This is a genomic window from Bradyrhizobium sp. UFLA03-84 (assembly GCF_002289535.1).
GTDB classification, from domain to species: Bacteria; Pseudomonadota; Alphaproteobacteria; order Rhizobiales; family Xanthobacteraceae; genus Bradyrhizobium; species Bradyrhizobium viridifuturi.
The window spans coordinates 56896-113071 of the sequence record NZ_NSJY01000008.1 but is presented as its reverse complement, the minus strand read 5'-3'; the positions used below and the strand labels follow the sequence as shown (position 1 = coordinate 113071).

The 56176-nt window shown below is 65.3% G+C and carries 52 protein-coding genes, 1 tRNA gene and 1 pseudogene (1 of these 54 cut by a window edge); 28 read left to right on the top strand and 26 right to left on the bottom strand.

Annotation, left to right across the window (positions count from 1 at the left end; genetic code table 11):
- On the top strand, positions 1-1296 hold the 3' portion of the coding sequence (locus tag CK489_RS10125) for a S9 family peptidase (protein WP_095732202.1). Its footprint begins 813 nt before the window's first position; the window shows 1296 of its 2109 coding nt (coding positions 814-2109); the start codon falls outside the window, past its left edge; its stop codon occupies positions 1294-1296.
- A 225-nt stretch (positions 1297-1521) separates the two neighbouring features.
- Here the strand turns inward: CK489_RS10125 and CK489_RS10120 are convergent, their stop codons facing one another.
- From CK489_RS10120 to CK489_RS10110, 3 genes are all read right to left on the bottom strand, one after another.
- A complete protein-coding gene (locus CK489_RS10120; protein WP_095732201.1) occupies positions 1522-2241 on the bottom strand; it encodes a ribonuclease activity regulator RraA in 720 nt (239 codons plus the stop codon).
- Positions 2242-2368: 127 nt separating this feature from the next.
- Positions 2369-4108 (bottom strand): L-arabinonate dehydratase, encoded by a 1740-nt coding sequence (gene araD / locus CK489_RS10115; protein ID WP_095732200.1) that lies wholly within the window; start codon positions 4106-4108, stop codon positions 2369-2371.
- A gap of 243 nt (positions 4109-4351) precedes the next feature.
- Positions 4352-4984, bottom strand: a complete 633-nt coding sequence (locus tag CK489_RS10110) for a response regulator transcription factor (RefSeq protein ID WP_050632109.1) — start codon at positions 4982-4984, stop codon at positions 4352-4354.
- A gap of 153 nt (positions 4985-5137) precedes the next feature.
- Here CK489_RS10110 and CK489_RS10105 point away from each other — a divergent pair, with 153 nt between their 5' ends.
- Positions 5138-5446 (top strand): hypothetical protein, encoded by a 309-nt coding sequence (locus tag CK489_RS10105; protein WP_095732199.1) that lies wholly within the window; start codon positions 5138-5140, stop codon positions 5444-5446.
- Between the two features lie 164 nt (positions 5447-5610).
- On the opposite strand, the gene CK489_RS10100 is transcribed toward CK489_RS10105, so the two are convergent.
- The 6 genes from CK489_RS10100 to CK489_RS10075 all read right to left on the bottom strand — a co-directional run bounded on the left by CK489_RS10100 (position 5611) and on the right by CK489_RS10075 (position 12452).
- A complete protein-coding gene (locus CK489_RS10100; RefSeq protein WP_050404430.1) occupies positions 5611-5928 on the bottom strand; it encodes a hypothetical protein in 318 nt (105 codons plus the stop codon).
- Between the two features lie 3 nt (positions 5929-5931).
- Positions 5932-6789, bottom strand: coding sequence for a CheR family methyltransferase (locus tag CK489_RS10095; protein ID WP_050632111.1), 858 nt, complete (start codon positions 6787-6789; stop codon positions 5932-5934).
- Between the two features lie 35 nt (positions 6790-6824).
- Positions 6825-7214, bottom strand: a complete 390-nt coding sequence (locus CK489_RS10090) for a response regulator (RefSeq protein WP_050632112.1) — start codon at positions 7212-7214, stop codon at positions 6825-6827.
- A gap of 43 nt (positions 7215-7257) precedes the next feature.
- Positions 7258-7728, bottom strand: coding sequence for a chemotaxis protein CheW (locus tag CK489_RS10085; RefSeq protein WP_095732198.1), 471 nt, complete (start codon positions 7726-7728; stop codon positions 7258-7260).
- 14 nt (positions 7729-7742) lie between these two features.
- Positions 7743-10475: a hybrid sensor histidine kinase/response regulator gene (locus CK489_RS10080; RefSeq protein ID WP_095732197.1), complete on the bottom strand. Its 2733-nt coding sequence runs from the start codon at positions 10473-10475 to the stop codon at positions 7743-7745.
- A 378-nt stretch (positions 10476-10853) separates the two neighbouring features.
- Positions 10854-12452, bottom strand: a complete 1599-nt coding sequence (locus CK489_RS10075; RefSeq protein ID WP_050630495.1) for a flagellin N-terminal helical domain-containing protein — start codon at positions 12450-12452, stop codon at positions 10854-10856.
- A gap of 555 nt (positions 12453-13007) precedes the next feature.
- On the opposite strand from CK489_RS10075, the gene CK489_RS10070 reads away from it, so the two are divergent.
- The 3 genes from CK489_RS10070 (at position 13008) to CK489_RS10060 (ending at position 15003) form a co-directional block, all read left to right on the top strand.
- Positions 13008-13718 carry a Crp/Fnr family transcriptional regulator gene (locus CK489_RS10070; RefSeq protein ID WP_063781895.1) on the top strand — a complete coding sequence of 237 codons (711 nt, stop codon included), beginning with the start codon at positions 13008-13010 and terminating at the stop codon, positions 13716-13718.
- A 182-nt stretch (positions 13719-13900) separates the two neighbouring features.
- On the top strand, positions 13901-14620 hold the full coding sequence (locus tag CK489_RS10065) for a Crp/Fnr family transcriptional regulator (RefSeq protein ID WP_050630493.1): 720 nt from the start codon (positions 13901-13903) through the stop codon (positions 14618-14620).
- A gap of 134 nt (positions 14621-14754) precedes the next feature.
- The gene (locus tag CK489_RS10060; RefSeq protein ID WP_050630492.1) at positions 14755-15003 is read left to right on the top strand and encodes a hypothetical protein; all 249 of its coding nucleotides are present in this window, start codon (positions 14755-14757) and stop codon (positions 15001-15003) included.
- Between the two features lie 14 nt (positions 15004-15017).
- Here CK489_RS10060 and CK489_RS10055 read toward each other — a convergent pair whose 3' ends face one another.
- Complete coding sequence (locus CK489_RS10055) at positions 15018-15626, bottom strand: helix-turn-helix domain-containing protein (RefSeq protein WP_095732196.1); 609 nt, start codon at positions 15624-15626, stop codon at positions 15018-15020.
- Between the two features lie 544 nt (positions 15627-16170).
- Between CK489_RS10055 and CK489_RS10050 the strand changes: the two genes are divergently transcribed.
- Positions 16171-16593, top strand: a complete 423-nt coding sequence (locus CK489_RS10050; RefSeq protein ID WP_050630490.1) for a hypothetical protein — start codon at positions 16171-16173, stop codon at positions 16591-16593.
- 99 nt (positions 16594-16692) lie between these two features.
- Positions 16693-17367, top strand: coding sequence for a hypothetical protein (locus tag CK489_RS10045; RefSeq protein WP_095732195.1), 675 nt, complete (start codon positions 16693-16695; stop codon positions 17365-17367).
- Positions 17368-17441: 74 nt separating this feature from the next.
- Here CK489_RS10045 and CK489_RS10040 read toward each other — a convergent pair whose 3' ends face one another.
- Together CK489_RS10040 and CK489_RS10035 are read right to left on the bottom strand one after the other, a co-directional pair.
- Entirely contained in the window at positions 17442-17624 is a 183-nt protein-coding gene (locus CK489_RS10040) for a hypothetical protein (protein ID WP_095732194.1), read from the bottom strand.
- A 96-nt stretch (positions 17625-17720) separates the two neighbouring features.
- Complete coding sequence (locus CK489_RS10035) at positions 17721-18722, bottom strand: glycoside hydrolase family 3 N-terminal domain-containing protein (protein WP_095732193.1); 1002 nt, start codon at positions 18720-18722, stop codon at positions 17721-17723.
- Between the two features lie 186 nt (positions 18723-18908).
- On the opposite strand from CK489_RS10035, the pseudogene CK489_RS10030 reads away from it, so the two are divergent.
- Positions 18909-20957, top strand: a pseudogene (locus tag CK489_RS10030) (acetoacetate--CoA ligase); the annotation flags it as partial.
- A gap of 108 nt (positions 20958-21065) precedes the next feature.
- On the opposite strand, the gene CK489_RS10025 reads toward CK489_RS10030, so the two are convergent.
- Positions 21066-21989, bottom strand: a complete 924-nt coding sequence (locus tag CK489_RS10025) for a LysR substrate-binding domain-containing protein (protein ID WP_095732191.1) — start codon at positions 21987-21989, stop codon at positions 21066-21068.
- 71 nt (positions 21990-22060) lie between these two features.
- Here CK489_RS10025 and CK489_RS10020 point away from each other — a divergent pair, with 71 nt between their 5' ends.
- From CK489_RS10020 to CK489_RS10010, 3 genes are read left to right on the top strand one after another with little or no spacing between them, the layout of a single operon-like run.
- On the top strand, positions 22061-23221 hold the full coding sequence (locus CK489_RS10020) for a DSD1 family PLP-dependent enzyme (RefSeq protein ID WP_095732190.1): 1161 nt from the start codon (positions 22061-22063) through the stop codon (positions 23219-23221).
- A gap of 17 nt (positions 23222-23238) precedes the next feature.
- Positions 23239-23898, top strand: a complete 660-nt coding sequence (locus tag CK489_RS10015; protein ID WP_095732189.1) for an HAD-IA family hydrolase — start codon at positions 23239-23241, stop codon at positions 23896-23898.
- 6 nt (positions 23899-23904) lie between these two features.
- Positions 23905-25035 (top strand): threonine synthase, encoded by a 1131-nt coding sequence (locus CK489_RS10010; protein WP_095732188.1) that lies wholly within the window; start codon positions 23905-23907, stop codon positions 25033-25035.
- Here the strand turns inward: CK489_RS10010 and CK489_RS10005 are convergent, their stop codons facing one another.
- From CK489_RS10005 to CK489_RS09990, 4 genes are read right to left on the bottom strand one after another with little or no spacing between them, the layout of a single operon-like run.
- Positions 25036-26076, bottom strand: a complete 1041-nt coding sequence (locus tag CK489_RS10005; RefSeq protein ID WP_095732217.1) for a glycosyltransferase family 4 protein — start codon at positions 26074-26076, stop codon at positions 25036-25038.
- A complete protein-coding gene (locus CK489_RS10000; RefSeq protein WP_502694112.1) occupies positions 26076-27200 on the bottom strand; it encodes a UDP-2,3-diacylglucosamine diphosphatase in 1125 nt (374 codons plus the stop codon). The genes CK489_RS10005 and CK489_RS10000 overlap by 1 nt, the downstream gene beginning before the upstream one ends.
- Positions 27197-27856, bottom strand: a complete 660-nt coding sequence (locus CK489_RS09995) for a DedA family protein (protein WP_095732187.1) — start codon at positions 27854-27856, stop codon at positions 27197-27199. Before CK489_RS09995 ends, CK489_RS10000 begins: the two co-directional genes overlap by 4 nt.
- Positions 27857-27866: 10 nt before the next feature.
- Complete coding sequence (locus CK489_RS09990) at positions 27867-28445, bottom strand: class I SAM-dependent methyltransferase (protein WP_095732186.1); 579 nt, start codon at positions 28443-28445, stop codon at positions 27867-27869.
- Between the two features lie 335 nt (positions 28446-28780).
- On the opposite strand from CK489_RS09990, the gene CK489_RS09985 reads away from it, so the two are divergent.
- Together CK489_RS09985 and CK489_RS09980 are read left to right on the top strand one after the other, a co-directional pair.
- Positions 28781-29455: a response regulator transcription factor gene (locus tag CK489_RS09985; protein WP_050630482.1), complete on the top strand. Its 675-nt coding sequence runs from the start codon at positions 28781-28783 to the stop codon at positions 29453-29455.
- A gap of 5 nt (positions 29456-29460) precedes the next feature.
- Positions 29461-30825 carry a sensor histidine kinase gene (locus CK489_RS09980; RefSeq protein ID WP_095732215.1) on the top strand — a complete coding sequence of 455 codons (1365 nt, stop codon included), beginning with the start codon at positions 29461-29463 and terminating at the stop codon, positions 30823-30825.
- 80 nt (positions 30826-30905) lie between these two features.
- Here CK489_RS09980 and acmB read toward each other — a convergent pair whose 3' ends face one another.
- Together acmB and CK489_RS09970 are read right to left on the bottom strand one after the other, a co-directional pair.
- Positions 30906-32111 carry a methyl acetate hydrolase AcmB gene (gene acmB / locus CK489_RS09975; protein WP_095732185.1) on the bottom strand — a complete coding sequence of 402 codons (1206 nt, stop codon included), beginning with the start codon at positions 32109-32111 and terminating at the stop codon, positions 30906-30908.
- 38 nt (positions 32112-32149) lie between these two features.
- Positions 32150-33790: a flavin-containing monooxygenase gene (locus CK489_RS09970; RefSeq protein WP_095732184.1), complete on the bottom strand. Its 1641-nt coding sequence runs from the start codon at positions 33788-33790 to the stop codon at positions 32150-32152.
- 215 nt (positions 33791-34005) lie between these two features.
- Between CK489_RS09970 and CK489_RS09965 the strand changes: the two genes are divergently transcribed.
- Positions 34006-35004, top strand: coding sequence for an AraC family transcriptional regulator (locus tag CK489_RS09965; protein ID WP_245350305.1), 999 nt, complete (start codon positions 34006-34008; stop codon positions 35002-35004).
- 36 nt (positions 35005-35040) lie between these two features.
- Here the strand turns inward: CK489_RS09965 and CK489_RS09960 are convergent, their stop codons facing one another.
- Both CK489_RS09960 and CK489_RS09955 read right to left on the bottom strand, forming a co-directional pair.
- Entirely contained in the window at positions 35041-36075 is a 1035-nt protein-coding gene (locus CK489_RS09960) for an aldo/keto reductase (protein ID WP_095732213.1), read from the bottom strand.
- A 23-nt stretch (positions 36076-36098) separates the two neighbouring features.
- Positions 36099-37280 carry an MFS transporter gene (locus CK489_RS09955; RefSeq protein WP_095732183.1) on the bottom strand — a complete coding sequence of 394 codons (1182 nt, stop codon included), beginning with the start codon at positions 37278-37280 and terminating at the stop codon, positions 36099-36101.
- Between the two features lie 101 nt (positions 37281-37381).
- Between CK489_RS09955 and CK489_RS09950 the strand changes: the two genes are divergently transcribed.
- Genes CK489_RS09950 through CK489_RS42160 form a run of 3 tightly spaced genes read left to right on the top strand, consistent with a single transcriptional unit; the run spans position 37382 to position 38837 of the window.
- Positions 37382-38338 carry a LysR family transcriptional regulator gene (locus tag CK489_RS09950; RefSeq protein ID WP_095732182.1) on the top strand — a complete coding sequence of 319 codons (957 nt, stop codon included), beginning with the start codon at positions 37382-37384 and terminating at the stop codon, positions 38336-38338.
- A gap of 7 nt (positions 38339-38345) precedes the next feature.
- The gene (locus tag CK489_RS42165) at positions 38346-38486 is read left to right on the top strand and encodes an SRPBCC family protein (RefSeq protein WP_245350304.1); all 141 of its coding nucleotides are present in this window, start codon (positions 38346-38348) and stop codon (positions 38484-38486) included.
- Positions 38487-38837, top strand: a complete 351-nt coding sequence (locus tag CK489_RS42160; RefSeq protein ID WP_349626922.1) for an SRPBCC domain-containing protein — start codon at positions 38487-38489, stop codon at positions 38835-38837. It abuts the gene before it with no gap.
- On the opposite strand, the gene CK489_RS09940 is transcribed toward CK489_RS42160, so the two are convergent.
- Complete coding sequence (locus CK489_RS09940) at positions 38806-39555, bottom strand: class I SAM-dependent methyltransferase (RefSeq protein ID WP_050630477.1); 750 nt, start codon at positions 39553-39555, stop codon at positions 38806-38808. The two genes, CK489_RS42160 and CK489_RS09940, sit on opposite strands and share 32 nt — an antisense overlap.
- A gap of 338 nt (positions 39556-39893) precedes the next feature.
- On the opposite strand from CK489_RS09940, the gene CK489_RS09935 reads away from it, so the two are divergent.
- The 5 genes from CK489_RS09935 to CK489_RS09915 all read left to right on the top strand — a co-directional run bounded on the left by CK489_RS09935 (position 39894) and on the right by CK489_RS09915 (position 47171).
- A complete protein-coding gene (locus CK489_RS09935) occupies positions 39894-42269 on the top strand; it encodes a glucose/quinate/shikimate family membrane-bound PQQ-dependent dehydrogenase (protein ID WP_095732212.1) in 2376 nt (791 codons plus the stop codon).
- Positions 42270-42444: 175 nt separating this feature from the next.
- On the top strand, positions 42445-43764 hold the full coding sequence (locus CK489_RS09930; protein WP_095732181.1) for an Hsp70 family protein: 1320 nt from the start codon (positions 42445-42447) through the stop codon (positions 43762-43764).
- A gap of 138 nt (positions 43765-43902) precedes the next feature.
- Entirely contained in the window at positions 43903-45546 is a 1644-nt protein-coding gene (locus tag CK489_RS09925; protein ID WP_095732180.1) for an ABC-F family ATP-binding cassette domain-containing protein, read from the top strand.
- Positions 45547-45633: 87 nt separating this feature from the next.
- Complete coding sequence (locus tag CK489_RS09920; RefSeq protein ID WP_095732179.1) at positions 45634-46272, top strand: flavodoxin family protein; 639 nt, start codon at positions 45634-45636, stop codon at positions 46270-46272.
- Entirely contained in the window at positions 46269-47171 is a 903-nt protein-coding gene (locus CK489_RS09915; protein WP_095732178.1) for a sigma-70 family RNA polymerase sigma factor, read from the top strand. Before CK489_RS09920 ends, CK489_RS09915 begins: the two co-directional genes overlap by 4 nt.
- An 852-nt stretch (positions 47172-48023) precedes the next feature.
- Here the strand turns inward: CK489_RS09915 and CK489_RS09910 are convergent.
- Positions 48024-48113, bottom strand: a tRNA-Ser gene (locus CK489_RS09910).
- Positions 48114-48326: 213 nt separating this feature from the next.
- On the opposite strand from CK489_RS09910, the gene CK489_RS09905 reads away from it, so the two are divergent.
- A complete protein-coding gene (locus tag CK489_RS09905) occupies positions 48327-49190 on the top strand; it encodes an alpha/beta fold hydrolase (protein WP_095732177.1) in 864 nt (287 codons plus the stop codon).
- Positions 49191-49400: 210 nt separating this feature from the next.
- Here CK489_RS09905 and CK489_RS09900 read toward each other — a convergent pair whose 3' ends face one another.
- Both CK489_RS09900 and CK489_RS09895 read right to left on the bottom strand, forming a co-directional pair.
- Positions 49401-50555, bottom strand: coding sequence for an ROK family protein (locus CK489_RS09900; RefSeq protein ID WP_095732176.1), 1155 nt, complete (start codon positions 50553-50555; stop codon positions 49401-49403).
- 101 nt (positions 50556-50656) lie between these two features.
- A complete protein-coding gene (locus tag CK489_RS09895; protein WP_095732175.1) occupies positions 50657-51460 on the bottom strand; it encodes an SDR family NAD(P)-dependent oxidoreductase in 804 nt (267 codons plus the stop codon).
- 128 nt (positions 51461-51588) lie between these two features.
- Between CK489_RS09895 and CK489_RS09890 the strand changes: the two genes are divergently transcribed.
- From CK489_RS09890 to CK489_RS09875, 4 genes are all read left to right on the top strand, one after another.
- Positions 51589-52539 (top strand): GlxA family transcriptional regulator, encoded by a 951-nt coding sequence (locus CK489_RS09890; protein WP_095732174.1) that lies wholly within the window; start codon positions 51589-51591, stop codon positions 52537-52539.
- A gap of 256 nt (positions 52540-52795) precedes the next feature.
- Positions 52796-53272 (top strand): 50S ribosomal protein L21, encoded by a 477-nt coding sequence (gene rplU / locus CK489_RS09885; RefSeq protein ID WP_050630469.1) that lies wholly within the window; start codon positions 52796-52798, stop codon positions 53270-53272.
- A 92-nt stretch (positions 53273-53364) separates the two neighbouring features.
- Entirely contained in the window at positions 53365-53634 is a 270-nt protein-coding gene (gene rpmA, locus CK489_RS09880) for a 50S ribosomal protein L27 (protein ID WP_021080922.1), read from the top strand.
- Positions 53635-53803: 169 nt separating this feature from the next.
- On the top strand, positions 53804-54400 hold the full coding sequence (locus CK489_RS09875) for a GNAT family N-acetyltransferase (protein ID WP_095732173.1): 597 nt from the start codon (positions 53804-53806) through the stop codon (positions 54398-54400).
- Positions 54401-54554: 154 nt separating this feature from the next.
- Here the strand turns inward: CK489_RS09875 and CK489_RS09870 are convergent, their stop codons facing one another.
- A complete protein-coding gene (locus tag CK489_RS09870) occupies positions 54555-55469 on the bottom strand; it encodes a DMT family transporter (protein WP_095732172.1) in 915 nt (304 codons plus the stop codon).
- Between the two features lie 168 nt (positions 55470-55637).
- Here CK489_RS09870 and CK489_RS09865 point away from each other — a divergent pair, with 168 nt between their 5' ends.
- Positions 55638-56117 carry a MaoC family dehydratase gene (locus CK489_RS09865; protein WP_095732171.1) on the top strand — a complete coding sequence of 160 codons (480 nt, stop codon included), beginning with the start codon at positions 55638-55640 and terminating at the stop codon, positions 56115-56117.
- Positions 56118-56176: the final 59 nt, after the last annotated feature.

Sequence of the window (56176 nt, the reverse complement as noted above, 5' to 3'; positions counted from 1 at the left end):
GCGCCGACGCGCCTCGTCGCGGCGCGCGAGGAAGGCGTGCAATATTCAATCGCCGACCGCGGCGACGAGCTGTTCATTCTGACCAATGCCGACGACGCCATCGACTTCAAGGTCGTCACCGCGCCGCTCGCCGCGCCCGAGCGTGCCAACTGGCGCGACCTGATCCCGTATCGCGAAGGCGTCTATGTGCTCGACGTCGAGCTCTATGCCGGCCACATGGTGCGGCTGGAGCGCGCCAACGCGCTGCCGGCAATCATCATCCGCGACCTCAAGACGGGCGAGGAGCATGCGATCGCGTTCGACGAGGCAGCCTATTCGCTCGACACCATGGGCGGCTACGAGTTCGACACCACCAATCTGCGGTTTGCCTATTCGTCGATGACGACGCCGTCGGAGGTCTATGACTACGACATGGCGACGCGGACACGCGTGTTGCGCAAGCGCCAGGAGATTCCGTCCGGCCACAACCCGGCCGACTACGTCACCACGCGCATCATGGCGACATCGCATGACGGCGCGCAGGTGCCGGTCTCGATCCTGCATCGCAAGGATTTCGTTCGCGACGGCAAGGCGCCGCTGCTGCTGTACGGCTACGGCTCCTACGGCATGGCAATGCCGGCGTCGTTCGCGGCCAACCGGCTGTCGCTGGTCGACCGCGGCTTCGTCTACGCGATCGCGCATATTCGCGGCGGCGCCGACAAGGGCTGGGGCTGGTATCTCGACGGCAAGCGCGAGAGGAAGACCAACACGTTCGACGATTTCGCCGCCGCAGGCCGCGCACTGATCGAGGCGAAGTATACGGGTGAGAAGCGCATCGTCGGCCATGGCGGCTCGGCGGGCGGCATGCTGATGGGTGCGGTCGCCAACCGTGCCGGCGAGTTGTTCGCCGGCATCGTCGCCGAAGTTCCGTTCGTCGACGTGCTCAACACCATGCTCGACGACACGCTGCCGCTGACGCCGCCGGAATGGCCGGAATGGGGCAACCCGATCGAGAGCGAGAAGGATTTCCGCACCATCCTGTCCTATTCGCCCTACGACAACATCGCGGCCAAGGACTATCCGGCGATCCTCGCGATGGGCGGGCTCACCGATCCGCGCGTGACCTATTGGGAACCGGCGAAATGGATCGCACGGCTGCGCGCCACGATGCGCGGCGGCGGCCCGGTGCTGCTGCGCACCAACATGGGCGCCGGCCACGGCGGCGCCTCCGGCCGCTTCAACCGCCTCGACGAAGTCGCGATCGTCTACGCGTTTGCGCTGTGGGCGGTGGGGATGGCTGACAAGGCGGAGGCGTAGGGCAGTCTAGCCGAGTTAGCTGGCGCGATCCCTCCCCATCGTCGTCCTGGCGAAAGCCAGGACCCATACCGCGTGATCTATCGAGAGAGGAAGTTGCAGTACCGCGGCACGGCCAGCCTTCCAAACTCCGCCCTGTGGTTATGGGTCCCGGCTTTCGCCGGGACGACGGCGGAAAGCATGGCGATCGCTTGACAGGGACGACAGCGGAGGGTGTGGCGGCGACGCCTACCGCCCCTTCGCCTTCCGCCAGACCGCAAAATCCTTCAACGTCTGCTCATCCGTCGCCGGGTAAAGACCAAAGATGCCGCGGCCGTTCTGGACCTGCTCGGTGACGAAATCCTCGAACGCCGTCATCTCGAAGGTCTCGTTTGCGATCTCGTCGGCGAGATGCGCCGGGATCACGATGACGCCGTCGCTGTCGCCGAGGATCACGTCGCCGGGAAACACTGGCGCGTCGCCGCAGCCGATCGGCACGTTGATCTCGATCGCCTGATGCAGCGTCAGGTTAGTCGGCGCGCTCGGGCGATGGTGAAACGCCGGGAAGCCGAGCCGCGCGATCTCGGCGGAATCGCGGAAGCCGCCGTCGGTGACGACGCCGGCACAGCCGCGCTTCATCAGCCGCGTCACCAAGATCGCGCCGGCCGACGCCGCGCGCGCATCCTTGCGGCTGTCCATGACCAGCACCGCGCCCGGCGGGCAATCCTCGATGGCCCTGCGCTGCGGATGCGCGCGATCGCGGAACACCTCGATCGTATTGAGGTCCTCGCGCGCCGGCATGTAGCGCAGCGTGAACGCCTCGCCGACCATGGTCGGCTGATCCGGGCCGAGCGGATGCACATCCTGGATCATCTGGATGCGCAAGCCGCGCTTGAACAGCGCGGTGGCGACAGTGGCGGTGGAGACGGATTTCAGTTTGTTGCGGGTGGTGTCGCTGAGTTTGGACATGGTGCGTTGCTTTCTCCATTCGTCATTCCGGGATGCGCCGAAGGCGCAGGCCCGGAATCCATTCACCACAGCGCATGCGGCCCGATGGATTCCGGGTTCGCACTACGCGCGCCCCGGAATGACAGCGTCAGTAAATCGACGGCTCCCCGACCGGCTTGCCGAAACCGGTCTCGAGGAAATCGAAGTCGCAGCCTTCATTGGCCTGCTTGATGTGTTTCGAGAACATCCAGCCATAGCCACGCTCGAAGCGCTTTTCGGGTTGCTTCCATTCCGCGCGGCGTTTGGCGAGCTCGGCCTCGGGCACATCGAGATCGATGGTGCGGGCGGCGACGTCGAGCGTGATGCGGTCGCCGTTCCTGACCAGCGCCAGCGGGCCGCCGATAAAGGACTCCGGCGAGACGTGCAGGATGCAGGCGCCATAGCTGGTGCCGCTCATCCGCGCGTCCGACAGCCGCACCATGTCGCGCACGCCCTGCTTCACAAGCTTGGTCGGGATCGGCAGCATACCCCATTCCGGCATGCCCGGCCCGCCCTGCGGGCCGGCATTGCGCAGGATCAGCACATGATCTGCGGTGACATCGAGATCGGGGTCGTCGACCGCCTTCTTCATCGACGGATAGTCGTCGAACACCAGCGCCGGCCCCGTGTGCTTGAGGAAGCGCGGATCGCAGGCACTTGGCTTGATCACGCAGCCATCGGGCGCGAGGTTGCCCTTCAGCACCGCCAGCGCGCCCTCCTTGTAGATCGGGTTTTCCACGGTGCGGATGACGTCGTCGTTGTGGACTTCAGCACCCTCGATGTTCTCGCCGAGTGTCCTGCCAGTGACCGTCAAGCAGTCGAGATGCAGATGCTGCTTGATGCGGTTCATCAGGCCGGGCAGCCCGCCGGCGTAGAAGAAATCCTCCATCAGATAGAGGTCGCCGCTCGGTCGCACATTGGCGATGACCGGTACCTTGCGGCTCGCGATCTCGAAATCATCGAGCGAGATGTCCTGGCCGGCGCGGCGCGCCTGCGCGATCAGATGGATGATCGCGTTGGTCGAGCAGCCCATCGCCATCGCGACCGTGATGGCGTTCTCGAAGGCTTTGCGGCTCTGGATCTTCTGCGGGGTCAGATCCTCCCACACCATCTCGACGATGCGGCGGCCGGCCTCCGAGCTCATGCGGATATGGTTGGCATCGGCTGCGGGGATCGATGAGGCGCCGGGCAAGGTCATGCCGATCGCTTCCGCGATAGCTGTCATCGTCGACGCGGTCCCCATGGTCATGCAGGTGCCGTAGCTGCGGGCGATGCCGGCCTCCATGTCCACCCAGTCCTTGTCGGAGATTTTTCCGGCGCGGCGCTCGTCCCAGTATTTCCAGGCGTCCGAGCCGGAGCCCAGCGTCCTGCCCTTCCAATTGCCGCGCAGCATCGGCCCGGCCGGCAGATAGATCGCCGGCAGGTTCATGCTGGTGGCCCCGAGCAGCAGCCCGGGCGTCGTCTTGTCGCAACCGCCCATCAGCACCACGCCGTCGACCGGATGGCCGCGCAGCAGTTCCTCGGCATCCATCGCCAGCATGTTGCGGTAGAGCATCGTGGTCGGCTTCAGCAGCGATTCCGACAGCGACAGCGCCGGCAGCTCCAGCGGAAAGCCGCCGGCCATCAGCACGCCACGCTTGACGTCATCGATCCTGCTCTTGAAGTGCATGTGGCAGGGCTGCGCGTCGGACCAGGTGTTGACGATCGCGATCACCGGCCGGTCGCGCCACTCCTCCGGCGCGTAGCCCATCTGCATCGCGCGCGAGCGGTGGCCGAAGGCTCTGAGATCGTCGGGCGCGAACCAGCGCGCGCTGCGCAACTGATCCGGCGTCTTGTTCTTCTTGGTCATCTTGGATGCGCCATGTGTTTGGTCGTGCGTGTCAACATTGCTCGCGCGCCGTCGGCGCACATGCTCTGGGCCACGGATATACAGGATTTCCGGACGTGTCGTCCCGCGACTGGCGCAGACGTGTCGTTCGCCGCCCGCGCCTGCTTCACAACTTGGTGCAGATCCGCATCGCGGCCGAGCGTGCGGCGCACAAACTCCGCGATGTGGAAACCGGAGCGCAAGCCAGCCCTGACCGGCCTCGGCTTACTTCTGCTGCGCCGTCATCACGATGCGGACGAGATCGGCGGCATTGCGCGCACCGAGCTTCTTCATGATGTTGGCGCGGTGGTCCTCGATCGTCCGCGGGCTGATCCCGAGGTGACGCCCGGCCTCCTTGTTGGAGGCGCCGGCCGTGAATTGCTCGAGCACCTCGCGTTCGCGGCGGGTCAGCGGCTCACGCCCCGGGAAGTGCAGCGAAGCGATGCGCGACGCCGAGGTCTCGGCCTGGCGTCTCGTATAGGCGTCGATCGCCTCATTCAGGCGGCTGACGATCTCGTTGCCGCGGAACGGCTTCTCGATGAAGTCGAGCGCCCCGTTCTTGATGGCGCTGACCGCCATTTGAATGTCGCCCTGGCCGGAAATCATGAAGATCGGCGCCGGGTAGTCCTCGCCGTGCAGCTCCCGCAGGATATCGAGACCGGATTTGCCGGGAATGTGCACATCGAGCAAGATGCAGGCAGGCGTCCTGCTGCGCGCCACCGCGAGCAGCGCGGCACCGTCTGCAAAGCAGATCACCTTGTAACCGGCGGTCGACAGGACCACGGAAAGCGTCTCGCGAACGGCGGGGTCGTCGTCGACTACGAAGATTTCCCCGCGAGGAGCGCCATTCTCAACCATATGCATCGTCCATCAGTGGTGAAGCGTGCTGCCCAGATTGCACAAGAACCAGTTCGACCATCTCGATCAATGGACCCGTATTTGTACGGGACGTCCGCTTAACGCACAAGTAGCACCGCGCTCCCTAAAAGTAGGGGCAGTGGAGAAACATGCATGGAAAATGCAGCGGCGGACGGCGTTGCGGTGTGCTTGGACGAAGGTAGCGATCCCTACAGCCTGATCGTAGCGGACCTGGTCGCGCTGATCGGCCATGTCCGGGCGAGCCTGCGGCTGATCGAGGCGGCGATCGCGCGCGAGGCATTTCTGGCCGAGCAGGACGCTGCCGCCAACATCGTCGTGCTTGACGACGTCACCCCACGCTACGCCGTCGCCTCCACGACCCTGAGGGCTTGCGACACCGGCCTCGGCAGGGCGCTCGATCGGCTGCGCGATTCAGACGCACCGGCGCGCTTGCTGAACTGATCGGCAGGACCGGCCCCCGCCGGGTTCGACACGTCAGTGCGGTTCGTCCCGACGACGCCCCAACCCTCGAGGCGACGATCCGTTCCAATTTCTGATTTCCATCAGATGCGGCACGCCCAGCCCGGTCAGGCTTTGGCGTCAGGCCTCGTTGACAGCCTTTGGCGTCAGGCCCTGGCCCGCTCTTCGTCGGAGCCGGAGCGCCGCTTGCTCGGCTTGCCCTTCAGGAAGCTGATGTCCATTTCGGTGCCGTTGACGCGGACCAGTTCGCAGCGGCGATAGGCGAGCCCGGTCGACGACAGCAAAAGGAAGAACTCCTTCAGATTGAGCCCCTGAATGGAACCCTCGACGGTCAACGCCGCGTCATTGTCGGAGATGGCATTGAGCTGGCAGTCGCGCCGCCAGGTGCCGTCGATGGCCATGATGCAGACATCGACGCCCCGGCTGAACGTAACTCGCTCGATGGATTTGCCGTCCTCCGTCATCGCTCAGTATCCGACCGCCATGGCAGGCCGCGGCATCGCCAGCGCCGCACGCACGCCGCTCGGCCGGTACAGGCCACGCCGCTCGGGGAGAGGCTTGAACGTGTCGGTCAGGCCGACCACGGTCTCGGCGGCGCCGAGCACCAGGAAGCCGTCGGCCTCCATCAACCGGGCGAGACGGTTGAAGATGTTGATCTTGGTGTCCTGATCGAAATAGATCAGCACGTTACGGCAGAACACCACATCGAACGCGCCGAGCTGGGAGAAATCGTGCAGCAGGTTGAGCTGACGGTGCTGCACCATCGCGCGCAACTCGGGATTGATCTGCCAGAACTCGCCCGTCTGCTTGAAATACTTCACCAGCATCTGGATCGGCAGCCCGCGCTGCACTTCGAACTGGCTGTAGATGCCGGCCTTCGACTTCTCCAGCACCTCCTGCGACAGATCGGTCGCAACGATCTCGACCCGCCATCCCGCGAGCGCCGCGCCCATTTCCTTGAGGCACATCGCCAGCGAATAGGGCTCCTGGCCGGTGGAGCCGGCGGCGCACCAGATCCGGACGCTGCGGCGCGCGGCCCGCGCCTTCAGGACCTCGGGCATGATGGTGTCGCGGAAATGGTCGAACGGCACCTTGTCGCGGAAGAAGAAGGTTTCGTTGGTGGTCATGGCTTCGACCACCTGGACGGTGTGCGTCGACGAGCCGGCCTTGATCTTGGCGATCAGGTCGGGGATGCCGGACAGGCCGCATTTGCGCGCCAGCGGCAGCAAGCGGCTCTCGATCAGATATTGCTTGTCCGCGGACAGATCGAGACCGGAATGGTCCTTCAGGAGCTTACGCAGATACTCATAGTCGGGGGGCGTCACGGGAGCCTCGCAAAGGCAAAGGGTGAAACAGGGTGTCAGACTTCGGCCGGCGTATCGAGCGCCAGCAGGCCCACTTCCTGGAATTTCGCGATCACGATGTCCTTGTCGAACGGCTTCATGATGTATTCGTTGGCGCCGGCATGCAGCGCGCGCGAGATGTGGTCGATGCCGTTCTCGGTGGTGCAGAACACCACTTTCGGCACGTCACCGCCGGCCATGCGGCGAAGTTGCACGAGGAATTCGAAGCCGTCCATCACGGGCATGTTCCAGTCGAGCAGCACCGCGTCCGGCATCGCCTGTTTGCAGGCTTCGAGCGCGACCGCGCCGTCCTCGGCCTCGATGACGGTGAACTCCATTCCTTCGAGGATACGGCGCGCGATCTTTCGCACCACACCGGAATCGTCGACGACAAGACATGTCTTCATATGTTGGCCTCCTTGTAGAATCCGCCGTCTCCGCGGCGGAGCGTTACGCTGCAGCAGCTGTTCTGGGCACCAGTTCGAGCACGCGATCGATGTCGAGGACGACCATGAGCTGGCCGTCGAGGCGGTGGACGCCGCCGGCGAGCTTGGCCATGCGGGGATCGAGATTGACCGGGTTGTCCTCGCGGCTGTCGTCGGGCAGCCGCAGCACCTCGCCGATCTGGTCGATCAGCAGGCCGTAGGATTCGCCGCGCTGGTCGACCCCGACCGCCATCGGCAGCTTGCCGTCGTCGGCCTTCGGCAGCCCGAGCCGGGCGCGCATGTCGACCACGGTGACGATGCGGCCGCGCAAATTGAGCACGCCGGCGATCTCGCTGGAGGCCAGCGGCACCCGCGTCAGCCGCTCCGGCATGAACACGTCCTGCACCCGGGAGATCGGCAGCCCGAACAGCTGCCCGCCGATCACGGCGGTGACGTATTCGGCCATCGCGCCTTCACTGGTCTCGGTCTTGGTCATCGATGCTGTTTCCTTCAAGCGGCGCGCCGCAACTCGGCGGTCTGCTCTTTCAGCGCCGCGATCAGCCCGGGACGATCGAACTTGGCGACATAGTCATGGAAGCCGGCCTGCCGGCCGCGCTCGATCGCCGCCGGCGACACCATCGCCGACAGTGCGATGATCGGCAGCTGGTTGAAATTGTGATCGCTGCGGATGTTCTCGGCGAACTCGAACCCGTTCATCTCCGGCATCTCGATGTCGGTCAGCACGACGTCGAAGCTTTGCCCCGAGCGCAGCGCGGCGAGGCCTTCCTGGGCATTCGGCGCGGTCCGCACCTTGTAGCCGGCGGCCTTCAAGACCGGCGCCAGCATGTTGCGGAAGAACGCCGAGTCGTCGACGAGAAGGACGGACTGTGCCGAAGCCGACGGCCGCATCTCCTTGCGCGAGAACCAGTCGGCAAACGCCATCGGCAGGAAGTGGCCGACGTCGATCACCTCGGTGGCCTGGCCCTTGATCACGGCCGAGCCCAAAATACCGTCCTGGGAGCCCGCGACCTCGATGTTGAGCTTCTCCTCGACGATGTCGATGATCTCGTCGACCACGAGCCCCATCGAGCGGCCGTCGTCGGCAAACACCAGGATCGGCTGCGACCCTTGGCTCTGCACCTCGACGCCCGCCATCTGCACCAGCGGCATCAGCTGCTCGCGGTACTGCACCATGTAGCGGCCGTTCGAGAGCTCGATCTTGTCGGTTGCGATCTCCTCGAGCCGGGTGACGAGGCCGAGCGGCACCGCCTTGGGCTGGCTGGAGCCGGCGCGGAACACCAGGAGCGAGGTCAGCTGCTCGCCGCTCGCGGCATGGGCGTTGGCATTGTCGTCGGCCATGTCATGGGCCGAGGAGCCGGAGGCGCCCAAGGCTTTGGCAATGCCGTTGGGATCGATGATCATGATCACGGCGCCATCGCCCAAAATGGTGTTGCCGGAGAACATGTCGATGTGCCGCAGCTTGGTCGACATCGGCTTGACCACGATCTCCTCGGTGTGGAACACGCCGTCGACCACGATGCCGAAGGTCTGGCTGCCGACCTGCGTCACCACGATGAAGCCGTTCTCGGCGTCGGTCGGGGTCGCGCCGTCGTCGATCTTCAGCAGCTTCTTCAGATGGATCAGCGGCAAGAGCTTGTTGCGCAGCCGCAAGACTGCGGTGTCCTTGATCCGCTCGATGCGGTGCTCGGAGTTGGCGCGGGCCCGCACCAGCTCGACCACGGACAATTGGGGAATCGCAAAGCGGTCGCCGCCGGCTTCCACGATCAGCGCCGAGACGATCGCAAGGGTCAGCGGGATCTTGATGGTGACCGAAGCGCCTTCGCCGGCCACGCTCTTGATGTCGATGGTGCCGCCGATCTGGTCGATGTTGGTGCGCACCACGTCCATGCCGACGCCGCGGCCGGACACCGAGGTCACCTGGGCGGCGGTCGAGAAGCCCGGCGCGAAGATGAACTTGTGGATCTGGGCCTCGGTCATCTTCTCCAGCTCAGCCTCGGTGACGAGACCGTTCTGGAGCGCCTTGGCCTTGATCCGCTCGGTGTTGAGCCCGCGGCCATTGTCGGCGATGCAGATGATGATGTGGCCGCCTTCGTGATAGGCGGAGAGCCGAATGGTGCCCTGCTCGGGCTTGCCGGCCGCGACCCGCTCCGCGGTGGTCTCCAGCCCATGATCGGCGGAGTTGCGCACCATGTGCGTCAACGGATCCTTGATCAGGTCGAGCACCTGGCGGTCGAGCTCGGTGTCGGCGCCGTGCATCTCGAGCTCGATCTGCTTACCGAGTTCGCCGGAGAGGTCGCGGACGATGCGCGGCAGCTTCTGCCAGGCATTGCCGATCGGCTGCATCCGCGTCTTCATGACGCCTTCCTGCAGCTCGGCGGTGACGTTGGAGAGCCGCTGCAGCGGCACCTTGAACTCGGTGTCCTCGTTACGCCTTGAGATCTCCAAGAGCTGGTTGCGGGTCAAGACCAGCTCGGAGACCATGGTCATCAGGTGTTCGAGGGTATCGACATTGACCCGGATCGACTGGTTGGCGATCTTGTCGCCTTCCTGGACGTCTTCGGCGGCGGCCTTGCGGGCCGGCTTCCTGGCGGGTTCAGCGGCCTCGGCGGCAGGCGCTGCAGCGGCAACGACCTTCGCCGCAGGAGCCGGCGCGGGCGCGGCGACTTCCGTCTCGGTCTCGCGGAAGGCGCGCTCGAGCTCGTCGAGCGAGACCTCGCCCGGACGCAACGGACGCTCCAGCGTCTGCACCACCAGCGTGCCTTCGGTCATTGCTGCCTGCACGGACGGCGCTTCGACGACCGGCACGTCCTCTTCAGCGGCGGCATCAGCAGCAGCCATCGCCGCCATGCCGTGCTCGACCATCGCTTCGAGCTGATCGATCAGATCGCGGTCGTTGCCCTCGGGCTCCGCCTCGGTCGCCTCGAGCCCGCCAAGGATCTCCTTGATGCGGTCGATCGAGGACAGGATCAGCGTCACCGCTTCGGCCTTCACCGGCATGCCGTCGCGGAATTTGCCCATCAAGGTCTCGCCGGCATGCGCCAGCGCTTCCAGTCGCGGCAGCCCGAGGAAGCCGCAGGTCCCCTTGATCGTGTGCACAAGGCGGAAAATGTTGTCCAGGATCTTCGCGTTGTTCGGATCCTGTTCGAACTGCACCAGCTGGTTGTCGACCGTATCCAGGCTCTCGCTGCTCTCCGTCAGGAACTCGCGCAACAGATCGTCCATGGATAGGTCCCCTCAAGGTGCTACGGAACGCTCGCCTCGCATCGATAACTCCTCCGCCTTCACGGCGACGTTAATTTTGCCGTCCGTGCAAATACGGACGAGGAGTCACGCGATCAGACGATGCAGCACGACGTCGCGGCCAGTCTCAGGCGTCTACCACCCGGACGGGAAAGAGCCCGTTCCATCGGTCATCGCAATTTGAATCAAATGGAATCGCAGTGCCGTTAAGCCGAGCGAAACATTCGCGCCATGGCGCCGGGCTGTATCAAGCCCGGATCGCCCTTTGGTTGAAGCCGGCCGGAAGGTCGATCACGCATAAAACAAAGGCGGCGGGGTTTCCCCCGCCGCCTCGATAGTCGATGTCTGTTGCGGCTACGCTTAGCGGAGCAGCTGCAGAACGCTCTGCTGCGACTGGTTGGCCAGCGCCAGCGCGGACACCGCGATCGACTGGCGGGTCGACAGCGCCTGGCTGTTGGCCGCTTCCTCGTTGGTGTCGGCCAGCGTCAGGTTGGACGAGCCGGTCTGCAACACGTTGATCAGGTTCTTCGAGAAGTCCTGGCGGATCTGCACGATCGACAGGTTCGAACCGAGGGTCGAAGCCTGGGTGCGCAGCAGGCCGCTCGCGTTGTTGAGCGTCTTCAGCGTGGCGTTGGCCGAAGCGTTGTCGATGAAGTCGGTGCCGGCCACCAGCTTGGTGAGGTTGAGGCCGGAAGCATCGAAGGTGACGCCCTGGATCTTCAGCGTCGAGGAGCCCGTCTCGTTGAAGGTCAGCTTGAGCTGATCGCCATTGAGCAGGTTGATGCCGTTGTACGACGCGTCCTGGGCGGTCGTGGTGATCTGGTCCAGGATGTTGTTGTACTGGCTGACCAGGTTGGCGCGGTTGGCCAGCCCGTTCGGATCCTGCACCGGGGCGCTGCCCGCGAGGCCGTTGAACAGCTTGCCCGAAGCGGCTGCCGTGCCGCCGATCGTGCCGATGGTCGCGGACGCAGCATCGTTGGTGGTGCTGATGGTGAGCGCACCGCCCGCGCTGAGCGACGCCTGCAGGTTGTTGGCCGACAGTGCGGCGTTCAGGTCGTTGAGCGACTTCACCTTGCCCGTGCCGCTGCCGAACGTGATGTTGGTGGCGGTGCCGTTGCCGGTCGCGCCGATCGTCAGCGTCAGGCCATCGAGCGGCGACGGCGTCGCCACGGTGCGCGCCGTGGTTCCGGCCGTGAGACCGAAAGCGGCCAGCCCGGAGCCCGAGATGTTGAGGTCCTGGTTGATGCCGGTGCTGATCTGGAGCGCGCCGGCCGACACGGTGGAGGCGGTGGTCGCGCCGGTGATGCCGTCGATCGCGGTGAGCAGGTCGCCGACCGTCAGCGTGCTGCCCGCGCCGGTGCCGAGGGTGACGTTACCGGCCGAGTCGGTCGTCGACGTGGTCTGCGAGGTCGAGAACGAGATCGTCTTGCCGTTGACGTTGATCACACCGGTCGGGGTCGTCGCCAGGGTATCGGAGTTGGTCGCGCTGACGAGCTTGGTGGCGGCCGTGATCGCCGCGGGCACCGTGAGGTTGTTGTTGACGGCCGTGCCGGCGAGCGTGGCGTTGCTGTAGGTCGCGGTGCCGCGGATATCGTCGGTGGTGGCGCCGGTGATCACGGCGGTGGTCACCTGCGACTTCTGCGAATAGCCGACCGCAGCCTGCAGGGCCTGGTTGGCGACCGACTTGGCGCTGTCGACGAGCTTCTGCAGCGAGGTAATGCCGGTGTTGGCGGCCTGCAGCACCTGCACGCCGTTGCCGATGCCGTCCAGCAGGTTGTTGATGTCGCTGGCGCGGTTGTCGAGCGACTGCGCCGTGAAGAAGTTGGTCGGGTTGTCGAGAGCAGTGTTGACCTTCTTGCCGGTGGACAAGCGGTTCTGCGTGGTGGCGAGCAGGTCGGCCGTCGACTGCAGCGAAAGCAGATTTTGACGGACCGATGCCGAGAGGACGATGCCGGACATACTGATACCCTTCTGGATGAACACGATTGACGCGACGCCGTAAATTTCGCACGGCGACCGGTGCCACACTGGTCCGTCCGCGCTACCCGTTCGTTAAAGGGCTGCTCCGTACAAATACCCAGAACGGCTCTTGCCGGTAATTCTACGGCTGCCGCGCAGACGCGTGACCAAACCGACTTTGTCCGCCGCCGGATCGACGACGCGGCGGCGAATTTGTCCCCGCATTTGCGGGACTTGCCACATGCTCACGCTGCCGGCTGGCGGCTTCGAAACCCGGAACGGCAATCATCGACGACGCGCGCCTGGTCTGCATCAGAGTTAATGGAAATCAATAAATGCGAGACAATGTCGCAACCGTACCGGCCGGATTGCGTGTCGTACGAATCGCTTCGATCGTGGCACGGAGCGGGGCGATGCCGATCGTCTGCCCCCTAGAGGGTATAAGGTTCGCACTACAACCCTTGTGCTATTGGACAGGCAAGCTATGTTCGCAGTCCACACGCCAAGAGTAGGTGATGCGAGACTGTAGTGCTCCCGCCCTCGGCAGGAGCTCCAATGTCCGCGGTATCGCGTCCGCCCAATCGTCTGTTGCAAGCACTTCCCCCAGCGGAATACGCGCAACTTCATCCTCTTCTGGAAACCGTCGACCTGACCAAGGAAACGGCGCTGGCCGATGCCGGCGCACCGGTGCAGCGGGTTTATTTCCCGCACGCCGGCGTGGTCTCGATGATGGTCAATCTCTCCGACGGGCAATCCGTCGAGATTGCAACCATCGGTCGCGACGGTGCCGTCGGCGCGTCCGCCGCTCTGCATGAGCGGCCGCTGCTCGCCGACGCGATTGTCGTCGTGCCGGGCACGGCGTCGGTGGTGCGGGCGGAAGATTTCCGCGAGGCCGCCAATCGCAGCGCAGAATTCCGCACCCTGGTTGCGCTCTATGAGCAGGCGCTGATGGCGCAGACGCAGCAATCCGTCGCCTGCAACGTCTCGCATCCCGTGGAGGCGCGGCTGTCGCGCTGGCTGCTGCGCGCACGCGACCTGTGCGGCAGCGAAGCGCTGCCGCTGACCCAGGAGATGCTGGCGCAGATGATCGGAGTCCGGCGCAACGCGGTTTCGATCGTCGCGCACGGGTTTCAGCAGGCCGGCATCCTGCGCTACAGCCGCGGCCAGATCGAAATCACCGATATCGACGGCCTGCGGAAGGCGGCGTGTGAATGTTATGCGACCGTCAAGGCACACGCCGAACAATTGATCGGACCGGACGATTGATCGCTGCAACCCCACTCAGCCGCAGATAATGTGAGGCTGCGGCGATCAGCATATTCCTAATGGAACCGGGATGTGTTTCCATTGGAACCCAGACGTGCCAGAATAAGTTGCAGGGACGTCTAGCTGCACGCGTTAGCCCTGGTGACCAGAGACAAGCTTTGCCGGGAAGGCAGGAGGTTGCTTTGGATACGGTTCCGCGATCACCCAACGGGTTTTTGTCGTCGCTCTCTGCGAGCGATTTCGAGCTGATCCGACCGCATTTGCGGACGGTCGACCTCGCCGCCGATTCGGTCCTGATCGAGACCGACGAGATGCTCAAGCGGACATACATGCCGCACAAGGGCGTGATCTCGCTGGTGGTCAAGCTGGCGAGGGGCGAGCGCGTCCAGGTCGCAATGGTCGGCCGCGACAGCATTTTCGGCGCATTCGCTCCGCTGGTCGAGGGGCGGGTCCTGAACAACGCCACGGTGCTGGTGCCCGGCATTGCCTCGACGGTGGAGCTCGAGCCGTTGCGCGTGGCTGCCGGCCAGAGCCCGACGCTTCGCACCATGCTGATCCGGCACGGGCTCGCCGTCTATGCCCAGATCCAGCAGACCGCGGGCTGCAACGCCGTCCATACCGTGGAGTCGCGGCTGGCGCGATGCCTGCTGCATACGCGCGATCTCTCCGGCAGCAACAAGATCGTCCTGACGCAGGAGGCGATGGCACAGATGATCGGCGCGCGCCGCAACAGCGTGTCGCTGGTCGCGCATACCTTGCAGCAGGCCAACTTCATTCACTACAGCCGCGGCCACATCGAGATCACCAATGCGGACGGACTGATCAGGACCGCCTGCGAATGCTACGCCGCCGTCAAGGCGCAATATGCGAGACTGCTGAGTTGCGAGGAAACCAGCGGCTAGGATTTCGATTCAAGCGATTCCCGCTCCGCGCAACAGCGCACCGGCCGTCGCGCAAGCCGTACTTCTACGGCGTGGGATTTTCACCGTCGGATAACGCTGCTTCCGCAAAGTTGCCTGGACGCACGGGGGAGCCGATGTTCACGTACGAGACGACCGATCGGAAGGAAGCCCGGCGCTTCCGCATGGCCCAGTTCAACGGTCGGCCAGCCACGGTCAGGTCCGCCGGCGCGACGGTCACCGGACGGGTGCGCGCGATCGTCGAGAGCAAGTCCGGCGCGACGGCGGCGTGGGTGGTCACGATCGTTCCGGAGCAACCCAAGACGGCCGCTCCCGCCGCGCGGCTCGCGCCGCGGCTGTGCTTCACCGCGGAAGACGATTTCTGACAACCAGTCTCCGCTCAGGCGGAATGCAGCAAGGCCTTGCGGACCAGATCCGCGGTGTTGCGCGCGCCGAGCTTGCGCATGGCCTCGGCACGATGGCTCTCGAATGTGCGCGGGCTGATGTTCATCCGCAGCGCGCCCTGCTTGTTGGAATAGCCGTCGCTGATCAGGCTGAGCACCTCACGCTCGCGCTTGGTCAACGGCTTGCGGCCGGCCTCCGGCGCGAACATGACATCGGGTGACCGGGCGCCTGCCGGTTTGTCGTCACCCTGCGGCCTGAGGTCGGTTGCCGGAACGGCATTCGGATAGAGATCCGAAATCTGCTTCAGCATCGCAGACACCCGCTCGGTCTGTTCGAGCGCGTTCTCGATTACCTGGCGCAGATAGACGCCATTGCCGGGTGCGTGCGCGAACTGCTGACTGTGCTGTTTGAGCTCGTTCATATAGAGCAGCAGCGCGGTCACCGGCCCATTGAACTGCCGGACGATGGCCGCGCCGGCGTCCGAGGTCCCCTGCGGTCGCGGCGAAGTAGCCCCATGATCCTCAGGCGTCGGCCCCTCGAGCGCCGCGGTTCCGCCCATCCATGCCGGAAGGCGCGCCTCGGCTCGATTGTCATGTTGCGTCATAAGTATGGTTTACCGAAGGTGAACTTGTGGCCGCGTTAACACGGGACTCCGTAAAACTACGGGTGACGCAACTGTGACCTCGGGCCCCGACCTGCCAAGCAGGCGCAGATTACCGCTGATTTGGCAATGAATCTCGCATATTTGAGTCGAATTACAGTATTCTTACGGGACGGCGGGACTCTTGCATCCCCGATGATCCCGAGGGCGAGGCATTACCTTGGCAGGCGCATCCGACCCGCCCCAAAGGGCTCGGGTTGAAATGGCCGGGACGCACGCTGCCCCTCAGAGGCGCCGGAGCCGCAGGAATTTCTGCAGGAACCGTCCCGAAAGAACGAACCTGAACCACCAGTACGCCATTCGCCGGGTCGACATCGATCATCCCTCAGAGCATCGGGATCGCATCGGCTTACCGCACGTTGGGCAATATTCGTGTGAGACGGTTCACATCGGGCGGCGGACGCTGGGGTCAGGCGAATGTCGGTTTACAGCCCCCGGCACGCGCCGCGATGATCGCCGCCTCTCGGCCAACAAAATGGGTGCGACAATGAAGCGAGGGCGGAATGGATCCTGGTTCTCGATCGCGGCGCTCGCCGCAGCGCTGCTGGCCAGTGCCGGTGCGCAGGCCCAGACCCCGCCGACCAGCGATGCAGCGCCGGTACAAGACAACACGATCATGATCACGATCTTCTTCAAGCATGATCAATCGCGCCCACTCGGCGAACTCAATGCGCAGCTCGAGCGACAGGGCTTCTACAAGGCGTTTCCGCCCGAAGGTGTCGAGGTGGTGAGCTGGTATGTGATGATGGGCGCCGGCCAGGTGGTGACCCTGCGGCTGCCGGCGTCGCGACTGCGCGAGGTCAACCGCGTCATCGAGAACAGCGCCTGGGGCGCCTATCGCACCGAGTTCTATCCGACCTACGACTACAAGGCGGTCGGGATCGGCAAGCACGAAAAGGCGAAGCAGTAACCAAATCGGACCAGGTGCACTTGCCCGGTCTTTCCCGCCTCGGTAGAGCTCACCGCCGAGGTGATGGACGTCCATCACCGAGGTGACGGAAGTCCAGCCATGACCGGAAACGAACACAGCTTGAGCGCGCCCGCGACCTGCCGGCTGCGCCGCCGACTGGTCTTCGCGCTGGCTTTGCTGGTGTCGAGCGCCGGCCATCCGGGCAAGCTACCCGCCGCTGCGGATGAGGTGGCGCCGTCCGCTGCCTGGGCCGTGCTGTTCGAGGAGGATCCTGCCGATCCGGTTGGCCGGAAGCTTCTCGGCTCGGTCGTCTGGCACGCCGACACGATCAAGACGGCGGAAGCGTCCGATGAGACGATCGTGCTCGCCGACATCGACATCCCGAAACGGTTCAAGTTGGCGCTGACGCTCAAGCGCAACGTCGACAAGGCTCTTCCGGCCAGCCATGTGATCGAGCTGACCTTCGTGCCGGTCCCTGGATATATCGGGCAGCGCATCGCCACCGTGCCGGGCGTGTTGACGAAATCGACCGAGCAGGGCCACGGCACGCCGCTCGTCGGTGTCTCCGCCAGGGTCGCCGAGAACATGTTCATGATCGGCCTGTCGAACGGCCAGATGGACCGGCAACGCAACCTGCAGGCGCTCAAGGAACGGCCTTGGTTCGATATCGCGATCGTCGACGGCAATCAGCGTCGTGCGATCCTTGCCGTCGAAAAAGGATCGTCGGGAGATGCCGCCTTCGCCATGGCCCTGACTGCCTGGAGCCAGAACTAGCGCAGCGAAGCGCGCGCCGGACTTGCCGGTTCTGCTTCAGTCAGAACCAACCCGCACTCGCCCCGACGCACCGACTACGCGTGGGCGCGCGAGCGCTGGCTCAGCCGCTTTGCCAGTATCCGCAAATCCTCGCGGCGCCCGCTGCAAAGCAGGCGGCTGAATTCGTCGGGGTCGATGGAGGCAGGTGGAAAATCGGCTGAACTGCGTGCAACGCGGCGTAGCCAGGTCAATCGGAAGAGACGCTTGAGCATCTTCATGGTTGTTAGCCCCGATGAGCGTCGATGTTAAATCGCGGTAATGAAATTTGGTTCCGTTCCCTGTGGTCGCCCGGCACAAATTTTGGTTCAACGCGATCAGGCGAGCAGCGCCTTGCGCTCTTGCACGCGCGCTATCGATTGCCGCACCGCGGTCTGGTCCAGCGATCCGTCCTGCACTGCACCCGCGACCGCCGCGGCGACGCTGAGCATCTCCTGCTCCTGGTCGAACAAATTGTTGCCGATGCAGATCATGTCCATGCCGGCGGCGATCGCCCGCAGGCTGGCGGCGCTGGTGCCGAGTGCCTTCTGCAGGCCCTGCATCTGCATGTCGTCGGTGATCAGGAGCGTCTCGGGCAGGCGGCGGCGCAGCCGGCCGATCCCGGCCGGTGACAATGTCATCGGATGCTGCGGGTCCCATTGGCGGACAATGGCGTGGCTGACCAACACCGCGTCACCGTAGGTATCCGGGGCCAACGCGTAGAACAGCTCTTCCTGCTCCGGCCGCAGCGCGTCGGAAATGTCCATGAATTCCAGATGCGAATCGACGTGCGCGCCGCCGATCCCCGGATAATGCTTCAGGCAGAGACCTACCCGAGCCTGCCGCGCCGCGGCGTCGACCAGGCGGGCATTGGCCGCGACCTCGCCGAGATCTGAGGAATAAGAGCGCTTGATCCTGCCGATATTGGGATTGTCGGAATTGTAGTCGACGTCGATGACCGGCGCGAAATTGTAGCGGATGCCGAGCCGGCGCAGCTCGCCATAGCTTGCGCCAAGGATCGCCTGCTTATCCGCCGGTGCGAGCAGATTGAAATCCCTCGCGCTCGGCAGCGGCTGGAAGCCCAGGCCATCCTTGAGCCGGCGCACCAGGCCGCCCTCCTGGTCGATGAAGACCAGCGGCTGCGACGGCAGCGCGGCGATCGCGGCGCAGAGCGACTGCACCTGCTCGGGCGAAGCGATGTTGTTGTCGTATTGGCGGGTTTGGCACGAGTAATCGAACAGGATCACTCCGCCGAGCCCGAACTGCGCGGCAAAGTCCTTCAGCCAGGCCGGGATGACCTTGCCGTAGAAGCCGAGGATGAAAAGTTCGCCGATCGACATCGCCGCTCGCTCACCTGGATACGCATCGAATCAACCCGCGCGCTTGCGGAATAGCACGCTGCCGCGGCGGTATGAATATGACGCAAGCCGCTGCCCGACTGCGTTCCCCGCGCTCGCATCCCTATGTTAAGACACGCCGGCACGCCGCACACGCGTCCGCCACAACACAAGAAACGCCGGAAACCGCTCATGACAGCACCTTACGTCCCGCAAATGGCCCTTTACCGCGATTGGCTGAAGGAGACCCGCGGCCTCACGTTTGCGGATTTCGAAACGATGCGGCGCTGGTCGGTCACCGATATCGACGCATTCTGGCAGAGCGTCTGGGATTATTTCGACCTGCGCTCGCCGACGCCGCATTCGGCGGTGCTCGCTGACCGCAAGATGCCCGGCGCGGTGTGGTTTCCCGGCGCTTCGGTGAATTACGCCCGCCAGGTGTTCCGCCACGTCGCGCCGGCGCATGCCGCCGGCCTGCCCGCCCTGATTGCGAGCGGCGAGGACGGCAAGTTGTCGGAGACGAGCTGGCCCGAACTGCAACGCAAATCGGCGGCGCTGGCGCTGCATCTGAAGGCCAATGGCGTCCGTGCCGGCGATCGCGTCGCCGCCTACCTGCCGAACATCCCCGAGACCATCATCGCGTTTCTCGCCACCGCCAGTCTCGGCGCGATCTGGAGCGTCTGCGCCCCCGACATGGCGGCGCCCGCGGTGATCGATCGCTTCAAGCAGATCGAGCCGAAAGTGCTGATCGCCTGCGATGCCGTGACCTATGCCGGCCGCCGCCACGACCGGCAAGGCGTGATCGAGGAGTTGCGGCGCGCGCTGCCGACGGTCGAGCATGTCATCCTGCACAGCGACGCGGCACCGTCCGAGACGCGGCTGTCATCCATCCTCGCGGACCAAAGCGCGGAGATCGACGCCTTCGAGCCGGAATGGCTGCCGTTCGATCATCCACTCTGGATCGTCTATTCCTCCGGCACCACGGGATTGCCGAAGCCGATCCTGCACAGCCACGGCGGCATCATCGTGGTGGCGCTGCCGCTGTCGACGCTGCACAACGACATCGGCTGCAGCTACCAGCCGAACTCGTTTGGCGAACGCTTCCACTGGTACTCCTCGACCGGCTGGATCATGTGGAACTGCCAGGCCAACGGCCTGCTCAACGGCACCACCTGCTGCATCTTCGACGGCAGCCCCGGCGGCACCAAGGACAAGCCGGACTGGACCACGCTGTGGCGCTTCGTCGCCGACGCCAAGGCGACCTTCTTCGGCGCGGGTGCAGCGTTCTTCGCCAATTGCACCAAGGCGGAGATCGATCTCGCCGGTGTCGGCGACCTCTCGGGCCTACGCACGCTCGGCTCGACCGGCTCGCCGCTGTCAGCCGACACGCAAGCCTGGTTCAACGAACGCTTCGCCGCGCTGTCGAAGACGAACGGCAACACAGCGCAGGCCGACATGTGGTGGGCCAACATTTCCGGCGGCACCGATTTCGCCGGCGCCTTCATCGGCGGCAATCGCGAGCTGCCGCAGACGCCGGGCATCATGCAATGCCGCCTGCTCGGCTGCGCGGTGGAGGCGTTCGACGAGCAGGGCCGCGCCGTGCTCGACGAGGTCGGCGAGCTGGTCTGCACCGAGCCGCTGCCCTCGATGCCGCTGCGGTTCTGGAACGACCCCGGCAATGCGCGCTATCTGTCGAGCTACTTCGAGACCTATCCCGACAATTTCGACGGCACCGGCCGCGGCCCGGTGTGGCGGCATGGCGACTGGCTCAAGATCAATCCCGACGGCTCCTGCGTGATCTATGGCCGCAGCGACGCCACCATCAACCGCCACGGCCTGCGGATGGGCACCAGCGAACTCTATTCGGCGATCGAGGCGCTGCCGGAGGTGCTGGATTCGATGGTCGTCGACCTCGAATATCTCGGACGCGACAGCTACATGCCGCTGTTCGTGGTGCTGCGCGAGGGCGTTGCCTTCGATGCCGCGATGAAGGCCAGTATCAACAAGGCGATCGAAGCCGGATTGTCGCGCCGCTTCCTGCCCAACGATATCTTCGTGGTGGCGGAGATTCCGCGCACACTGTCCGGCAAGAAGCAGGAACTGCCGGTCAAGAAGCTGTTGCTCGGCCACCCCGTCGAGAAGGTCATCAACCGCGATGCGATGGCCAACCCTGGATGCCTCGACTGGTATCTCGATTTTGCCAGGACCTATCTGAGCAAGCAGGCCGGCGCGGCATGAGCGCCGGCTAAAGCGCGATGAGATTGGGTTGAATCGTCATCGCGCTTTAGTTCATTGTTTGAGCATGATCTTTTCGGAAAACCGCCACGCACTTTTCCGGATCATGCTTTAGCGCGGCCCGCTGCGCCATGGCGGCGGCGCAAGCGCAGCGCGCAGCTGCTCGACGAAAGCCTGGGTGCGTCGGGCGCGGCCGCCGCGTCCGGGATTGAGCAGTGCGACGATGTCGGCCGGCGGCAGGCGAAGGTTCGGCAGAACACGGACCAGCCGGCCGGCGGCGAGATCCTCGGCGACATCCCACTCCGACCTGACGATCAGGCCGTGATGCGCCAGCGCCCAGGTCTTCACGACCTCGCCGTCATTGCTCGACAGCATCGGCTCGATCCTGACGACATCAGGCTCCGAAGCGGCTCGCTTGCGGGAGAACCGCCACAGCGTCACGTCCTCTTCGTTCTCACGCAAGGCAATGCACTGATGCGAGCGCAGATCCTGCGGGCGCGCCGGCGTTCCCTGGCGTTTCAGATAGGCAGGCGAGGCACACAGGTAACGCTCGTTCGGCGCAAGGCGCAGCAAGCGCAGCGTGGAGTCCTTCAGCGCACCGATGTGGATCATCACGTCCCACGCACCCGCGGCGGCACGGCCCGGCCGATCGGACAGTTCGAGCTCGACCGACACCTCGGGATGACGTGACCGGAAGGCGGCAACGACCGGCGCGATATAGCGCCGCCCGAAGCCGAGCGGCGCAAGAACCTTCAGATGGCCGGCGATGGTGCCGCGACGCGCCTGCAGCGCGTCGGTCAGCTCCGTCGCCTCGTCAAGCAGCGTGCCGCCGCGCAGCACCAGCAGCTCGCCCTCGTCGGTCAACGTCAGCCGCCGGGCCGAACGGCTGACCAGTTGAACACCCAAACGCTGTTCGAGGCTTTGCAGCCGCTGTGAGACCGCCGACGGCGTCACGTCGAGCGCCCGCGCCGCGGCCGCGAGCGACCGGGCCGCGGCGATGGCCAGGAAGAAGCGGATGTCGTCGGTCGAGATCATTAAGCCTATACTTAATATAACAATGACACTCGGTAAATTGTACTTAGCATGGAAACGGCTAGTCTTGGCGCATGACATCAGCCCCTGTCCTGAATGCACCGCACCCGCTCGCCGGGATCGACACGCCCTGCCTGGTGCTCGACGAAGACCGCATGCTGCACAACATCGCCCGCCTGAAGACGCGGCTGGCGCGGCTCGGCGTGCCGCTGCGCCCGCATCTGAAGACCGCGAAATCAATTCCGGCGTCGCGCGCCGTGATGGACGGCCCGGGCGGTCCGGCCGCGGTCTCGACCTTGCAAGAGGCTGAGGCTTTTGCCGCGGCCGGCGTGAAAGACATCCTCTACGCCGTCGGCATCGCGCCGCAGAAGCTCGATCGCGTCGCCGCGCTGCGGCGGCAGGGCGTGGACCTGTCCGTGGTGCTCGACAGCCTCGAGCAGGCCGCCGCAGTCACCGCGATGGCGCGCATGACGGGCGACCGCATCCCCGTGCTGATCGAGATCGATTGCGACGGCCATCGCGCCGGTGTGAACGCGAACGACCCGCTGCTGGTCGAGATCGGCCGCGCGCTGCACCAAGGCGGCGCCGAACTGCGCGGCGTCATGGCGCATGCCGGCGAATCCTATTCCTGCCGTAGCGTTGAGGCACTCGAGCAGGCCGCCGAGCAGGAGCGCGTCGCCGCGGTTGCCTGCGCCGAGGCTTTGCGCGGGGCCGGACTGCCCTGCCCCGTGGTCAGCGTCGGCTCGACGCCGACAGCGCATTTCGCGCGCCGGCTCGACGGCGTCACCGAGGTACGCGCCGGCGTCTTCATGATGTTCGACCTGGTGATGGCCGGGATCGGGGTCTGCGCAGTCGAGGACATCGCGCTGTCGGTGCTCGCGACAGTGATCGGCCATCGCGCCGACCGTGGCTGGACCTTCATCGACGCAGGCTGGATGGCGCTGTCGCGCGATCGCGGCACCGCACGGCAACCGGTCGATCAGGGTTACGGCATCGTCTGCGATATCGATGGACGGCCCTATCCCGATCTGATCGTGACCGAGACCAATCAGGAGCACGGCATCATCGCGCTTCGCCCCGGCAGCACCGCGCCACAGGCGACGCTGCGGGTCGGCACGAAAGTGCGCGTCCTGCCGAACCATGCCTGCGCGACCGGAGCCCAGCACGACTGTTATCATGTCGTCGCTGCCGGCTCCGGCACCGTCAGACAATGGGAGCGGTTCCGCGGATGGTAGGAAATGGAGCGCGGCCCATGACGCGAGCCTATGACGCTGTGTTGTTCGACCTCTTGACCGCGCTGCTCGACAGCTGGACGCTTTGGAACAAGGTCGCCGGCTCCGATGAGGCCGGGCTGCGCTGGCGCGCCGAGTATCTCAGGAACACCTATGCAACCGGGCGCTATCGTCCCTATGAGGATCTGGTGGGCGAGGCGGCGCGCAATGTCGGGCTGCCGTTCGAACGGGCCGAAGAGCTTGGCGCACGCTATGCGGAGCTCGATCCCTGGCCCGAGATTCGCGATGTCCTGCAAACGCTGCAAGAGGCCGGCGTTGCGCTCGGCGTCGTGACCAACTGCTCGGAGCGGCTCGGCCGCATCGCCGCCGACCGCCTCGGCGTTCCTCTAACCGTTTTCGTGACGGCGGAGCGCGCCGGCTACTACAAGCCGCAGCCGCAACCCTACCAGCTCGCGCTTGACGAATTGCCGGTGCCCGCAAATCGATGCCTGTTCGTCGCGGGATCGGCCTATGATCTGTTCGGCACGGCACGTGTGCAGCTGCCGACTTGGTGGCATAATCGGGCTGCAATGAACCTGCCGGAAGGGGCGCCCGCCCCAATCGTGGTTCGCGAGAGCCTTGCGACCTTGCCGGCTTTCGTGCTTGGACGCGACTTGTCCGGCCCGCCCCTTGAGGACTGAATCGAGATGCCTTCACCCAGCTATGTCGACCCGCTGAACGGAAAGCTCTACCCGCTCGATGTGCCACGCTGGTGCTCCGACGAGGGCAAGCCGCTGCTCGTGACGCCGCTGCCCGGCATCTCCCGCGACGAGGTCGAGCGCGCGACGCGGTCGCTGTGGCGTTACCGCGCGGCGCTGCCGGTCGAGATCAGGCAACCGATCACGATGGGCGAGGGCTGCACGCCTGCGGTCGAGAAGGAATGGGGCGACCTTCGGCCGCATTTCAAGCTCGAATGGTTCAATCCGACCGCAAGCTTCAAGGATCGTGGCACCACGGTGATGCTGTCGTTCCTGCGCCAGCTCGGCGTCGACGCCGTGCTGGAGGACTCTTCCGGCAATGGCGGCGCGTCCGTTTCAGCCTATGGCGCGGCGGGCGGCATGCGGGTGAAAATCCTGGCGCCGGCAACGACGTCGCCGATGAAGGTAGCGCAGATGCACGCCTTCGGCGCCAAGGTGCAGCTGGTCGAAGGCCCGCGCGAGGAATCCGAAGCGGAGGCGATCCGCCAGTCGAAGCAGATATTCTACTCCAGCCACAATTGGCAGCCCTTCTTCCTGCAAGGCACGAAATCGCTGGCCTACGAGATCTGGGAAGATTTTGGATTTGCCGCGCCCGACAACGTGATCATGCCGGTCGGCGCCGGCAGCAGCCTGCTCGGCTGCTACATCGGCTTCAAGGAACTGCTGGCGGCCGGGCAGATCAAGAAGTTGCCGCGGCTGTTCGCGGCGCAGCCGCTCAACTGCTCGCCGGTCGATGCGAGCTTTGCCGCCGGCGTCGACACGCTGGCCGATCGCCCGGTCCACAAGACCATCGCGGAGGGCACCGCGATCAAGCATCCGCTGCGGCTGAAGCAGATGGTCGCGGCGCTGAAGGAGAGCGGCGGCGGCACGGTCGCGATCCCCGAAGACGGCATCGTCGCCGCACTGAAGCGGCTGGCGTTGACCGGCCTGCTCGTCGAGCCGACCTCGGCCTCGGCCGCCGCCGCGCTCGACGTCCTGAAGGACCGCGGCGCGATCCGGCCGGCGGAGCGCACCGTCGTCATCATCAGCGGCACCGGGATCAAGGCCGCAGGGCTGATCACGGAGTTGCTGGGCAGCTAGTCAGACTGCAATCGCTCCCCCAACGGACGCGCGCGCCGGCGAAGCGTGCGCCCGCCCGATATTGTCGAGGAATTGCCGCACGCTCTCCTGCCAGGTGAAGGTCAAGGCGTGGGCGCGGCATTTCTCGCGCGGCACCAGCAGCGCGCCGAGCGCCGCGCGCCGCAGATCGTGATCGAGACATCCACAGCCTGATTTGCCGATCACGTCGAGCGGCCCCATCACCGGAAACGCCGCGACCGGCACGCCGCAGGCCAGCGCCTCCAGCAGCACCATGCCGAACGTGTCGGTCAGGCTCGGAAACACCATGACGTCGGCCGACGCATAGACATCGGCGAGCGCCCGCCCGGTCCGCGTGCCGAGAAAATGCACGTGCGGATATCGGGCCTGCAGACTGCTGCGCAGCGGTCCATCCCCGACGACGACCTTCGAGCCCGGCAAGTCGAGACCAAGAAAAGCGTCGAGGTTCTTCTCGACCGCGACGCGGCCGACATAGAGAAACACCGGCTCCGGGAAGGCGAGCGGCGGCTCCGCGCGGGGACAAAACAGCTCGGCATCGACGCCGCGCGACCATGGCATCAGCTTGCGGAAACCATGCGCCTTCAGCGCCTGCTCGAGCGACGGCGAGCCGACCATGATTCCGTCGCCGCCATTATGGAAGCGGCGCAACGCCGCGTAGCTCCAGCGCAACGGCACCGGCAGCCGCGCGGCGAGATATTCCGGAAAGCGGGTGTGATAGCTGGTCGTGAACGGATAGCCGCGGGTCTGGCAGACATGGCGGCTGATCCAGCCGATCGGACCTTCGGTGGCGATATGCACCGAGTCCGGGCGCGCTGCGGCGATCGCGCGCGCGATCCGCCCGATCGACGGCAGCGCGAGCCGGATCTCCGGATAGCCCGGCAACGGCACGGTGCGGAAATCGGTCGGCGTGAGAAAGCTGATCTCCGCGCCGAGCGACGGCGCCTCGCTGGCGAGGTATTCGAGCGAGCGGACCACGCCATTGATCTGCGGCCGCCAGGCGTCGGTCGCCACCAGGACGCGCATCAGGCGACCGCCTCTGCAAGTGGCGCGAAGCCCGCCGCGCTCGACGCCGGCTGCGGATCCGTCCATCGGACGATTTCGAACTGCCCGTCATAGCGCTCGACCACGCCGGTGCAGGACTCCACCCAGTCCCCGGTATTGATGTAGCGCACGCCGAATTCGTCGTGCATTGCCGCGTGATGGATGTGGCCGCAGATCACGCCCTGAACGTTGCGTCGCCTGGCTTCGGAGGACAGCACCTCCTCGAACCGGCCGATGTGGTTGACCGCATTCTTGACCCGCAATTTCGCCCAGGACGAGAACGACCAATAGCCGAACCCCAATTGACGCCTGATCCGGTTGAGCCAGACATTGGAAGCCAGCGCGGCCCGATAGCCGACATCGCCGATCAGCGCGAGCCACCGCGCATGCCTCACCACCAGATCGAAATGATCGCCGTGAACGATAAGGTAGTCGCGACCGTCGAGGCCGCGATGGATCGCTCGTTCGACCACCTCGACGCCGCCGAACGCCGCACCGGCATAGTCGCGCAGGAATTCGTCGTGATTGCCGGGAATGTAGATCAGGCGCCGTCCCCGTTGCGCGAGCTCGATCAGCTCCCGTACGACCGCATTGTGCGCCGTGGGCCAATACCAGCTCGACCGCAGGCACCAGCCATCGACGATGTCGCCGACCAGGAACACGGTTTCGGCATCGTGGTGCCGAAGGAAGTCGATCAACCGCTCGGCGTGGCACCCTCTGGTTCCGAGATGGACGTCGGAGATGAACAGGCTCCTGACCTTGACGGGATGCCGCGACACGAGCCGCGCCGCGCTGGCGCGATCGCCGCCGAGCGGGACGAGGACATCTCGATCAACTTTGCTGCCGTCCCGCCGCAATGCCGTCGCCATGGCCTCGGCCAATCCGGCGAGAACCCGGGTGACGTCGCGGCTGGCGCATCGCCGAAAGATCGAGCGATGCCAATAGATGCCTGCCAGGAGAACCAGCAGCGCGAACTCGGCCGCGCGATATCGCCCGCCGGACGTGGCAACACCGAACTGATAGCTTGCGGCCAGCACCAGCAATGCCGCGGCGGTGCACTCGAGCGTGTGCGAGCTCGGCCGCAGGCGGGACAACAGCGCTCTCATGCGCCTTCCTCCACCGGCAAGCGTGAGGGGAGCGCCAGCGGCTCCGCGAAACGTCGCGGCGTGAGCGAGCGCTTGTAGAAGCGGAATCCGAGCAAGAGCGCGAGCTCGATGGCGATCAGGACGACCACCACCCAGAAGCCGAGGCTGACCGGATCATGGCCGCTGCCGCGCAGCGCATAGCCAAGTGTGAGGAACGGCATGTTCCAGATCACGGTGCCGATCGCCGTCGCCATGACGAAGGCGCGCGGCTCCAGCCGCAGCACGCCAGCGGGCAGCGCCAGGTAGATCCGCACCGTGGGCAAAGTCTGGCCGATCAGCGTCACCCAGAAATGATTGCCGCGATAGGCGTCGGTGAGCTGCCGGTAGAGCGAGGGCCGCAACAGCACGAACTTGCCATAGTGCGTCACCAGGCCTTCGATGCGCCGCGAGCCGAGCGCGCGCCCGAGCCCGTACCAGCCGAGCGCGCCGACGACAGAGCCTGCGCTGGTCGCGAGGATGGTCGTCGCGAGCATCGTGCCGTCGGGGACCGTCAGCCCGAGCAGCATCAGCAGCACGTAAGACGGCAGCAGCGGGATGAACTTCTCGGCGACGGCGAGGCAGCCGACGCCGACCAGGCCGAAGTGCAGGAACATTGCGATCGTGCTCGACGTGTCCATGGCGCCTCGATCAAGCGTGGGAGTGGCGACGGCTGATCCGGTACACGGACGCCGGAGGCAGGTTGCGGAACGTCTGCCCGATGCAGCTCGCCTGCAGATCGAGGCGGTCCAGGACCGCGTCCGACACCGGACAACGCGGGCCATAGGTGATCTGGTAGAAGGCACCGCCGGCGCGGAGATAGCGGAAGGCGGCATCGAGGATCGTCGTGACTTTCTCCGGCGGCATGATGAGAAGCCCGAGCCCGCTCACGACGGCGCCGACCGGCGTCCCTTCGAACAGCCTCTCCCTCCACAGCCAGGCCGCATCCATCCAGAGCACCCGGGCGCCCGGGAAGCGCCGCTGCAGCAGCGGGATGAACTCGGAGCCGTACTCCACCAGCGTCAGATCCTGCTGCCTCACGCCGCGTTTCAGCAATGCGTCGGTGAAGACGCCGGTGCCGGGACCAAGCTCGATCACCGGACCAGTATCCGCCGTGATCTCCTGCGTCATCAGCGACGAGATGGCGGGCCCGGACGGCGCGACCGCGGCGACACGCATCGGATTGCGCACCCAGGCGCGGAAGAACGGCAGGATGTCAGCGGCCGACATGCTGGAGCTCCCGCGCGCTGGGCGCGTTGCGCATCTCGCGCCGCGGATTCGTTAACAAGGCCATTCGCGTATCTTTCGCATTGCGGACGCCGCCATCGTGTGGTGGAAGGCGCCCGCCGGTTGAGCGTGTCGGCCGGTGACGGGCCGATTCGACCCGCTCCAAGCGAGGCCTCTGTCTCATGCGAAGCTTGCGCCAGCCTGTCGCGAATGCGCGTGCGTGCGAAATTTAACGCCGCGACGCATTGGCGCGGAGCAAACCGCAAGGTTGCCGCAATGAATCGGACATAAAGCCGGCAGATCGGATGACGAAGCCGATGCAGGGATGAAGACGACGAATGCGCGTGCTGTTGGTGGAGGACCAGCCGGAAATGGTCGCAGCGCTGCGTGCGGCACTCGCGCGCCACGACATGCTGGTGGATCACGCGCCTGACCTGTCGGAAGCCGAGGCGATTGCCGCGGCTGGCAGCTACGATGCGATCGTGCTCGACCGGCAACTGCCCGATGGCGACGGGCTGTCGCTGATTCCGAAGCTGCGCGCGGGCGGCAACACCGTGCCGGTGCTGGTGCTGACCGCCCGCGGCGAGCTCGCGGACCGGATCTCGGGCCTCGACTGCGGTGCGGACGACTATCTCGGCAAACCCTTTGCATTCGAGGAGCTGTTGGCACGGTTGCGCGCACTGCTGCGCCGGCCCGCCAATATGCAGCAGCATGCCGCGCGGATCGGCCGCTTGTCGTTCGACTTCGCCCATCGCGAGGCCAGCGTCGACGGACGTTCGCTGGAAATGCCACGTCGCGAGCGGCTGGTGCTCGAGGCGCTGCTGCATCGGATGGGACGCATGGTGCAACGTTCCGCACTGATGGAGGCGGTCTACGGCCTCGACGACGACGTGCAGCCCAATGCGCTGGATACCCACGTGTCGCGGCTGCGCCGCAGGCTCGCCGAGGCCGACGCCGGCGTCGCGATCAACGGCGTTCGCGGCCTCGGCTATGTGCTGCGAGAGATACCGTGAGCGTGCTGCGACCGCGATCGCTCACTTGGCGGCTGATCGGGCGCCTCGCGGGCCTGCAGGCCGTCACATTGACCCTGTTGATCCTGCTGATCGGGGCGGCCGCGATCGGGCTGCTGCGGGCCGGACTCTTGATCGGCGAGTACGAAGGCAGCACGCTCGACACGCTGCGCGAGGCCATCACCCGCGATGAAACGGGTGGACTGGCGCTGCGCCAAACGCCGGAGCTCGCCGCCCTGCGCGCCGAGCATGCCGACCTCTGGTTCGTCATCCGCGACGGCGAGGGGCACCAGCTCTCCGAAGGCGCGGTGCCCGCGCAATTCGCGCCGATTGCCTCAAGCCTCGATCACGTCAGCGAGGCGCGGCTCAAATGGAACGCCGCGGAAGCCATGCGCCCCGCGGGTCTCGTCAAATGGGTCGACACCCCGGCAGGGCGGATCCAGATCCTGACCGGCACCTACGGCGAGCTTTCGATGTGGCGCGCGCTGGAGAGCACGCCGCTGCTGTTCCTCAACATGATCCTGCCGATCGTCGTGCTGATGACGCTGGCAACGCTGGTCGCGACCCCCTTCGTAGTGCGCCGGGCCATGAACGGCCTGGCGCAGGTCGCGGCGCAGGCCGAGCGCATCGACATCGATCAGCGCGGCGTGCAACTGCCGCTCGACAAGGTGCCGATCGAAATCACCCCGCTGGTCAAGGCCATCAATGCCGCGCTCGACCGCCTCGACAAGGGCTACGAGCGCCATCGCCGCTTCCTCGCCGATGCGGCGCACGAGCTGCGCACGCCGATCGCGATCCTCTCGACGCGGGTCGCCTCGCTGGAGGCCGGGCCGGAGAAGACCCACCTGCTCGAGGACGCCACCCGGCTGAGCGTCATGGCCGGCCAGTTGCTCGATTTGCAACGGCTCGACCAGCGCGCCGACACGTTCGGTCCCGTCAATCTCGTCGCGGTCGCGCGGCAGGTCGTCCTCGACCTCGCGCCGCTCGCCTTTGCGGCGGGATATGAAATGTCCTTCGAACACGAGGACGAGACCATCGTGGTGACCGGTGACCAGACCTCGCTCGAGCGTGCGCTCACCAACCTCGTGCAGAACGCCGTCGACCACGGACGGCGGCGCGGCACGATCCTGATTCGGGTCACGGCGGCGGGCCTGATCGAGGTCTGCGACGATGGCGACGGCATCGCGCCGGACGAGCGCGAGCAGATATTCGAGCCATTCCGCCGGCTGCAGCCGGGCGGACGCGGCGCCGGCCTCGGCCTCGACCTGGTGCAGAGCATCATGCGCCTGCATGGCGGCCGGATCGAGGTCGATCAGGCGCCGTCCGGCGGCGCCTGCATGCGCATGGTGTTCCCGAAAGTGCAGCCATCCTGAATCGAGCTGAGGTGGCCGCGGCGAGGCTAAAGCGCGATGCGATTGGGTTAAATCGTCATCGCGCTTTTCCGGATCACGCTCTAGCCCGCCTTGCGCAGCTTCAGGGATTCGTAGAACGTCGTTTCGAAGTTCATGTAGCCGATGAACGACGTCGGATCGCCGAACGGCAGGATCTGCGTTGCCCAGTATCCGCCGAAACCGTTCTGCCGGTCGATCCAGTAGAACAAATTGGCGAGACCGGCCCAGCCAAGCGCGCCGGCGGGACGGCCGGTCGGAGCCTTCTCGTCATTGATCATGAAACTCAGCGCCCATGACTTCGACTGGCCGGGGAAGAACTCGGCGTCGTTGGCGAGCGAGGTGATCACGCCCGTGATCGCGGTGACCTTGCTGTTGCCGAGGTGGTTCTTCTCGGCCATCCGCACCGTCTCGGCCTTGAGGACGCGGCCGTGCTCGCCGGCGCCGTCATTCAGCCACATGCGGATGAAGCGCATGTAGTCGCCGATCGTCCCGTAGAGCCCGTGGCCGCCCATGTGGATCTCCGGATTGGCCGGCAACTCGAAATCCATCGGCGTCAGCGAGCCGTCGGCGTTGCGGGCGTGAATGCCGGCAAGCTTGCGGCGCATGCCGTCGGTGAGCTCGAACGCCGTGTCCTGAATGCCGAGCGGTTCGAAGATCCGCGTCTTGAAGACCTCCCCGAGCCGCCTTCCGATGATCGCCTCGACGATCTGCCCGCACCAATCCATGTTGGTGCCATACTCCCACCGTTCGCCGGGATCGAACAGCAGAGGTGTCATCAGCGAGGCCTTGGACGCCGTGATGACGCTCGGCTGTCCCTTCTCCTGAGCAAGACGATTGTAGGTGTGATTGATGAAGTCGTAGCTGAGGCCCGCACTATGGACCATCAGCATGCGGGTCGTGATGTCGCGCTTCGGCGCACGGAGCCGTGGCTCGCCCCTGTCGTCGAAGCCCTCGATGACCTGAAGCTTGCCGATATCGGGCGCATAGGTCTTGGCCGGCGCATCGAGATCGAGCTTGCCCTCCTCGACGAGTTGCAGGACCGCAGTGCCCGTGATCGCCTTCGTGGTCGAGAAGATGGCGAACACACTGTCGGTCGACATGTCGGTCGACATGTCGGCCGGCTGGTCGAGCCGGCGCTTGCCGGCGGCGCCTTCATAAATGTTGCGATGCCGGTCAGTCACCATCGCAACGACGCCGGGGACGCGCGGATTCGACGTCACGACGCCGTCGAGAATCGCATCTGCTGCCGCACTGAAGTTCGTGCTCATTGTTTTCTTCCCATGTTTGTGATGTTGACGGCGTGGTCCTACTGCATGGCGAAGCCGCGATAGCCGCTCGCGGCGACCTCGTCGCATTTCTGGCGGTAGGTGCCGACACCGCCGCAATAGGACAGCACCCGGCGCGGCTTGCCCTCGACATTCGAGCCGAGATACCAGGAGTTGGTCTTCGCGATCAGCGTCGCGTTGGCGGTCTCATCGTGATGCGCCACCCACTGATCCTCGATGTCCCTGGACGGCTCGATGACGCTCAGGTTGTTGCCGCGCATGTACTTGATGCAATCGTCGATCCACTCGACCTGCTGCTGCAGGCAGGTGGTCATGTTGCAAAGCGCGGCCGAAGGCGCGAGCGGCACCGCCGTCGTGAACAGGTTCGGATAGCCGTGAACCTGCAGGCCCATGGTGGTGCGGATATCGCGGCCCCAATCCTCCTTCAGCGAACGGCCGTCGCGGCCGCGAATATCGATCCGCGTCAACGCGCCGGTACCGGCATCGAAGCCGGTCGCCAGGATGATGACGTCGAATTCGTGCACCGTGCCGTCGGCAGTCTGGATACCTTCGGGCGTGATGCAGGCGATCGGATTGTCCTTGACGCTGACGATCTCGACATTCGGCCGATGGAAAGCCTCGAGGAAATTGCTTTCCAGCGGCACCCGGTGCGTGCCGAAGCCGTAATTGGTCGGGATCAGCTGCTCGCACAGCTTGGGGTCCTTGATCCGCTCGCGCATCTTTGCGCGCACGAATTCGGTGATCTCGGCGTTGACGGCTTCGTCGAAGAACAGTTCGGCGAAGGACGACACCCACAATTTCAGCGATCCGTCGTTCCAGCAATCCTCGACCACCTGGCGGCGCTGCTGCGGCGTCAGGTCGGCCCAGGCGTGCTCGAAGTCGAACTCGAAGCCGGTGAAGGTCTTCGGCAGCCGCTCGGTGAGGAATTTGAACTTCGACTTGTAGGCCTCCGCATCCGACGCGTCCCATTTCGGGTTCTTCATCGGAATGATGTATTGCGGGGTGCGGATGAACACCTTGAGATGGCCGACTTCGCCGGCGATCGACTGGATCACCTGGATTCCGGTGGCGCCGTTGCCGACCACGCCGACGCGCTTGCCGGCGAGTTCGATCGGTCCCTTCGGCCAGCGCGCGGTGTGGAACAGCTTGCCCTTGAACGTCTCCTGTCCCGGGAACGACACGTGCGGGGCCGAGAGCATTCCGCAGCAGGTGATCAGGAACTGGGTGTCGATCACCTCACCCTTGTCGGTCGTGACCTGCCAGCGCTGCGTCGCCTCGTCGAAATGCGCGCTCTTCACTGTGGTCTCGAACTGGATGTCCTTCTTGAGGTCGAGACGGTCGGCCACGTAGTTCAGCCAGCGCTCGATCTCCGGCTGGCCCGGAAACCGCTCGCTCCAGCTCCAGCCTTTGTAGAGGTCCTCGGAGAACAGATACTGATAGGTGTGACCTTCGGAATCGAAGCGTGCGCCGGGATAGCGGTTCCAGTACCAGGTGCCGCCGACGCTCGACCCTGCGTCAACAGCCCTGACATTCAGGCCCTGCTCGCGCAGGCGGAACAATTGATAGAGGCCGGCAACGCCGGCGCCGATCACCACGGCGTCGAATTTGGATGTCGCGTGCGCGCCATTGCTGCCATTGGACCTGGTTGCGGTCGCGGTCATGATTTCCTCCTGTGTGTGGTCTCTCGCACGCCCTTTCCCACCCCGCTGGCCGCGGAATGACGGTGCGTTGCGCCAATTTGGGCCCCGGCGGCATGGACGAGGCTGCCGGGACGCACAGGAGGCTATGGGGCTTGCGGCTCCCGGGGCTTGGATGAAACCGACAATCTCTGGAACGCGGCCGCGCCATCGCCCTCGGCCATTGGTCTCCTTGGCAAATGGCGAAAGCGGCCTATTCTGCGCTCAGCCGTCCGGCCAAGAAGAACAAGAAGAAGCGGACAACCGCCGATGAATCCAGGGAGGAGGCTCGCGCGATGGGCCAGTTGATCACGGTCGAGGAGCTGCCGCGCTACGCTCCCGGCGAGTTGAAGCTGGATAGTTCGCCGGTCGGCCGCAATGATTTCCGGCTGCGGATCTTCCGCTATGCGCCGTCCGACATCTGGGTCCCGCCGTCGGAAAACTACCTCATCGTGATCTATCGCGACGGCGTCACGTCGATGAATCGCCGCGTCACCGGTGCGTGGAAGCAAGATCATGTCGGTCGCGGGGTCACGACGCTCTTGACGCGCGCCGAGCCCTCGAACTGGCGCTGGCAGCACGACATCGAGGTCAGCCATTTCTACATCTCGCCGACGCTGATGACGAAGACCGCGAGCGAAGCGTTCGACCGTGACGCCGAAACGGTCGAGCTTCACGATCTGCTCAAGGTCGAGGACCCGATGCTGACCTGGATCAACGATCAGATGGTTCAGGAAATCGCCGCGGGCGGACCCGGCGGCCGGCTCTGCTACGACGCGCTGGCGCTGCAGGCCAGCGTGCACATCCTGCGCAAATACGCCGCCATCGAGTTCAAGATGCCCTGCGCACAAGGCAGGTTCAGGCCGGCGCATGCGCGGCTGATCGAGGACTATGTCGAGCAGAACATCTCCCGCAACATCACGCTGGAGGAGCTTGCCAACATCTGCAATTGCACACCGGTGCAGTTTGCCCGCAAGTTCCGCATCCACTACGGCATGCGGCCGCATGCTTACGTCCTGCGGCGCAAGGTCGAGCATGCGTGCCAGCATCTGCGCAGGGACCGCGTGGCGCTGAAGGAGATCGCGCTGCTCGCAGGCTTCGCCGACCAGAGCCACCTCAATCGCGTGTTCCGGCAGCACATGAACGTGACGCCGGCGGAGTACCGCCGGCAGGTCTGCGAGACCAAGTTCGAGGCGTGAGACTGGGCCCTGCCCTGCCGCTTTGCAGCGATCAGCCTAGACCGGCGGCGGATTGATCCGGGCAAAGCCCTCCTGGATCCGGTAGGGGTAGTACGGATAGGCCGGCATCACCGCACTGGCCTTGTCGAGACGCGCGATCTGGTCCGGCGAGAGCGACCAGCCGACCGCACCGAGATTGTCACGCAGCTGCGCCTCGTCGCGCGCGCCGATGATGACGGATGACACGCTCGGACGGGTAAGCAGCCAGGCGATCGCGATCTGCGGCACCGTGCGGCCGGTCTCTGCGGCTATAGCGTCCAGCGCGTCGACAATCGCGTAAAGCTTCTCGTCGTCGACCGCCGGGCCGAACTGTGCGGTCTCGTGCAGGCGGCTGTTCTTGGGCAGCGGCTGGCCGCGCCTGATCTTGCCGGTGAGACGGCCCCAGCCAAGCGGGCTCCAGACCAGCGCGCCGACGCCCTGGTCGAGCGCGAGCGGCATCAGCTCAGATTCATAGTCGCGGCCGACCAGCGAGTAATAGACCTGGTGCGCCACATGGCGCGGCCAGCCCTGCCGTTCGGCGATCCCGAGCGATTTCATCAAGTGCCAGCCGGAGAAGTTCGAGGCGCCGACATAGCGCAGCTTGCCGGCACGCACCAGCGTATCGAGGGTCGACAGCACCTCGTCGATCGGCGTGAAGGCGTCGAAGGCATGGAGCTGCAGCAGATCGATGTAATCGGTGCCGAGCCGGCGCAGCGCAGCGTCGACCGCGGCGACGAGGCGATAGCGCGAGGTGCCGGCGTCGAGCGGGCCGTCGCCCATCGGCAGCCCGGTCTTGGTCGAGATCAGAACCTTGTCGCGGCGGCCCTTGATCGCGGCGCCGAGAATTTCCTCCGACGCGCCGTTCGAATAGACGTCGGCGGTGTCGAACAGGTTGACGCCGGCCTCGAGGCAGATGTCGATCAGCCGCCGTGCCTCGCCGGCGTCGCTGCGGCCCCAGGCGGAGAACAACGGTCCCTGGCCGCCGAACGTGCCGGTGCCGAAGCTGAGCGCCGGGACCTTCAGACCGGACGCACCGAGATTGCGATAGTCCATGATCATACTCCTTGTGATACAGCTCATTCCGCCGGGCACTGCGCGGCCAGCACGGCCGGCCGATCGAGCCGAAGGCTCCACAGCGCCAGCAGCAATCCGACCGCCGTGATGACGGCGGCGACCAGCGGCAGCGCGCCGAGGCCGAGGCCGCGATCGATGGTGACGCCGCCGGCCCAGGCGCCAAGCGCGTTGCCGAGATTGAAGGCCGCGATGTTCAGGCTGGAGGCCAGTGTCCGGCCTTCGACACCGGCGGCTTCCAGCACGCGAAGCTGCAGTGGGGCAACGGTCGCGAACGCAGCGATGCCGAGCACGAACAAGAGCGCCACAGCCAGAGCCTTGATCGAGACGACAGCCGAGAGCCCCACCAGGACAATGGCGAGGCCGCCAAGGGAAACGAGCAACGCGCGCGCCAATCCCTTGTCGGCGAGCCGGCCGCCGGCGACATTGCCGATCGCAAGGCCGGCGCCGAACACCAGCAGGATCGGCGAGACCGCGGCGTCGGAGAATCCGGTCAACCGCGTCAGCATCGGCTGCACATAGGTGAAGACCGCGAACAGCCCGCCGAAACCGAACACCGTCATGGCGAGCCCGAGCAGCACCTGCGGGCGGCCGAGCACGGCGAGTTCCTCGCGCAGCGGCACCGGCTTGTCCTTGGCGCCGACATGGCCGGGGACCAGCAGCGCCAGCACGACGAACGCGACCACGCCGATCGCCGCCACCGCCCAGAACGCAGCGCGCCAGCCCAGCATCAGGCCGAACCATGCACCGAAGGGCACGCCGAGCAGGGTCGCGACCGTGAGGCCGATGAACATCGTGGCGATCGCGGACGCCTTCTTGTCTTCCGGGACGAGGCCTGTCGCGACCACCGAGCCGACGCCGAAGAAGGTGCCGTGCGCCAGCGAGGTCAGGATGCGCGCCGCCATCAACAGCTCGTAGTTCGGCGCCAGCGCGCAGGCCGCATTGCCGAGCGTGAAGATCGCCATCAGCGCCAGCAGCACCGCCTTGCGCGGCATTTTGCGCGTCCCAAGCGTCAGGATCGGGGCGCCGACGAACACGCCGAGCGCATAGCCGGAGATCAACAGACCCGCCGCGGAAACCGACACATGCATGTCGGCGGCGACCTGCAGCAACAGTCCCATGATGAGGAATTCAGTGGTGCCGATGCCAAAGGCACCGGCGGTCAAGGCTAGGACTGCGAGAGGCATGTGTCGCTCCGGACGGTGAGGATTCCGCAATGCGACATAGCGGTCCGGGCGAGGAAGGATTAGAATGGCCGCAATCCAATCATTTGTGACGTGAATTCAAGATGGCCCGAATTGACACCAACCGCTCCGGCGAGATGGACGTGTTTGTCCGCGTCGTCGATCTCGGCGGCTTCACCGCCGCCGCCAACAGCCTGCGCCAGACGCCGTCGGGCGTCAGCAAGCTGGTCTCGCGGCTCGAGACGCGGCTCGGCACAAGGTTGGTCAACCGCACCACGCGCAAGCTGCAACTGACCGAGGAGGGCCAGGCGTTCTACCAGCGCGCGCAGCGCATCCTCGCCGACATCGACGAGGCCGAACGCGAGGCCGCCTCCTGCGTGCCGCGCGGCCATCTCACCGTGAACAGCAACATCCCGTTCGGCATGCTGCACGTGATGCCGCTGCTGCCGCGCTTCATGCGCGAGCATCCCGACATCACGCTCGACATCGTGCTGACCGACACGCTGGTCGATCTGATGCAGGCGCGCGCCGATGTCGCGATCCGCGCCGGCCCGCTCGGCGCCTCGCGGCTGATCGCGCGCAAGCTGGGCACCAGCCGCATGGCGGTGGTCGCCGCGCCGTCCTATCTCGCTCGCCACGGCATCCCGAAGACGCCGGCCGACCTCGCCGGCCATCGCGGCGTCGGCTGGACCTTTCCGCGCAGCATCCGCGGCTGGCCGTTCCGCCGCGCCGAAAAGATCGAAGAGGCATTGCCGCCGCCGGTCGCCCGCGCCAGCGACGGCGAGACCGCGCGCCAGCTCACGCTCGGCGGCATCGGCGTGGCGCGGCTGGCACTGTTCCATATCGGCCCTGATATCGAAGCCGGGCGCCTGGTGCCGGTGCTGCAAAATCTCAATCCCGGCGATCGCGAGGACATCCACGCGGTCTATGTCGGCCATGCCGGCCCGCTGCCGGCACGGGTGCGCGCCTTCATCGATTTCCTGGCACAGCACATCCGCATCGGCGATCCGGCGTTGCGGCGTGGCGCGGATGGGAAATGGAAGATCGTCGGCGACAAATGAGCACGCGATGACAAATGAAACGGCCGTCTTGCAGACTGTCACCGAATCGATCCGCATCGCCGCACAGCCGACGCAGGTGTGGGACACGATCCTGGATCCCAAGGCGGGCGAGACGTGGCGCAACGCGCATTTCACGACCGACTGGTAGATCGGCGCGCCGATCGAGATCGAGGCGGAGATCGGCGCCAAGCGCTATCGCGACAAGGGCTGCGTCCTCCATGTCGAGCCGCCAATACGGCTCGCATACTCCTATTGGTCAAAGGTTTCCGGCCTGCCGGACATTCCGCAATGCTATGCGACGATCACGATGGCGCTCGCGACCGACGGCGGCGAGACAATACTGACAGTAACCCAGCAAGTGCCGCCGTCGCCGATCCGGCGCGAAGCATGTTGCCTTCTACTGGCGCATGACGCTGCCGCGTCTGAAGCAGGCCGTCGAGCAAGGCCGTGCCGCGCAATAGCGGCGTCTAGACGCGCTTCAGCAGAAACAACTGCGTGACATAGGGAAACACCACCTCTTCAGCGTCGCCGAGACCGGCTTCGCGCAGAATTTGGTCGGTCTTGTCGCGAAGGGCCGCCTTCTCCGCATCGGGAAGATTGGCGACATAGCTCGTCGACACGACGCGCTCATAGACGCCTTGCCGCGCCATCCGGTGCGGATGATCCTGCACGATCTCCTTCTCGAGCACGAAGCGTGGATCCTTCAAGATCCAGCGCCAGTGGCCGGAGCGTTGCCGCGGTGTGTCTCCCGCGTATTTCTCGATCATGACGGACAACGCCTCGACCCACGGCGCACGGTCGTCCCTGTTGTTCCAGACCAGTGCCAGCGTGCCGCCGGGACGCAGCAGGCGCGCGATCTCGGCGACCGATGCCTCGTTGTCGAACCAGTGGAACGCCTGGGCACAGGTCACGAGATCGACGCTGCCGGTTGCGAGATCGATCGCGTCGGCGCGGGTGTTGATGACCTCCACCTTCGCTTCCTGCGCCAGCTTCGCCGACATCTCGGCAACCGGTTCGACCGCGACCAGACGCGTCGTCGCGGTCAGATGCTGCAACAGCAGGCGGGTGAACTTGCCGGTTCCGGCGCCGAGATCGACCACACAGCGCGCGGCCTGAAGCGGCAGCGCGGCGACGATCTCCGCGGGGTAGCTGGGCCGGCCCGCCTCGTAGGCGGCGACCGCGACGCGATAATTCTTGGCTGTAGGGTTCAGTGTCATTTTGCTTCTCCTGCGAGCCGGCCTTCAGCGGGGAGTCTGCCCGACGGTATAGAGCAGTGCCTGCACGGGACTGGAAGAGCGCGTCGATACAAAATTCGCTGAAGTCCCGTCACCTTTGCGTCAGCGCCGCCGGCCTGTTGCTCCCGTCGAATGGTGCACGCGCAATTTGAACGATTCTTCTTCGGCAGGTTTCGCATGCCCCTTTGCGCGCTTGTGCAGCATCAAGATCGCAGTTCCAGGTTGCAAGTTGCGGTCGACTGAACCACAGTCCATGACGGCGGACACGGTCTGTTGCGCTTGCACGACAAGCCCGGTCCCTCTTGCGCACCGGAGCGACCATGCAGCGATCCAGGGCTGTCTTCATCACAGCTATCGTCTACGCCTTGATCGGCCTGGTCCTCGCGGCCGGCGGCATCTGGCTCGTCGCCTTGGGTGGATCGATCTTCTACATTGTCCTCGGCGTCGGCATCCTCGCCACGGCCGCATTGTTGCTGATGCAGCGCCGTTCGGCGCTGTGGCTATTTGCGATCGTGCTGGTCGGCACGCTGGCATGGGCTGTCCACGAGGTGCGCTTCGACTGGTGGCCGCTCGCGGCGCGCGGCGACATCATCTTCCCGATGGCGCTCTGGCTGCTGACGCCGGTGATCGTTCGCGCCCTGACGCGAGGCGAGCCTGTGTCCTACGCGCGTGCGACAGCGCCGCTCTGGATCGGCGTCGTGGCATCAGCTGCCGTCCTGGTGGGCGGGCTGCTGACGAGCTATCACGACATCGACGGCACGATTGCCGCCTCCGGGCCTGCCGTGCCGCAAAGCGAAGCCGACCCGCAGCCGGATGGCGACTGGCGCGCCTATGGACGGACGCAGTTCGGACAGCGCTATTCGCCGCTCAAACAAATCACGCCCGGCAATGTCGCCAACCTCAAGGTCGCCTGGACCTTCCGCACCGGCGACGTCAAGACGCCGGAGGATTCCGGTGAGACCACCTTCGAGGTCACCCCGATCAAGGTGCGCGACACGCTCTATCTCTGCTCGCAGCACCAGGTGCTGTTCGCGCTCGACGCCAGGACCGGCACCGAGCGCTGGCGCTACGACCCCAAGCTCGTGCACAACAAGACGTTCCAGCACATGACCTGCCGCGGGGTCTCCTATCACGAGACCGCCGCGGGCGCCGTCGACTCCAGCGGCAATCCCGCGCCTGCGGAGTGCCCGCGGCGGATCTTCCTGCCCGTCAATGACGGCCGCATGATCGCGCTCGATGCCGACAGCGGCAAACCCTGCGAGAGCTTTGCCGATCACGGCATCCTCGACCTGCAGCAGGGGATGGGGATCACCACCGCCGGCTTCTTCGAGCCGACGTCGCCGCCTGTCGTCAGCGACAAGATTTTGGTCGTTGCCGCCGCAGTGATCGACAATTACGCGGTCGAGGTGCCCTCAGGCGTGATCCGCGGCTTCGATGTCTACACCGGTAAACTGGTCTGGGCCTGGGACTCCGCCGCGGCCGACGAGAACGCGCTGCCCTCACCGACACGCCATTACACCAACGGCTCGCCGAATTCCTGGATCACCGCCTCGTTCGATCCGAAACTGAATCTGGTCTACATCCCGACCGGCAACAACGGGCCCGACATCTGGGGCGGCAATCGCGATGCGCTGGTCGAGCGCTATTCGAGTTCGATCGTCGCGCTTGACGTCAACACCGGCAAGCGTGCCTGGTCGTACCAGACCGTGCATCATGACCTCTGGGACATGGACGTTCCCTCGCAGCCGAGCCTGGTCGATGTGACAACGGCGAAGGGCGTCATTCCCGCGATCATCCAGCCGACCAAGGTCGGCAACATCTTCGTGCTCGACCGCCGGACCGGCGAATTGATCGTGCCGGCGCCGGAACGTGCGGTGCCGCAGGGGCCCGCGCCCGGCGACCGCAGCGCGCCGACGCAGCCGTTTTCCGAACTGACATTCCGCCCGGAGGCGAAGCTGACCGGCGCCGACATGTGGGGCGGCACGATCTTCGACCAGCTGCTGTGCCGGATCATGTTCCATCGTTTGCGCTACGAAGGCACGTTCACGCCGCCATCGTTGCAGGGCACGCTGGTCTTCCCCGGCAATCTCGGCATGTTCGAATGGGGCGGTATCGCGATCGATCCTGTCAGGCAGATCGCGATCGCCAACCCGATGTCGCTGCCGTTCGCGTCACGGCTGATTCCGCGGGGTCCACAAAATCCGCCGGCGCCGACCGCCGAGAAGCCGGTCGGCAGTGAGGTCGGAACGCAGCCGATGTACGGCACGCCGTTCGGGGTTGATATTTCGAGCTTCCTCTCGCCGCTGTCCGTGCCGTGCTACCGGCCGCCATGGGGCTCGATGGCCGCGATCGATCTGAAAACGATGAAGATCGTCTGGCAGCATCCCAACGGCACCATCCGGGACACCACGCCGCTGCCGCTTCCGTTCAAGATGGGCGTGCCGATGCTGGGCGGCCCCATCACCACCGCCGGCGGCGTTGCGTTCTACACCGGCACCTACGAGTACACGATCCGGGCCTATGACGTGCGTGACGGCAAGGTGCTGTGGGAAGATCGCCTGCCCGCCGGCGCGCAATCGACACCGATGAGCTACGAGGCCGGCGGCAAGCAGTATGTCGTCACCGCGGCCGGCGGCCACGGCTCGTTCGGCACCAAACGCGGCGACTATGTCATCGCCTATGCATTGAAGGATTAGGCCGCAGCACATCGACATCATTGCGTCATACGGCAGTTCCGCCGCGGACCACCGCGCAACGGCGTTGTTGCCGTCATTCTCTTGATCGTGAATTCCGTAGCATCGGGAAGGGTTGGCAAGTCAGGCCAAAGCCGCTAAAGGTCCGCCCCCTTTCACATCAAATCCCGAGCATGACATGTCGAGCGCTCCGCCCGCCGTCTCGATTGGCGTCGATTTTGGCACCAGCAACACCGTGGTCGCGCTGTCCGACGCCGATGGCCGTGTTGAGGCGATCCGTTTCGACCATGGCGGGCGCACGCATAGCGTCTATGTGTCCGCGCTGTGCTTCTGGGAGGAACGGCCCGGCGCCGGCCTGCATCCGCGCGCCGAGGGCGGGCCGTGGGCGATCGAGCAGTTCCTCGAGGGACGCACGATCCATCGCTTCATCCAGTCGTTCAAGACCTTCGCGGCAAGCTCGGCCTTCAACACCACACAGATCTTCCGGCAGCGCTATAAGTTCGAGGATTTGCTGGCGGCGTTCCTGCGCACGCTGACGCGCCATGCCGGCGACGGGTTCGATTTGGGCGCGCCGACCATCATGGTCGGCCGGCCGGTGAAGTTTGCCGGCGGCAATCCCAATGACGAGCTCGCGATGCAGCGCTACCGGGCCGCATTCGAGCGGCTCGGCGCAGGGCACGCGCGCTATGTCTACGAGCCGGTCGGCGCGGCGTTCTCCTTTGCGCGCAGCCTCGACCACGATGCCACGGTGCTGGTCGCCGATTTCGGCGGCGGCACCAGCGACTTCTCGGTGATGCGGTTCTCGCGCAAGGGCGGCGTGCTGCGCGCCGAGCCGCTGGGACATTCCGGCATCGGCATCGCCGGCGACACCTTCGACTACCGCATCGTCGATCACATCGTCTCGCCGCGGCTCGGCAAGGGCACCAACTACCGCTCGTTCGACAAGGTGCTGCCGATCCCCAATCATTATTATTCGAGCCTCGCGCGCTGGCACCAGCTCGCGATGATGCGGGGCAATGGCGATCTGCGCGAATTGCAGCAGCTCGCGCGCACGGCGCTCGATCCGGCGCCGCTGCACGATTTCATCACCATCGTCGATCACGATCTCGGCTTCGCGCTGTACCGCGCCGTCTCCGACACCAAGGTCGCGCTGTCGAGCCGCGACCGGGTCGAGTTCCGCTTTGCCCGCGAAGGCATCGACATCGGCGCCACCGTGACGCGCGACGATTTCGAATCCTGGATCGCCGACGACATCGAACGGCTGGGCGCCACCGTGGACGAGGCGCTGGCGAAATCCGGCATCACCGCACGCGACGTGGAGAAGGTGTTTTTGACCGGCGGCACCTCGTTCGTACCGGCCGTGCAGCGCCTGTTCGCCGAGCGTTTCGGCGAGGCGCGGCTGACCTCGGCGGACCAGTTCGAATCGATCGCATATGGTCTCGCCTTGATCGGCCACACGCCCGATCCCGACCGCTGGACCTTCGCCGAAGCAGCGTGACGCTTCGCTGCGCGCCTTGATCCCGGCGCAATACGCGACTACAGCTCATCAATCATCAATTCGAGAGGATGCCGACGGCCATGGATTTCATCCGGACAGCAACGCCCATCAGCCTTGCCCACCGGGATATCCATCGCCATGCCAGCATCGATCACGCTCTCGAATCTCACCCTGTCCGCGCCTGACGGCCGGGTTCTCCTTTCCAACATCGATCTCACCTTCGGCCCTGAACGGATCGGCCTTGTCGGCAGGAACGGCGTTGGGAAGACGACGCTGCTCGGCCTGATCGCAGGCCGGCAGGCGCCGCAATCCGGCGCGGTCTCGGTGCAGGGACGCGTCGGGATGCTGCATCAGACGGTGCAGGTGAAGCCGGACGAGTCCGTCATCGACCTGTTCGGCGCGCGCCGCACATTGGCCGCGTTGCACCGTGCCGGGCAGGGCCTTGCGACGACTGAGGAGCTTGCGGATATCGACTGGACGCTCGACAGCCGCATCGCGTCCGCGCTCGCGCGTGTCGGATTGGACGATGTGCTCGACGTGCCGCTGGCGATGCTATCAGGCGGACAGGCCACAAGGGCGCGCCTCGCTGCGCTGACGTTTGCAGAGCCTGATTTCCTGCTGCTGGATGAGCCCACCAACAATCTCGACCGCGCCGGACGCCAGGCGGTGATCGACCTGCTCGCCAGTTGGCGGCATGGCGCCATCGTCGTCAGCCACGATCGCGAACTGCTTGAGACCATGGATGCGATCGTCGAACTGACCTCGCTGGAGGCCCGGCGCTACGGCGGCAATTGGAGCCAATACCGCGCGCGCAAGGCGATCGAGCTCTCGGCAGCACGGCACGATCTGGATGATGCCGAGAAGCGCGTCGCCGAGATCGACCGCAAGACCAGGGAAGCGACCGAGAAGAAGGCGCGCAAGGACGGCGCCGGCGCGAGGAAGCGCGCCAAGGGCGACATGCCGCGGATCGCCGCCGGGCTGCGCCGGGATCGCAGCGAGGACAGCGGCGGCGAGACCGCCCGCCTCGCCGAGCGGCGGCGAACGCAAGCGAGCGAACGCGCCGCCGCCGCGCGCCAGCGCATCGAGGTGCTGCAGCCGTTCTCGGTGCGGCTGCCGTCGACCCATCTGCCCGCGGGCCGGATGGTGCTGCGCATCGAGGCTGCCGAGGCCGGCTACAGCGCCGACGCGCCGGTCCTGCGGGACCTCACCTTCTCCATCTCGGGTCCGGAGCGTGTCGCGATCACGGGCCCGAACGGCTCCGGCAAGACGACGTTGCTCAAGCTCGTCAGCGGCGAGCTGACCGCCGCGTGTGGCAGCGTCGAGGTGATGACCCGCTTTGCGATGTTCGACCAGGCGGTCAGCCTGCTCGATGCGCGGGCCTCGATCCTGGATAATTTCCGCCGCATCAATCCGGATGCCGACGAGAACGCCTGCCGGGCGGCACTGGCGCGGTTCATGTTTCGCGCCGATGCGGCCTTGCAGGTCGTCGCGAGCCTGAGCGGCGGCCAGTTGCTCCGCGCCGGTCTCGCCTGCGTCCTGGGCGGGCCAACGCCACCACCGCTGCTGATGCTCGACGAGCCGACCAACCATCTGGACATCGACTCGATGGAGGCGGTCGAGGCCGGACTGCGCGCCTATGACGGCGCCCTGCTGGTCGTCAGCCACGACGAGGCCTTCCTGGAGGCGATCGGGATCACCCGCAGGTTCGAGCTCGGCGACCGCGGCTCCCACCAAAATATCGAAAACAACCCCATGCAAAGGAACCAGCGGCCACCAACCTGAGCGGCGGTCAAGAAAGTTCGGAGGGCATGTCACGTTTCGACGCCCTGCCTTGTCCTAGCTTCGGCAATAGCAGCAGCAGAGGACAGCATGCACACCATCGGAACCGGAGGCGGTCGCACCCTGATCGCGATCGTCTATCATAGCGCCTACGGCCACACCCGGCGCCAGGCGGAGGCCGTCAGGTCCGGCGTCGGGGATGTCGATGGCGCGGAGGCCCTATTGGTGCCTGTCGAGAGCGTGGAACAGAATTGGGATCATCTGCTGGGTGCAGAAGCACTGATCTTCGGCACGCCGACCTACATGGGCGCTGCGTCTGCGGCCTTCAAAGCCTTTCAGGAAGCAACCTCAAGTGCCGTGATGTCCAAGGGCTACCGGTGGAAGGACAAGCTCGCGGCAGGCTTCACCAATTCGGGGGCCCATGCCGGCGACAAGCTCTCCACATTGATCCAGCTTGCACTGTTCGCCGCCCAGCACGGCATGCACTGGGTCAATCTCGATCTGCCGCCCGGCAACAACTCCGCATCGGGATCGGACGCCGATCCGAACAGGCTGGGGTTCTGGCTGGGCGCCGGGGCACAATCGAACACCGACGAGGGTGCCGACACCGCGCCGCCCGAATCTGATCTCGCGACCGCCCGCCACCTCGGACGGCGCGTGGCGGAGACTGCAATTCAGTTTGCGCGCGGCCGTGACGCGGCTGCCGCGGCCATGCGGGCGGCGTCATGAAGGAGGCGGCTGAAACCGCGGCGGCCGAGATCTTCGCCGATTTGCGGCCGCGGCTGATCCGGCTGGCCTATCGGATGCTCGGCTCGGTGGCCGACGCGGAGGACGTCGTTCACGATGCCTGGCTGCGCTGGCTCGCCGCCGATCGCAACCGGATGCGCGATCCCAGGGCCCTGCTCTACACCATCGTCACCCGGCTATCCCTCAACGAACTGAAATCCGCACGGCGCCGGCGCGCGGCCTATATCGGACCGTGGCTGCCCGAACCGTTCTTCGATCCCGAGCAGGAAGAGACCGCCGACGATCTGATCCTGCCGCTGATGATCGCACTGGAACGCCTGTCGCCCCTCGAACGGGCAGCCTTCCTGCTGCATGACGTGTTCGGAATGGAGTTCGATGCGGTCTCCGAGACGATCGGCCGCGAGGCGGCGACCTGCCGCAAGCTCGCGAGCCGCGCACGCGCGCACATCCACGATGCCAGGCCGCGGTTCGTGGTCGGCAATGAAGAAGGCCAGCGGCTCGCCAATGCCTTCTTCGCGGCAACGCGAACCGGCGACCTCGCCGCGTTGCGCGCGATGCTCGCCGAAGATGTCGTGGTCTATGCCGATGGCGGCGGCCGGGTCCCGGCGCCTGTTCGACCGCTGGTCGGGCTCGAAGCGGCGATGGAGCGTTTCGCGGGGCTCGCCCGCCTGTTCGACGTGCATCCGTCACGCCTGATCCGCTACGCAACCATCAACGGCTTGCCCGGCTTCATCACCATCGAGGATGGCCTCGTTCAAACGACAGCCTTGCAGATCGAGAACAAACGCGTCGTTGCGATCTTTGTGACCCGCAATCCCGACAAGCTGCACAACATCCCCGATGCGACGGAACCGATCGCACGTCCCGGGAGGTCGCATTGACGCGCGGGGAGCGCAATGGACCTCGCTACGGCACACAGTGATCGATCTTTCTCACCGACGCTCTCAGCGTCGAAGCGAATTGCTTTCACACGATCAATACTTCGAACGGTGAAGGCTGTTTGAATAATGAACAGCCGAGCACGCGTCGCCTTGGGGCAGGTGTAGGCGCGGTGCTCGGCTGTCAGGCCGCGCGGCGGTGCGGCCATCCCCGCAGGCTTCACTCACCCCCATGAGCGAGGCCGCCGGAGTCAGATCTCGCCGGTTGCTAAATCCGCGCTGTCGAATGGAGTGCGTTTCGCCAAAGGGCAAATGCGACGAAGCCTGCCAGCAGCACAAAGCCACCACCGACCGCGATCAATAAATGCGCGAGCGTCATTTGGAACATCCCAATTGTGAAGCATCATGCGGCGCGATATGCGCCGCAACCCGGCAATCGAATGCATTTCAAAATTGATTTGCCCCGCCGGCCGCCGCCGGACAGCCCGAAAGGTGGCTGGCACTGCGCTCTGCCCACCCTTCGATTTCAGAGAGGCTGTCGAGCTACTCGGCTCTCGCCTCTCATCGTGCGGTTCGTCACACCGCTCAACTGTCACGAGGATAATCGATAAAACTTTATCGACAATCGAAAGGAAAAATTAAGGTTAACGACGCGCCGCAAAGCCGCGCCGGAAGCGACACGGGCCTCTCAGCCGCAACGAGTGACGCGACTTGCCCGTGCACCCTCAACTGCGGCTGCACACGGCGCGCGCTCAAATCCATCGATGTCATGTTGAGGAAGCGGCGGGTCTGCGCGACGCTTCGAGTGATCCAGCAGGGCTGGTCGTGTCACCAGAACCCGGCAAGGCTTAAGGGTGGCGGAGAGGGAGGGATTCGAACCCCCGATAGGCTTGCACCTATGCCGCATTTCGAGTGCGGTGCATTCAACCACTCTGCCACCTCTCCAGTGGCCCGGGTGATTTGCGCCACCCGCGGTCGGGGCGTGTTCTAGGCGAGGTTGGCGGGACAGACAAGGCGCTGCAATAATATTTCCGCCACCGCGGCCTCGTACCGCCGAAGCACCGGGCCAACGTGAGAAAGTACGCGGAAACAAGGCGCTAGCGGGACACCTCGCGCTCGATCGGCGCGCGAGCGAGCCAAAGCCAGCAGGAGCGGACCATGGATCATGCAACGATTCGAGCCAACGGCGCGGCGTTCCACGTCGTGCGGACCGGCCGCGGCAGGCCGCTATTGCTGCTGCACGGCTGGCCGGAGTTCTGGCTGACCTGGAAGCCTGTCATGGCGCGGCTCGCCGACCGCTACACCCTGATCGCGCCCGACCTGCGCGGCTTCGGCGACAGCGACAAGCCGCAAGGCCCTTACGGCCCCGATCAGCATACCGACGACATGCTGGCGCTGCTGGACGCCCTCGGCATCGACAGAGCCGGCGTGGTCGGCCACGACGTCGGCGGCGCCGTGATGCAGCCGCTGGCCCGCAAGGCGCCGGATCGGATCGCCGGGCTGATGTTCTTCGATTTCGTCTATCCCGGCATCGGGCCGCGGATGGCCGCGCCCGACCGGCTGAATCACATCTGGTATCAGTCGTTCCACCAGATGGAGATGGCGCCCGCGCTGGTCGGCGCTACCAGGGAGAGCTGCCGCACTTACATCGGTCATTTCCTGCACAATTGGTCGCACCGCAAGGCGGCGTTCGACGACGTGATCGAGGATTTTGCCGACAATTTCTTCAAGCCGGGCAACCTCGCCGGCGGCTTCGCGCATTATCGCGCCTCACACGCGGGGCGCGTGAAGATGATGCAAGGTGAAGCGCCCGTGCTGCCGCCGATCACGGTGCCGACCTGCATCCGCTGGGCCGAGCACGACCCGCTGTTTCCTTACTCATGGACCGACCGGCTGGGCGAGACCTTCTCCAACCTGGACCTCGCGATGTTTCCCGATGTCGGGCATTTCCCGCATCGCGAGGACCCCGATCGCGCAGCCGCGGAGATCGCCGGCTTTTTCGAGCGGATCAATTGGAGGTAGAAAGTGGTGGGACCGCCAGGACGCGACAAAAACTGGCGGTCCCGTGCCGCTTTTCAGTATTGCTGGCCGGGAAGTGCGGCTTCGCCGGTCGGCGGGAGCGACACGGCCCACGGTAGCGGCGCCCGCTGGATCGGCAATGCGAAGCCGATCTTAACCTAACCGATCAACCTTACCGCGCGATCCCAGGCCGTATGACCACGGAGGAAATCTTCAGGCGTCGGCCTTCTTAGCTTTCTTGGCCTTTTTCTCGCCGTTGTCGCCCTCGACGTTCTTGTCTTTCTCGGTCTTCTTCTCGCCCTTGCCGTTGTCTTTCCTGCGATTGGTGTAGCGGGCATTGCCGAGCCCGGTTCCGATGGTCAGCACGCCCCAGCGCGTGACATCCTGCATGAACGGGACCTCGGACAGCCCCTGCGCCACACCGTCATTGTGCATCACGATCGCGGTATCATGATCGCCGATCTGCGGGATCGCCTCGACCAGGCTCGCCGGCAGGTTGAACTTGCTGCTCTCCCAATTGCCCGGCAGGTTCTGCGCGCCCTTCTCGATTCCGCCGTCCTCCTTGATGACGCCGGGACAGGCGATGCCGATGAACGGCGCGAGCTTGAGATTCTCCTTCTCGGCGGCCGTGATCAAATCCTTCAGCATCTTCACCAGCCGCTTCACCGCGCCCTCGCGCGTCGGCTCGTCATCGGCGTGACGCCACAGCTCCGATTTCCAGACCGTCGCCTTGGAGAGATCCGGCGCTTTCTTCCAGCGCGTCTCGACGACGCCGCAGCGGATATTGGTGCCGCCGATGTCGACCGCGAGCATGCCGTCATGGGCCTCGAAAATCCACGATGGCGCCAGATGCAGCGTGCCGATCAGCCCGGCATCGTCGGGATGGAAGCGGATCGGCACCAAATCGACCTTGAAATCCTCTGACTTCAGGATGATGTCGGTTCGCGCGATCGCGAGCTCGCCGAGCCTGGAGTCGCGGAAGCCGCCGCCGACCACGATGCGCTCGGTCTTGGCCCAGGCCTTGGTGTTGAGGAAGCGCCGCGTCACATACGCGAGCTCCTGGGCAAACTCCTCGATCGCGCTGTGCACGACCGCGGAGGCCTCGGTGTCGTCGCCCACCAGCATCTCGTCGAGCTTCTTCTTGCTGATCTTGTCGGACGGCTCGTCGCCGAACGGGTCCTCGCCGGATTTGCGCAGCGGCTTGCGCCAGCGGTCGAAGATCTTGCGGAACGCGCCCTTGGAGGCGCGATCGCCGAGAAAGCCCTCGTCGTCCTTCAGCTCGATGTTGAAGCTGTCGATGTCGACGGAAGGCAGCCGCGCGGCGCCGTGGTGCGCGATGCCCGTGGTCAGTCCAGCGTCTTCAGCCATTCGCCCTGCCCGCTTGAGGTTCCCAGCACTAACAATCAGGAACTCAAATGGTTGCGTCCCGCAGCGCGCGTTGGCCGCTGCGGGACGCAATTGCGCAGGTCTCAGGCAGCCTTCACCCCGTAGCGCGCCGCGGGCGCGCTACGCGACAGGTTCGGCATCAGCTTCTGGCGGGCGGCCTCATAGGCCTGCCAATCCGCAGCCTCCGGCAGCGACGGCACGGTGAAGACCTCGCCCTGGTCGAGGCCGGCAAGCGCGGCATCGACCATGTCCTCGGCCTTCATCACGATCTCGCCGGGCAGATGCGCGACCGGCGTGCCGGCGATGTCCCAGAACTCGGTGGCCGTGGCGCCGGGCAGCACGGCCTGGACCCGGATGTTCTTGTCCTTCAGCTCGTGCTGCAGCGAGTGCGTCAACGCCAGCACGAAGGCCTTGCTGCCGCCGTAGACGCCGTTGAGCAACTCGGGCTGGACGCCGACGACCGAGGCAATGTTGACGATGGTGCCGCCGCCGCGCGCGACGAGCCCCGGCACCGCCGCATAGGTCAGGCGCATCAAGGCGTCGACATTGAGCGCGATCATGTCGCTCATTTTGTCGACGTCGGATGCGAGCAGCGGCGCGGTGGCGCCGACGCCGGCATTGTTCACCAGCACGCTGATGCCGGCATTGTCGCGCAGAATGGATTCGATCCGCGAAACGTCGGCGCGCTTGCTGAGGTCGGCGGCAACGATCTCGATCGATCGGCCTGTCTCCGCGACGAGACGCTTGGCGAGCCCATCGAGGCGCTCGCGATTGCGTGCGACGAGGATCAGATCGTAGCCACGCCGTGCGAGCCGGTCCGCATAGATGGCACCGATTCCGGACGACGCACCGGTCACGAGCGCCGTTCCTTTGGCTGACTTGGTCATGTTGGTCTCCTGTTTGACCCTGGACGGCCGGTTTTGGCCGTAGGTCAGGTTTTACAGGCCCCCTTGCGTGTCTCAAATGTCATATATACACCTTTTTAAGACATCGATTATCGCCGTTGGAGAGTTCCATGCAGGAGATCGGCTTCGTCGTTTTTCCGGAATTCCAGGTGATGGGCTTCACCGCCATCACCGCCTTCGAGGTTGCCAATCTGATCGCCGGCGAACCGTTCTACGAGGTGACGCTGCTGTCGGAGAATGGCGGCCCGGTGCGGTCGTCCGCCGGCTTCAATGTCGAAACCGAAGCCTTCGGCGAGCGCAGCTTCGACACGCTGTTCATCGGCGCCGGCCACGAGCTGCATCCGGCGTCGCCGAAATTGATCGACTATATTCGCCGCGCCGTGACGGCATCGCAGCGGATCGCCGCGCCCTGCATCGGCGCCTTCTCGCTGGCTGAGGCGGGCCTGCTCGATGGCCGCCGCGTCTCCACGCACTGGCAATTCGCGGCCGAGTTGCAGGCCCGGTTTCCGAGGCTCAAGGTCGAGCAGGACCGCATCTACATCACCGACGGCCCGATCTGGACCTCCGCCGGCATGACCGCGACGATCGACCTGGCGCTGGCGATGATCGAACATGATCTCGGCGTCGAGGTCGCGCGCTCGGTGGCGCGCAAGCTCGTCGTCTACCACCGCCGCACCGGCGGACAGTCGCAATTCTCGGCGCTGCTCGAGCTCGCGCCGAAATCCGACCGGGTGCAGAACGCGCTCAATTACGCCAAGGCGCATCTGCGCAACGAGCTGTCGGTGGAGGAATTGGCCGAGGTCGCGCGGCTCAGCCCGCGCCAGTTCAGCCGTGCCTTCCGCGCCGAGACCGGCCAGTCCCCGGCCAAGGCGATCGAGCAGCTGCGGGTCGAGGCGGCGCGCGAGCTGATCGGTGACGGCCGCCATTCGATGGACGAAATTGCCGGCGAGACCGGCTTTGCCGACCGCGAGCGGATGCGGCGGGCGTTCCTGCGGGTGCTGGGACAGCCGCCGCAGACCATCCGCCGTCACGCGCGGGCGGCGGCCCAGACCGCGGCTTGAGCCGGCAATCCGGGCCGAAATCGCGCCAAACCCTTCATCTTTGGCCGGTTTTTGCCCTGCTTTACCTTGACTCCCCGTCGTTTGCGGCTATAAGTCCGCCCATCCGGCGCGGGGATTTCTCGCGCCGATTGTTTTTGTGCGGGCCATTTGGGAATTCATTCCCTTTCGCGCGAAACACCTAACCCATAGCGACTGAACAAAAAGCCGACCCGGACCATCGGTCCGAGGCCGGAACCGAACACGAAGGAATCAAACGATGTTCGCAGTCATCAAAACCGGCGGCCGGCAGTACCGTGTCGTTCCGAATGATGTACTCGAGATTGGCAAGATCGCCGGCGACGTCGGCACGATCGTGCAGCTAGGCGAAGTTCTGGTGCTCGGCGGTGACACGCCGGTGCTGGGAACGCCCACCGTCGCGGGCGCGACCGTTGCAGCCGAAGTGCTGCAGCACAAGCGCGGCGCCAAGGTGATCGCGTTCAAGAAGCGTCGCCGCAAGAATTCACGCCGCAAGCGCGGCTATCGCGACGAGCTCACGGTGCTTCGCATCACCGAGATCCTCGCCGATAACGCCAAGCCGACCATCGGCCCGCGGCCGAAGAAGGAAAAGGTCGCAGCGCCCGCCGATGGCGAGGACGCAGCACCGAAGGCGGCCAAGAAGAAGGCGCCCGCCAAGGCGCCGGCCGCGAAGAAGGCTCCCGCCAAGAAGGCGGCGGCCAAGAGCGAGAAGAAGTGATCGTCGCGCTTTCAGATTTGAAGCGTGACAAAACGTGAAATGATTCCGTCAAGGAATTGATCTAGAGATCAAAGCGAAGTCGGAGACGAGCTATGGCTCATAAAAAAGCAGGCGGTTCATCGCGCAACGGACGTGATTCCAAGGGCAAGCGCCTTGGCATCAAGGCGTTCGGTGGCGAGCGCGTGATCCCCGGAAACATCATCGCGCGTCAGCGCGGCACCACCTGGCACCCCGGCCTTAATGTCGGCATGGGCACCGATCATACTCTCTTCGCCAAGGTCGAGGGTCATGTCGAGTTCCGTGCCAAAGCCAATGGCCGCACATTCGTATCGGTTATCCCGATGGCGCAGGCGGCCGAGTAGACGGTGGACACACATGAGTCCGCCGGGTCCTGTTGAACCGGCGGAGCAGCAAAGAGCTCCAAGGGGAGGCGGGATGACCGGCCTCCCCTTTTTGTTGCGCGCGATCCGGTTCGACCGCGCGTGACGTTCCAAGCGTTGCGTACCGATCGTCGCATCACAGGAGCTCGACATGTTGCAGGAAATCCCGACGCCGACCTTGCGCGAGGCAAGAGCTTGCGTCCTCGAGACCGAACGGCTGACATTGCGCAAGCCGACGCTCGCGGACGTAAAAGCAATCGCACGCCTCGCCAATGATCGCCGCATCGCGGAGAACACCCGCCGCCTGCCGCATCCCTATACCCAGGACGACGCCATCGACTTCGTGCGCGCGCTCGGCGCCCGCGGCCGCGAGACCGTCTTCCTGATCGAGAACAATCACACGCCGATCGGCATGGTCGGCATCGACTGGCGCGAGGAGACATCGGCCGAACTCGGCTACTGGCTCGGCGTCGACTATTGGAGCCAGGGTTTCGGCACCGAGGCCGCGCGCGCGGTGATCGACTACTTCTTCGAGGAATTCGATCTCGACCAACTGATCGCGGGCGCCCGCGTCGTCAACCCGTCGTCGCGCAACATCCTCGAGAAGTGCGGCTTCCAGTGGAGCGGCGTCGAGCTGCACCGCTTCGAGGCGCTGGGCTCGTCGAGCCCGGTCGACGCCTTCCGCCTGTCGCGCGGCGTCTGGACCTCGCTGAAGCGCTGGAATAGCTCGAAGCGGCGGGAGAGCTAGTTCTCGACCGTTCCGCAACCAAGGTTGTCGTCCCGGCGAAAGCCGGGACCAATTACCACAAATAGTCGTTGTTAGACCGAGCCGCGGCTCCAGCCTATGCAGCAATCAGCATCGGTGGTTATGGGTCCCGGCCTTCGCCGGGACGACAACGCGGTTACGCCGGCGGATTCACCGCGGAGTCCGTGCGTCCAAGCTGCTGCTCGCGCACGAAGATGTAGAGGCCGGCCGCGATGATGATGGCGGCGCCGACGATCGTGGCCCAGGACGGCACGTCGCCGAACACCACGAAGCCGAAGATCACCGCCCAGACGATCATCGAATACTGATACGGCACCACCACGCTCGCCGGCGCGAGCTTCAGCGAGCGGTTCACGCAGAGCAGCGCCGCGACCGAGATGATGCCGGCGGTGAAGAACAGCGCCAGGCTGCCGGCCGATGGCGTCACCCAGCCGAACGGCGACAGCACAAGGCCGAGGATGAAGGTGCCGCCGAATTGCGATGTCGCCAGCACGATGTCGGGCGTCGCGCGCAGCGAGCGCGTGATCAGCATCAGCACCGCAAACGACAGGCTGCCGCCGAGCGCGATCATCGCCGGCCAGCTGATGGTTTGCGCGGATGGCCTGAGCGCGATCAGCACACCGCAGAAGCCGACCAGGATCGCGGTCCAGCGCCGCCAGCCGATATGCTCGCCGAGCACGAGGCCCGACATCGCGGTGACGAAGATCGGTCCGGCGAGGTAGTAGGTGATGACGTCGGCGAGCGGCAGATAGACCGTCGCCAGGAAGAACGCTGCGACCTCCAGCGTCGACAGCGTGACGCGCAGCAATTGCAGCCACGGCCGCTCCAGATGCAGGAAGTCCGCGCGCCGCTTCCACACGATCGGCAGCAGCACCAGCAGTGCCGCGCAGGCGCGCAGCCACAGCAATTGCCCGACCGAATAGGTCGCGACGATGAATTTGCCCATCGCATCGCCGAACGAGAACATGAAGATCGACAGCAGCATCAAGCCGATGCCGGCGAGCCGCGCCGATCGATCGTCGTAGGAGGACAGTTTTGCGAACAGGCTCATTGTTGTCTTGTTATCGCCGCCACTTGAGTCGGGCAGGTCCGGACGCCGGTTTTACCGAGGTGGCCGTGCAGGACAACCCCGGCGCGGGCATATCGAACCAATTGTCGCAGTGCCGCAGCTGCGCTACGGCTGGGCCTGCACGTCAAGAAACAGAGCAGGAAACGCCGCATGAGCGACTTCGACCCCACCCAGCATCGCATGGTCCCCGCGCAGCGCTGGTTCGAGGATTTCGTGCTCGGCGAGCGCTTCGTGATTCCGAGCCGGACCCAGACCTCGGCGGTGTTCGCCGCGTTCCAGACCGCCAGCGGCGACACCCATCCGATCCATTACGACGTCGAATATTGCCGCACCCGCGGCATGCCGGACCTGCTCGCCCATGGCTTCCAGACCCTGGTGCACACCGCGCCCGGCGCGGGGCTGTTTCCCTATGTCGTCGAGGAGTCGCTGGTCGGCTTCCTGGAGCAGTCGAGCAAGTTCCTGAAGCCGGTCTATGCCGGCGACACCATCTATCCGGCGCTGGAGGTGATTGAGCTGTCACCGGGCAAGACCACCGGCGTCGTGACCTTGCGCTCGACCGTGCACAACCAGCGCCGCGAGCTGGTGCTGGAGGGGGTGCAGAAATTCCTGGTCCGGCGGCGGCCCACTTAGCCGCTCGGGCCGTAAAAAGGCCCGAAAATTAAGGCTTTTCGCCGAAGTCAGGGCGCTTC

What these genes read in the sequence shown, in the direction of transcription:
- CK489_RS09870 (WP_095732172.1), bottom strand. Translation starts at nt 55,469, where the DNA reads ATGAGCCTGTTCGCAAAACTGTCCTCCTACGACGATCGATCGGCGCGG.
- CK489_RS09925 (WP_095732180.1), top strand. Translation starts at nt 43,903, where the DNA reads ATGCCAGCATCGATCACGCTCTCGAATCTCACCCTGTCCGCGCCTGAC.
- CK489_RS10060 (WP_050630492.1), top strand. Translation starts at nt 14,755, where the DNA reads ATGTTCACGTACGAGACGACCGATCGGAAGGAAGCCCGGCGCTTCCGC.
- CK489_RS10085 (WP_095732198.1), bottom strand. Translation starts at nt 7,728, where the DNA reads ATGACCAAGACCGAGACCAGTGAAGGCGCGATGGCCGAATACGTCACC.
- CK489_RS10045 (WP_095732195.1), top strand. Translation starts at nt 16,693, where the DNA reads ATGACCGGAAACGAACACAGCTTGAGCGCGCCCGCGACCTGCCGGCTG.
- rpmA (WP_021080922.1), top strand. Translation starts at nt 53,365, where the DNA reads ATGGCTCATAAAAAAGCAGGCGGTTCATCGCGCAACGGACGTGATTCC.
- CK489_RS10080 (WP_095732197.1), bottom strand. Translation starts at nt 10,475, where the DNA reads ATGGACGATCTGTTGCGCGAGTTCCTGACGGAGAGCAGCGAGAGCCTG.
- CK489_RS10055 (WP_095732196.1), bottom strand. Translation starts at nt 15,626, where the DNA reads ATGACGCAACATGACAATCGAGCCGAGGCGCGCCTTCCGGCATGGATG.
- CK489_RS42165 (WP_245350304.1), top strand. Translation starts at nt 38,346, where the DNA reads ATGACAAATGAAACGGCCGTCTTGCAGACTGTCACCGAATCGATCCGC.
- rplU (WP_050630469.1), top strand. Translation starts at nt 52,796, where the DNA reads ATGTTCGCAGTCATCAAAACCGGCGGCCGGCAGTACCGTGTCGTTCCG.
- CK489_RS10090 (WP_050632112.1), bottom strand. Translation starts at nt 7,214, where the DNA reads ATGAAGACATGTCTTGTCGTCGACGATTCCGGTGTGGTGCGAAAGATC.
- CK489_RS10035 (WP_095732193.1), bottom strand. Translation starts at nt 18,722, where the DNA reads ATGTCGATCGGCGAACTTTTCATCCTCGGCTTCTACGGCAAGGTCATC.
- CK489_RS09990 (WP_095732186.1), bottom strand. Translation starts at nt 28,445, where the DNA reads ATGTCGGCCGCTGACATCCTGCCGTTCTTCCGCGCCTGGGTGCGCAAT.
- CK489_RS09875 (WP_095732173.1), top strand. Translation starts at nt 53,804, where the DNA reads ATGTTGCAGGAAATCCCGACGCCGACCTTGCGCGAGGCAAGAGCTTGC.
- CK489_RS09935 (WP_095732212.1), top strand. Translation starts at nt 39,894, where the DNA reads ATGCAGCGATCCAGGGCTGTCTTCATCACAGCTATCGTCTACGCCTTG.
- CK489_RS09965 (WP_245350305.1), top strand. Translation starts at nt 34,006, where the DNA reads ATGGCGAAAGCGGCCTATTCTGCGCTCAGCCGTCCGGCCAAGAAGAAC.
- CK489_RS09970 (WP_095732184.1), bottom strand. Translation starts at nt 33,790, where the DNA reads ATGACCGCGACCGCAACCAGGTCCAATGGCAGCAATGGCGCGCACGCG.
- CK489_RS10070 (WP_063781895.1), top strand. Translation starts at nt 13,008, where the DNA reads ATGTCCGCGGTATCGCGTCCGCCCAATCGTCTGTTGCAAGCACTTCCC.
- CK489_RS10005 (WP_095732217.1), bottom strand. Translation starts at nt 26,076, where the DNA reads ATGCGCGTCCTGGTGGCGACCGACGCCTGGCGGCCGCAGATCAATGGC.
- CK489_RS09955 (WP_095732183.1), bottom strand. Translation starts at nt 37,280, where the DNA reads ATGCCTCTCGCAGTCCTAGCCTTGACCGCCGGTGCCTTTGGCATCGGC.
- CK489_RS09905 (WP_095732177.1), top strand. Translation starts at nt 48,327, where the DNA reads ATGGATCATGCAACGATTCGAGCCAACGGCGCGGCGTTCCACGTCGTG.
- CK489_RS10020 (WP_095732190.1), top strand. Translation starts at nt 22,061, where the DNA reads ATGACATCAGCCCCTGTCCTGAATGCACCGCACCCGCTCGCCGGGATC.
- CK489_RS09900 (WP_095732176.1), bottom strand. Translation starts at nt 50,555, where the DNA reads ATGGCTGAAGACGCTGGACTGACCACGGGCATCGCGCACCACGGCGCC.
- CK489_RS09985 (WP_050630482.1), top strand. Translation starts at nt 28,781, where the DNA reads ATGCGCGTGCTGTTGGTGGAGGACCAGCCGGAAATGGTCGCAGCGCTG.
- CK489_RS10105 (WP_095732199.1), top strand. Translation starts at nt 5,138, where the DNA reads ATGGAAAATGCAGCGGCGGACGGCGTTGCGGTGTGCTTGGACGAAGGT.
- CK489_RS10100 (WP_050404430.1), bottom strand. Translation starts at nt 5,928, where the DNA reads ATGACGGAGGACGGCAAATCCATCGAGCGAGTTACGTTCAGCCGGGGC.
- CK489_RS09950 (WP_095732182.1), top strand. Translation starts at nt 37,382, where the DNA reads ATGGCCCGAATTGACACCAACCGCTCCGGCGAGATGGACGTGTTTGTC.
- CK489_RS09895 (WP_095732175.1), bottom strand. Translation starts at nt 51,460, where the DNA reads ATGACCAAGTCAGCCAAAGGAACGGCGCTCGTGACCGGTGCGTCGTCC.
- CK489_RS10050 (WP_050630490.1), top strand. Translation starts at nt 16,171, where the DNA reads ATGAAGCGAGGGCGGAATGGATCCTGGTTCTCGATCGCGGCGCTCGCC.
- CK489_RS10110 (WP_050632109.1), bottom strand. Translation starts at nt 4,984, where the DNA reads ATGGTTGAGAATGGCGCTCCTCGCGGGGAAATCTTCGTAGTCGACGAC.
- CK489_RS09930 (WP_095732181.1), top strand. Translation starts at nt 42,445, where the DNA reads ATGTCGAGCGCTCCGCCCGCCGTCTCGATTGGCGTCGATTTTGGCACC.
- CK489_RS10000 (WP_502694112.1), bottom strand. Translation starts at nt 27,200, where the DNA reads ATGAGAGCGCTGTTGTCCCGCCTGCGGCCGAGCTCGCACACGCTCGAG.
- CK489_RS09915 (WP_095732178.1), top strand. Translation starts at nt 46,269, where the DNA reads ATGAAGGAGGCGGCTGAAACCGCGGCGGCCGAGATCTTCGCCGATTTG.
- CK489_RS10015 (WP_095732189.1), top strand. Translation starts at nt 23,239, where the DNA reads ATGACGCGAGCCTATGACGCTGTGTTGTTCGACCTCTTGACCGCGCTG.
- CK489_RS10025 (WP_095732191.1), bottom strand. Translation starts at nt 21,989, where the DNA reads ATGATCTCGACCGACGACATCCGCTTCTTCCTGGCCATCGCCGCGGCC.
- acmB (WP_095732185.1), bottom strand. Translation starts at nt 32,111, where the DNA reads ATGAGCACGAACTTCAGTGCGGCAGCAGATGCGATTCTCGACGGCGTC.
- CK489_RS10075 (WP_050630495.1), bottom strand. Translation starts at nt 12,452, where the DNA reads ATGTCCGGCATCGTCCTCTCGGCATCGGTCCGTCAAAATCTGCTTTCG.
- CK489_RS10010 (WP_095732188.1), top strand. Translation starts at nt 23,905, where the DNA reads ATGCCTTCACCCAGCTATGTCGACCCGCTGAACGGAAAGCTCTACCCG.
- araD (WP_095732200.1), bottom strand. Translation starts at nt 4,108, where the DNA reads ATGACCAAGAAGAACAAGACGCCGGATCAGTTGCGCAGCGCGCGCTGG.
- CK489_RS09890 (WP_095732174.1), top strand. Translation starts at nt 51,589, where the DNA reads ATGCAGGAGATCGGCTTCGTCGTTTTTCCGGAATTCCAGGTGATGGGC.
- CK489_RS09995 (WP_095732187.1), bottom strand. Translation starts at nt 27,856, where the DNA reads ATGGACACGTCGAGCACGATCGCAATGTTCCTGCACTTCGGCCTGGTC.
- CK489_RS09865 (WP_095732171.1), top strand. Translation starts at nt 55,638, where the DNA reads ATGAGCGACTTCGACCCCACCCAGCATCGCATGGTCCCCGCGCAGCGC.
- CK489_RS10040 (WP_095732194.1), bottom strand. Translation starts at nt 17,624, where the DNA reads ATGAAGATGCTCAAGCGTCTCTTCCGATTGACCTGGCTACGCCGCGTT.
- CK489_RS09940 (WP_050630477.1), bottom strand. Translation starts at nt 39,555, where the DNA reads ATGACACTGAACCCTACAGCCAAGAATTATCGCGTCGCGGTCGCCGCC.
- CK489_RS10120 (WP_095732201.1), bottom strand. Translation starts at nt 2,241, where the DNA reads ATGTCCAAACTCAGCGACACCACCCGCAACAAACTGAAATCCGTCTCC.
- CK489_RS09960 (WP_095732213.1), bottom strand. Translation starts at nt 36,075, where the DNA reads ATGGACTATCGCAATCTCGGTGCGTCCGGTCTGAAGGTCCCGGCGCTC.
- CK489_RS09920 (WP_095732179.1), top strand. Translation starts at nt 45,634, where the DNA reads ATGCACACCATCGGAACCGGAGGCGGTCGCACCCTGATCGCGATCGTC.